This window comes from Tepidimonas fonticaldi (assembly GCF_001675355.1).
Taxonomy (GTDB): Bacteria; Pseudomonadota; Gammaproteobacteria; order Burkholderiales; family Burkholderiaceae_C; genus Tepidimonas; species Tepidimonas fonticaldi.
Genome location: NZ_LZDH01000065.1, coordinates 1 through 56,048 on the forward strand (window position 1 = coordinate 1; position 56,048 = coordinate 56,048).

At 69.2% G+C, this 56,048-nt stretch carries 52 protein-coding genes and 1 other RNA gene (1 of these 53 running past the window's edge); 30 read left to right on the forward strand and 23 right to left on the reverse strand.

The window, feature by feature from the left end; all coding sequences use genetic code 11:
- Positions 1–300: 300 nt before the first annotated feature.
- From A9O67_RS10255 to A9O67_RS10280, 6 genes are all read right to left on the reverse strand, one after another.
- Complete coding sequence (locus A9O67_RS10255; RefSeq protein ID WP_068610016.1) at positions 301–1,371, reverse strand: hypothetical protein; 1,071 nt, start codon at positions 1,369–1,371, stop codon at positions 301–303.
- Positions 1,364–3,271, reverse strand: a complete 1,908-nt coding sequence (locus A9O67_RS10260) for an AAA family ATPase (RefSeq protein WP_068610018.1) — start codon at positions 3,269–3,271, stop codon at positions 1,364–1,366. The genes A9O67_RS10255 and A9O67_RS10260 overlap by 8 nt, the downstream gene beginning before the upstream one ends.
- Complete coding sequence (locus A9O67_RS13615) at positions 3,272–5,095, reverse strand: restriction endonuclease subunit S (protein WP_082955517.1); 1,824 nt, start codon at positions 5,093–5,095, stop codon at positions 3,272–3,274. It lies immediately after the preceding gene.
- Positions 5,092–7,458, reverse strand: coding sequence for a type I restriction-modification system subunit M (locus A9O67_RS10270; RefSeq protein WP_068610022.1), 2,367 nt, complete (start codon positions 7,456–7,458; stop codon positions 5,092–5,094). The genes A9O67_RS13615 and A9O67_RS10270 overlap by 4 nt, the downstream gene beginning before the upstream one ends.
- A gap of 19 nt (positions 7,459–7,477) precedes the next feature.
- On the reverse strand, positions 7,478–10,045 hold the full coding sequence (locus tag A9O67_RS10275; RefSeq protein WP_231960324.1) for a type I restriction endonuclease subunit R: 2,568 nt from the start codon (positions 10,043–10,045) through the stop codon (positions 7,478–7,480).
- Positions 10,046–10,197: 152 nt separating this feature from the next.
- Positions 10,198–10,413 (reverse strand): helix-turn-helix domain-containing protein, encoded by a 216-nt coding sequence (locus A9O67_RS10280; RefSeq protein WP_068610026.1) that lies wholly within the window; start codon positions 10,411–10,413, stop codon positions 10,198–10,200.
- Positions 10,414–10,635: 222 nt separating this feature from the next.
- Between A9O67_RS10280 and A9O67_RS13480 the strand changes: the two genes are divergently transcribed.
- The 8 genes from A9O67_RS13480 to A9O67_RS10315 all read left to right on the forward strand — a co-directional run bounded on the left by A9O67_RS13480 (position 10,636) and on the right by A9O67_RS10315 (position 17,294).
- Entirely contained in the window at positions 10,636–10,839 is a 204-nt protein-coding gene (locus tag A9O67_RS13480) for a hypothetical protein (protein WP_156682302.1), read from the forward strand.
- Between the two features lie 11 nt (positions 10,840–10,850).
- On the forward strand, positions 10,851–11,336 hold the full coding sequence (locus A9O67_RS10285) for a DUF3489 domain-containing protein (RefSeq protein WP_082955518.1): 486 nt from the start codon (positions 10,851–10,853) through the stop codon (positions 11,334–11,336).
- Positions 11,337–11,869: 533 nt separating this feature from the next.
- Entirely contained in the window at positions 11,870–13,549 is a 1,680-nt protein-coding gene (locus tag A9O67_RS10290; RefSeq protein WP_156682303.1) for a hypothetical protein, read from the forward strand.
- Entirely contained in the window at positions 13,549–14,394 is an 846-nt protein-coding gene (locus A9O67_RS10295; protein ID WP_068610030.1) for a hypothetical protein, read from the forward strand. The genes A9O67_RS10290 and A9O67_RS10295 overlap by 1 nt, the downstream gene beginning before the upstream one ends.
- A gap of 154 nt (positions 14,395–14,548) precedes the next feature.
- Entirely contained in the window at positions 14,549–14,974 is a 426-nt protein-coding gene (locus A9O67_RS10300; RefSeq protein WP_068610032.1) for a hypothetical protein, read from the forward strand.
- 60 nt (positions 14,975–15,034) lie between these two features.
- Positions 15,035–15,499 (forward strand): DUF2924 domain-containing protein, encoded by a 465-nt coding sequence (locus tag A9O67_RS10305; RefSeq protein WP_068610033.1) that lies wholly within the window; start codon positions 15,035–15,037, stop codon positions 15,497–15,499.
- A complete protein-coding gene (locus tag A9O67_RS10310) occupies positions 15,496–16,845 on the forward strand; it encodes a recombinase family protein (RefSeq protein WP_068610035.1) in 1,350 nt (449 codons plus the stop codon). The genes A9O67_RS10305 and A9O67_RS10310 overlap by 4 nt, the downstream gene beginning before the upstream one ends.
- Positions 16,846–16,874: 29 nt before the next feature.
- Positions 16,875–17,294: a hypothetical protein gene (locus A9O67_RS10315; protein WP_068610617.1), complete on the forward strand. Its 420-nt coding sequence runs from the start codon at positions 16,875–16,877 to the stop codon at positions 17,292–17,294.
- 9 nt (positions 17,295–17,303) lie between these two features.
- On the opposite strand, the gene A9O67_RS10320 is transcribed toward A9O67_RS10315, so the two are convergent.
- The 6 genes from A9O67_RS10320 to ompA all read right to left on the reverse strand — a co-directional run bounded on the left by A9O67_RS10320 (position 17,304) and on the right by ompA (position 20,969).
- The gene (locus A9O67_RS10320) at positions 17,304–17,801 is read right to left on the reverse strand and encodes a GNAT family N-acetyltransferase (RefSeq protein ID WP_156682304.1); all 498 of its coding nucleotides are present in this window, start codon (positions 17,799–17,801) and stop codon (positions 17,304–17,306) included.
- Complete coding sequence (locus tag A9O67_RS10325; protein ID WP_068610039.1) at positions 17,801–18,094, reverse strand: type II toxin-antitoxin system TacA family antitoxin; 294 nt, start codon at positions 18,092–18,094, stop codon at positions 17,801–17,803. The genes A9O67_RS10320 and A9O67_RS10325 overlap by 1 nt, the downstream gene beginning before the upstream one ends.
- A 309-nt stretch (positions 18,095–18,403) precedes the next feature.
- Positions 18,404–18,779: a transfer-messenger RNA gene (gene ssrA, locus A9O67_RS10330) on the reverse strand.
- A 13-nt stretch (positions 18,780–18,792) separates the two neighbouring features.
- A complete protein-coding gene (locus A9O67_RS10335; RefSeq protein WP_068610041.1) occupies positions 18,793–19,464 on the reverse strand; it encodes an HAD-IA family hydrolase in 672 nt (223 codons plus the stop codon).
- On the reverse strand, positions 19,461–20,177 hold the full coding sequence (gene ubiG, locus A9O67_RS10340) for a bifunctional 2-polyprenyl-6-hydroxyphenol methylase/3-demethylubiquinol 3-O-methyltransferase UbiG (protein WP_068610042.1): 717 nt from the start codon (positions 20,175–20,177) through the stop codon (positions 19,461–19,463). Before ubiG ends, A9O67_RS10335 begins: the two co-directional genes overlap by 4 nt.
- Before the next feature lie 144 nt (positions 20,178–20,321).
- Entirely contained in the window at positions 20,322–20,969 is a 648-nt protein-coding gene (ompA, locus tag A9O67_RS10345; RefSeq protein ID WP_068610044.1) for an outer membrane protein OmpA, read from the reverse strand.
- 315 nt (positions 20,970–21,284) lie between these two features.
- Between ompA and gyrA the strand changes: the two genes are divergently transcribed.
- The 9 genes from gyrA to lapB all read left to right on the forward strand — a co-directional run bounded on the left by gyrA (position 21,285) and on the right by lapB (position 32,941).
- On the forward strand, positions 21,285–23,915 hold the full coding sequence (gyrA, locus tag A9O67_RS10350; RefSeq protein WP_068610046.1) for a DNA gyrase subunit A: 2,631 nt from the start codon (positions 21,285–21,287) through the stop codon (positions 23,913–23,915).
- A 46-nt stretch (positions 23,916–23,961) separates the two neighbouring features.
- Positions 23,962–25,065: a 3-phosphoserine/phosphohydroxythreonine transaminase gene (gene serC, locus A9O67_RS10355; protein ID WP_068610048.1), complete on the forward strand. Its 1,104-nt coding sequence runs from the start codon at positions 23,962–23,964 to the stop codon at positions 25,063–25,065.
- Between the two features lie 34 nt (positions 25,066–25,099).
- Complete coding sequence (gene pheA, locus A9O67_RS10360; protein WP_068610050.1) at positions 25,100–26,230, forward strand: prephenate dehydratase; 1,131 nt, start codon at positions 25,100–25,102, stop codon at positions 26,228–26,230.
- A 7-nt stretch (positions 26,231–26,237) separates the two neighbouring features.
- Positions 26,238–27,221, forward strand: a complete 984-nt coding sequence (locus A9O67_RS10365; RefSeq protein ID WP_068610052.1) for a prephenate dehydrogenase — start codon at positions 26,238–26,240, stop codon at positions 27,219–27,221.
- Positions 27,185–29,227: a bifunctional 3-phosphoshikimate 1-carboxyvinyltransferase/cytidylate kinase gene (locus A9O67_RS10370; RefSeq protein ID WP_068610054.1), complete on the forward strand. Its 2,043-nt coding sequence runs from the start codon at positions 27,185–27,187 to the stop codon at positions 29,225–29,227. Before A9O67_RS10365 ends, A9O67_RS10370 begins: the two co-directional genes overlap by 37 nt.
- Positions 29,228–29,390: 163 nt before the next feature.
- A complete protein-coding gene (rpsA, locus tag A9O67_RS10375) occupies positions 29,391–31,070 on the forward strand; it encodes a 30S ribosomal protein S1 (protein ID WP_068610056.1) in 1,680 nt (559 codons plus the stop codon).
- A 140-nt stretch (positions 31,071–31,210) separates the two neighbouring features.
- Positions 31,211–31,507, forward strand: coding sequence for an integration host factor subunit beta (locus A9O67_RS10380; RefSeq protein WP_068610058.1), 297 nt, complete (start codon positions 31,211–31,213; stop codon positions 31,505–31,507).
- Positions 31,504–31,803: a lipopolysaccharide assembly protein LapA domain-containing protein gene (locus A9O67_RS10385; RefSeq protein ID WP_068610060.1), complete on the forward strand. Its 300-nt coding sequence runs from the start codon at positions 31,504–31,506 to the stop codon at positions 31,801–31,803. The genes A9O67_RS10380 and A9O67_RS10385 overlap by 4 nt, the downstream gene beginning before the upstream one ends.
- The gene (gene lapB, locus A9O67_RS10390) at positions 31,793–32,941 is read left to right on the forward strand and encodes a lipopolysaccharide assembly protein LapB (protein WP_068610062.1); all 1,149 of its coding nucleotides are present in this window, start codon (positions 31,793–31,795) and stop codon (positions 32,939–32,941) included. The genes A9O67_RS10385 and lapB overlap by 11 nt, the downstream gene beginning before the upstream one ends.
- A gap of 13 nt (positions 32,942–32,954) precedes the next feature.
- On the opposite strand, the gene A9O67_RS10395 is transcribed toward lapB, so the two are convergent.
- The 8 genes from A9O67_RS10395 to A9O67_RS10430 all read right to left on the reverse strand — a co-directional run bounded on the left by A9O67_RS10395 (position 32,955) and on the right by A9O67_RS10430 (position 41,470).
- A complete protein-coding gene (locus A9O67_RS10395; protein WP_068610064.1) occupies positions 32,955–33,668 on the reverse strand; it encodes a Crp/Fnr family transcriptional regulator in 714 nt (237 codons plus the stop codon).
- A 43-nt stretch (positions 33,669–33,711) separates the two neighbouring features.
- On the reverse strand, positions 33,712–34,779 hold the full coding sequence (fba, locus tag A9O67_RS10400; protein WP_068610066.1) for a class II fructose-bisphosphate aldolase: 1,068 nt from the start codon (positions 34,777–34,779) through the stop codon (positions 33,712–33,714).
- Positions 34,780–34,819: 40 nt separating this feature from the next.
- Entirely contained in the window at positions 34,820–35,842 is a 1,023-nt protein-coding gene (gene gap / locus A9O67_RS10405) for a type I glyceraldehyde-3-phosphate dehydrogenase (protein ID WP_068610068.1), read from the reverse strand.
- The gene (locus tag A9O67_RS10410; protein WP_068610070.1) at positions 35,839–36,624 is read right to left on the reverse strand and encodes an HAD family hydrolase; all 786 of its coding nucleotides are present in this window, start codon (positions 36,622–36,624) and stop codon (positions 35,839–35,841) included. The genes gap and A9O67_RS10410 overlap by 4 nt, the downstream gene beginning before the upstream one ends.
- Positions 36,621–38,657 carry a transketolase gene (gene tkt / locus A9O67_RS10415; RefSeq protein ID WP_082955522.1) on the reverse strand — a complete coding sequence of 679 codons (2,037 nt, stop codon included), beginning with the start codon at positions 38,655–38,657 and terminating at the stop codon, positions 36,621–36,623. Before tkt ends, A9O67_RS10410 begins: the two co-directional genes overlap by 4 nt.
- Positions 38,658–38,680: 23 nt before the next feature.
- A complete protein-coding gene (locus tag A9O67_RS10420; RefSeq protein WP_068610072.1) occupies positions 38,681–39,565 on the reverse strand; it encodes a phosphoribulokinase in 885 nt (294 codons plus the stop codon).
- Positions 39,566–39,589: 24 nt separating this feature from the next.
- Positions 39,590–40,672, reverse strand: coding sequence for a class 1 fructose-bisphosphatase (locus A9O67_RS10425; protein WP_068610074.1), 1,083 nt, complete (start codon positions 40,670–40,672; stop codon positions 39,590–39,592).
- A 63-nt stretch (positions 40,673–40,735) separates the two neighbouring features.
- A complete protein-coding gene (locus A9O67_RS10430; protein ID WP_068610076.1) occupies positions 40,736–41,470 on the reverse strand; it encodes an HAD-IA family hydrolase in 735 nt (244 codons plus the stop codon).
- A 130-nt stretch (positions 41,471–41,600) separates the two neighbouring features.
- On the opposite strand from A9O67_RS10430, the gene A9O67_RS10435 reads away from it, so the two are divergent.
- Positions 41,601–42,542, forward strand: a complete 942-nt coding sequence (locus tag A9O67_RS10435; protein ID WP_068610078.1) for a LysR substrate-binding domain-containing protein — start codon at positions 41,601–41,603, stop codon at positions 42,540–42,542.
- On the opposite strand, the gene A9O67_RS10440 is transcribed toward A9O67_RS10435, so the two are convergent.
- Positions 42,506–43,483, reverse strand: a complete 978-nt coding sequence (locus A9O67_RS10440; protein WP_068610080.1) for an EamA family transporter — start codon at positions 43,481–43,483, stop codon at positions 42,506–42,508. The two genes, A9O67_RS10435 and A9O67_RS10440, sit on opposite strands and share 37 nt — an antisense overlap.
- Before the next feature lie 71 nt (positions 43,484–43,554).
- Between A9O67_RS10440 and A9O67_RS10445 the strand changes: the two genes are divergently transcribed.
- Complete coding sequence (locus tag A9O67_RS10445; protein ID WP_197484476.1) at positions 43,555–44,043, forward strand: Lrp/AsnC family transcriptional regulator; 489 nt, start codon at positions 43,555–43,557, stop codon at positions 44,041–44,043.
- Positions 44,044–44,101: 58 nt separating this feature from the next.
- On the opposite strand, the gene A9O67_RS10450 is transcribed toward A9O67_RS10445, so the two are convergent.
- Positions 44,102–45,103 (reverse strand): MerR family transcriptional regulator, encoded by a 1,002-nt coding sequence (locus tag A9O67_RS10450; RefSeq protein WP_068610081.1) that lies wholly within the window; start codon positions 45,101–45,103, stop codon positions 44,102–44,104.
- Between the two features lie 100 nt (positions 45,104–45,203).
- Here A9O67_RS10450 and A9O67_RS10455 point away from each other — a divergent pair, with 100 nt between their 5' ends.
- From A9O67_RS10455 to A9O67_RS10500, 11 genes are all read left to right on the forward strand, one after another.
- Positions 45,204–46,508, forward strand: coding sequence for an NAD(P)/FAD-dependent oxidoreductase (locus tag A9O67_RS10455; RefSeq protein WP_068610083.1), 1,305 nt, complete (start codon positions 45,204–45,206; stop codon positions 46,506–46,508).
- Between the two features lie 24 nt (positions 46,509–46,532).
- The gene (locus tag A9O67_RS10460) at positions 46,533–47,390 is read left to right on the forward strand and encodes a DUF1365 domain-containing protein (protein WP_068610623.1); all 858 of its coding nucleotides are present in this window, start codon (positions 46,533–46,535) and stop codon (positions 47,388–47,390) included.
- A 5-nt stretch (positions 47,391–47,395) separates the two neighbouring features.
- Entirely contained in the window at positions 47,396–48,640 is a 1,245-nt protein-coding gene (locus tag A9O67_RS10465; RefSeq protein ID WP_068610085.1) for an SAM-dependent methyltransferase, read from the forward strand.
- Positions 48,641–48,758: 118 nt separating this feature from the next.
- Complete coding sequence (locus A9O67_RS10470) at positions 48,759–49,247, forward strand: chalcone isomerase family protein (protein WP_068610087.1); 489 nt, start codon at positions 48,759–48,761, stop codon at positions 49,245–49,247.
- Positions 49,244–50,551, forward strand: a complete 1,308-nt coding sequence (locus A9O67_RS10475; protein WP_068610089.1) for an MFS transporter — start codon at positions 49,244–49,246, stop codon at positions 50,549–50,551. Before A9O67_RS10470 ends, A9O67_RS10475 begins: the two co-directional genes overlap by 4 nt.
- Before the next feature lie 24 nt (positions 50,552–50,575).
- Entirely contained in the window at positions 50,576–51,169 is a 594-nt protein-coding gene (locus tag A9O67_RS10480) for a DUF3833 domain-containing protein (RefSeq protein WP_082955524.1), read from the forward strand.
- Positions 51,166–51,936: an SDR family NAD(P)-dependent oxidoreductase gene (locus A9O67_RS10485; protein ID WP_068610092.1), complete on the forward strand. Its 771-nt coding sequence runs from the start codon at positions 51,166–51,168 to the stop codon at positions 51,934–51,936. Before A9O67_RS10480 ends, A9O67_RS10485 begins: the two co-directional genes overlap by 4 nt.
- A gap of 3 nt (positions 51,937–51,939) precedes the next feature.
- Positions 51,940–52,416, forward strand: coding sequence for a nuclear transport factor 2 family protein (locus tag A9O67_RS10490; RefSeq protein ID WP_068610094.1), 477 nt, complete (start codon positions 51,940–51,942; stop codon positions 52,414–52,416).
- Between the two features lie 17 nt (positions 52,417–52,433).
- Positions 52,434–54,095 carry a cryptochrome/deoxyribodipyrimidine photo-lyase family protein gene (locus A9O67_RS10495; protein ID WP_068610096.1) on the forward strand — a complete coding sequence of 554 codons (1,662 nt, stop codon included), beginning with the start codon at positions 52,434–52,436 and terminating at the stop codon, positions 54,093–54,095.
- A 2-nt stretch (positions 54,096–54,097) separates the two neighbouring features.
- Positions 54,098–54,283, forward strand: coding sequence for a DUF2256 domain-containing protein (locus A9O67_RS13215; RefSeq protein ID WP_082955525.1), 186 nt, complete (start codon positions 54,098–54,100; stop codon positions 54,281–54,283).
- Positions 54,280–55,833, forward strand: coding sequence for a cryptochrome/photolyase family protein (locus A9O67_RS10500; protein WP_068610098.1), 1,554 nt, complete (start codon positions 54,280–54,282; stop codon positions 55,831–55,833). Before A9O67_RS13215 ends, A9O67_RS10500 begins: the two co-directional genes overlap by 4 nt.
- A gap of 17 nt (positions 55,834–55,850) precedes the next feature.
- On the opposite strand, the gene A9O67_RS10505 is transcribed toward A9O67_RS10500, so the two are convergent.
- A protein-coding gene (locus A9O67_RS10505) for a TIGR00266 family protein (protein ID WP_068610100.1) crosses the window boundary here: on the reverse strand, positions 55,851–56,048 show its final stretch. The gene runs 597 nt beyond the window's last position; the window shows 198 of its 795 coding nt (coding positions 598–795); its start codon lies off the right edge, out of view; the stop codon is at positions 55,851–55,853.

A 56,048-nucleotide genomic window follows, 5' to 3' on the forward strand; every position in this document is an offset into this window, starting at 1 on the left:
CTGGATTTCGGGGGGATTACCAGTCCTTGTCAGGCAAGGATGTGGCCTCCGGTTCCTACCACGGGCCGCAGAGAAAAACCGAGAACAGAGAGGCGCCGTCGGGGCGGGAACGGCGCTCGGACGGCGTGCGCGTCCACAAGGCGCCGCCCAGAAACCGCGCCAATACTGGCGTTGCGGGCATGAAAAAAGGCCAACCGTTCAGGTTGGCCTTGGGGTATTGGTGGCGGGCGGTTGACCGTGTGCGGACTGGCCTCCCGAGCTTATGAGCACTGGTGCGGGTTGCTGCAGCCTGCCCGGCATTCACTCTGCAAACGCCTGCAAGCGCGCGGGGTCGAGCAGCGCCTCGGCCAGCAGAGCGTGAATCTCGTGGTGCGGTTCGGCTGCCGACAGGCTTCGGCGGTAGTCCATGATGCGATGCTGGAGCGCTTGCACGTCGCCGCGGTATCGGCGCTGCGCTTCGCGATGTAGGCGCCAGTACTCGGCTTTGAATTCCCGGGTCCAGCGTTGACCAAGATTGAGCAGGCTGTCCAGGTTCTGAACCTTGACGGTGTCGGCTGGCGTTGCGCTCTCGACGCGAACGCTCGGCGTGGCTTCGTCGTAGCGCAGCCGGATAGCCCCGTTGGCATGGCGCAGATAGGGGTGGAACCAATCGGAGAACGCGCCGCCAGTGTGGACGGCCTTCTGGCCCTTCTGCGGCGCCACGTTGCATTCGCCGCAGATCGGCAGCAGGTTGTCGGCGCACACGGCCAGCAACGGGAACGCCGTCTTGGCCAGCCAGTGGTCCACAGCGGGCTGCACCAGCGGCCCGCCGCAGAGCACGCAGACCTCGCGGGCATCGGGGTGGGGGTCGGGGCGATGCGCGGCGCGAAACTCGCGCACGAATTGGTCGTAGCTCACGCGTAGCGTGACATCAGTTGTGGGGGCGCCGTTGGCAGCGTAAGGCAGGCCGTCGCGCAAGCCGTCCTCGTAGAACGCCACCATCAGTGTCTTGAAGGCTTTCCAGTGCTCGTCCTGGCTGCGCCATTGATTCGGCGGAGCGACCGGCAGAGCGGCGGGTGGTGTCGGGCCGAAATGCTGCGCCAGAGCACTAACCGCCTGAATCCATTGCTGGAGCCCGCTCTTTTCAGCCGGCGACAGGTTGGCGATGCACTCCGCTCTTTCCAAGAGCGTCCTTCTGTTGTGTTTGCGAGCCAGCAAGCCCCACAACCAATCGCCTTCGATGGCGCTGCCCATGCTTGACCGAAGGTTCGCTTGGGTGATGGAAACGCCGGAGACTTGGGGGGCACACAGCCACAGTGCGAAGCGCCGCATCAGCTGCTGGCAGGCGGCCAGGGCCGGTGAGCAGGCCACACGGTGGATGGGCTTAAGCATTACCGTCCTCCGAGCCGCCCTTTGCATCCGCAGCCTTGAGGATCAGTGCGCGCAGTTCATCCTTGAGCGCGTCCGACTGCAGCGTGGGGATCACCTGCTCGATGGCGCGCAGGTCGGGCGCTTGCTGCCAGCGGTTGAGCAGGGTTTGCAACTCGGTGCGATAGAAGCCTGTGCCCAGACGACGGATCAGCGCCTGCAGTTGCCGCACGTCATCCGGCGTTGGCTCCGTCTTTTGGGCCGCGACGCGCAAGAAGGCCTCGATGCGCTGCTGGGCCCGCGCCCCGATGCTGTCGTTGGCGCCGAACACCGTCATCATCAGCGCGCTGGGGTCGCTGGCGAAGGTGTGATCCGGCACGCCCTCGGCGGTGGATTGGCCGTTCACCTTGCGAATGAGCACCACCTCCTCGTCGAACACGTCGGAGAGCACGATGGCCGAGTGGGTGGCGATCAGCACCTGGCTGGCATCGGCCCCCATGGCCGCGTCCACCACCTGCACGATCTCGCGCTTCCAGGCGTCGTTGAAGTGGGTTTCGGGCTCGTCCAGCAACAGCAGTGCGTCGTCCTGCCCCGCCAGCAGGTGAAACAGCGCCCAGCGCGCCAGCACCAGCCGCTCGCCGTCGGAAAACTCGCTCAGGCGCAGCACGCCCGGGTCGCTGAGGTCGGTCAGGCTTTCCGCGTCGGGTTGGTCGTTGCGGCGGATGAAGAGCTCGATGTCCTCCAGCACGCCGTGCCGCCACCAGCCCAGCAGGGCGCCAAAGCGCTCGAACGCGGTGTCCCCCTTCTCACCCAGCAGGGCGTGCAAGGCTTGGCCCTGGGTGGTCAGCCCTTCGAAGCGCTGGGCGTCGCGCAACTCGGCGTTCGCAGGCAGCGCCCCGTCGAGGTCGAAGAACAGGCTGCGCAGCGCCTTGCCCGGATGGGGCTCGGCCAGGCACTCGCCGGCCAGCCGGATGGCGTCGTGCACTCGCGCGACCAGGGCACGCGGCGCGGCCAGGGCGCGGTCCAGATTCACCCGCAGGCGCACGCCGACGAGGCGGTGCCAGCCGGCCTTGCGGAACAGCTCCGCCAGCGCGTCATCGGCCTGACCTTGGCGGCGCGCTTCGGCCTCCTGCAAGGCCACCGCCAGCAGCGCGGCGGTCAGCATCACCGGCTCCAGCAGCAGCGGGCGGCGGAACAGGTCGGCCGGTGCGGTATCCCCCTCGGCCGGGGCCGCGGTGCGGGCGGTCCCGTCGCCGAAGGCGCCGCCGTCGATCCCGACGCGGGCCTCGTCCTCCTCGGTCCAGCCGGGCGGGCGCTCCTGGCTCGCGTCGTAGTCAGTGGCCTGAGTCGCCACGTCGAGCGACTCGCCGTCGGTGGGCGGCTGCCACACCTCGCGCCACGGGGCCATCAGGCCCGAGGTGTAGGCCAGCAGCGCGCGCGGCAGGGCGTCGGGCACGTTCTGCGGATAGTCGCCCCGCGCGATGCGCGGCTTGAACGCTGCCAGTGTGCCCTCCGGTTCGCGCTCGACGGTGCGCAAGTAGTCGATGGCCTGGGCAAAGACCTCGCGGTCGGCCGTGTCGGGGAAGGCCCAGGCATCGGCCTGCCACAGCGTGGTGGCGTGGGCCTCGCCCGAGCAGTCGAAGATCAACGTGCGGTGCCCCGGCTCGCCAGGACGGCCCAGCTCGTAGATCAGGCTCACCGGGCTGCGCGGCACTCGCTCGTCGGCCAGGGCCAGGAAGCTCTCGGCTAGGGCGCGCAGCAGGTGGCTCTTGCCGCTGCCGTTCAAGCCGATGACGAAATGGATGGCGAGCCGCGCCGCCCCGCCCTGTGGCTCGAACGCGGCCCAGGGTGCGCGCGGGCTGAAGACCACCGCCAGATCGGCCAGCGGCGGGTAGTGCGACAGGTGCAGGTAGCGCAGCCGCATTCAACGCGCCTCCGGCGCCCGGCGGCGCTCCAGCTCGCGCGCGAGCCGCTCGGCATCGGCCAGCGCCGTATCTTCTTCAGGGCGGCTGCCGTCGTCGGCCTCGCGCAGGGGGCGGAAGGCGGTCAGGTACTCGGTGCGGCCGGTGTTGGGGTTGGGGCGCGGCAGGCTCATCTTGCGGATCAGGCCCATGGCGGCCAGTTGCTCGAGGGCGCGCCGCACTTCCTCGCGCCCGGCCGCAAAGCCTTCCAGACGCCAGGCGGTTTGCGGGCTGGTGCAAAACTCCTCGAACGCGGCCGGGTCGTCGGCCAGCACCGCCCCGCGCCACTCGAAGCGCAGCGTGTTCCACACTTCGTGCTGGAAGCTGGAAAGCTGCTCGATCAAGGCCTGCCGGCGCGGGCGGGCCAGGTCGGTGCGGCGCTCGGTGGGAGCGTGTTCGGTGATGTGCACCATCACCTGGGGCGCCGGCGCCCCAAGCCGCGCGTCGCGCTCGCGGGCGGCCTCGGCCAGGGCCTGCGCGTGCTGCTCGCGCCAGGCGGCGGTGAGACGGCCGGAGAGGGCTTCGGTGATCAGGGCGGATTGCAAGCGCTTTGCTTGTTCGATCGCGCTGCGAAAAGGCTGCGGCGCGACGTGCCTCAGGGACTCCACAATACGCCGCTGCTCAGGGAGCGAAGGCAGCGGCAGCTTGACGCGCTTGAAGAAGTCAGGGGGCACACGCTGCAACCCTCCTGTTCCGACAAAGGCCGCCTTGGCCTGTTCGCGGAAATGCCGTTGCCGAACGAAATGAAGCAGGTATTCCGCCAGTATCAGACGAGTGTCGGGCCTAAGCACGTGGAACTCGGTGGAGCCAAAACCGACACCCCCGATCAGGTCCGATGCAATTGCGGCCTTGCCGTTCTCCATGCAGGGGGTGACTTTGGCAAACAGCACATCCCCCTCCGCAAAGGGCGTGTAGCCCTTTTGCACCTCGGCGTAGTTGCGCACTTCCGGCGCTGTTATAGCCGCAAGGCGCTCGTCGACGGCGGCCATAGGGACAAACGTCACCGGGGCATCTGCGGCAGGGCGCACATCGGGATGCAGTTTCGGATTGAGCGTACAGACAGCGAGAAGGGGGACGATGGGCCAGTCAAGATCGGTGGTTTCGCCCTCAATGCCGAGGATTTTGTTGCGGAGGAGGGAGGCCTCCCGCACTTCGGTGATGTTGGCGTCATGCCAAGCTTCCGGGATGCGGCCACTGAGTGATGCGCCCGCGGCCATCTCGCGCAACAGGTCAGCTTTTTCAGCAGCCTCGTGGAACGGCTTTAGGTCGGCCGCCTGCAGCACCTCGACGATGCGCTGCTGTTCGGGAAGGGGCGGAAGCGGCAGCTTGAACTTGAGCAGTGTCGGCCCGTCGATAGCCGCCTGGCTGACCCAGCGCTTTGCACGATTGCGGGCATAGCCTGCCGACCAAAGATAGTGCAGAAAGGTCGCCAAAAACTCCGGCAGCACCAGCTCACGTATGACCCGGATTCGGGTCATGTGGTTGGAATAGACGAAGACGCCATCGTGCTGATCGAAAACGGCGGTTTTGCCTACCCACTCTTCGCTGTTGGTGTTGTTGAACACGACATCGCCAGGTAGCAAGCGATAGCGCTCCAGGTCGCCATCGGCCACCATCACGTGCTTGATACCTTCGAGGGTGATACGCCCGTCTGGCGACACGTTATGCGTGCGAATCTGTGGCGTAGTGCCTTCGTCCTCCTCGCCTGGGCGCTGGGCGAAGCCCGGCTGCGCAGACTCGATGACGTCAGAAAGAAAAACCTCCCGCCAGCCCTGCGGCCACTTCATGCCCGCCCCTCCACCATGGCCTGCAGGCGGTCCAGTCCGTCGAGGATGCCGCGCTCGAGCTGGCGCAGCTCGTCGATCAGCGCGGTGACCGAGACCTCGCTGTCCATGGCCGCGAAGTCGAAGGGCTTGTACTGGCCGGCCGAGAGGTTCCAGTCGCGCGCTTCGATGCAGTCGGGATCGAGCAGCGCGGCGTTGAGCGTGTCGCCGTCGTAGAGGCTGGGCAGCTTCTCGGCCACGTATTCGGGCCGCACCCGGCCGGTGGCGTCGTGCGAGCCAAGGAGCGTGCCGTCGGCCGAGCGCCATTCGGGGTCGGGCGCCCAGGCGCGCAGCGGCACGGCCCAGCATTTGCGCGCGCCGGCCGGGCGGGCCTGGTCGATGGCGGGGCTGCGCAGCCACAGGTCATAGCCGTCCACCTTGGCCACTTCACGGGCCAGGGGCCGCAGCGCATCGACGAGATCGGCCACGGGCTCGCCTTGCGGCTCATCGGGCACCTGCTCACGCGCGGCGGCAGTAAGCTGCTTCCAGAGCGCCAGCGCCGGGCCTTCGTCTTCAAAGCAGCACTGCAGTTCGCGCGCGGCGCGGTTCCATTCGGTGGTGGCGGTTCTCGGGTCGGCGTGGGCGAAGTGGCGGCTGGCCAGCTCCGCCAGGCGGGGGGCGACACGTTCGCGCACGCGGGCCTCGGCCTCTTGAGGGTCGATGGTCTCCTCCCCCTCGCGCAGCAGCTCGGGGAAGAGCTCATGGATGGCCCAGGTCTTGCCGTCGAAAGCAGGGGCGGCCTCGGGGTCGTCGGCAAAGGCAAAGCCGGCCGGGGTGAGCTGACCGCTGGCATCGCGCAGGCTGGCCTGGCGCCAGCGTTCGCGCCAGTAGCGCGGCTGGTGGTAGGCGGGTTCGCCCTCGGTGGCGGCGCGGCCTTCCTGCAGCCAGCGGCGGAACTGGACGAGGGCGTCCCACAGGTCGTTGTCCTGCCCGGGGCGGGGGGTGCGCTTGGCGTCGAGGCTGTAGCCGTCGGCAGCCACCTCGTAGAACCACACCTGGTCGGTGCGGGGGGCGTTCTTCTCGAAGCTGGTCTTGGCTGCGCGTGGAGTTTCCTTGCGGAAGACGAGGATGGAGGTCTTGACGCCGGTGTAGGGCTGGAACACGCCGCCCGGCAGCGAAATGACGGCCTCCACGCAGTGCTCGGTGAGCAGTTCGCGGCGCAGCTTGATGTGGGCATCGGTGTTGCCGAACAGCACGCCCTCGGGAACGATGACGGCGCAGCGCCCGCCCACCTGCAACAGGTCCAGCATCAGCCAGACGAAGAGCAGCTCGCTCTTGTTGGTGAGCACCTCGTCCTTTTTCTTGCCCTTGGTGCCTGCGCGGGGGAAGAGCAGGCTGTCGCGCTCCAGGTCGGCGGTGTCCACGGTGCCGGTGAAGGGCGGGTTGGCCAGCACGTAGCGGTAGCTTTCGCTGGCCAGCAGCGGCGCCAGTTCGGGCTTGCCTTCGCGCTTGGAGAGCGAATCGCCCTGCATCAGCCGGGGGTTGTGGATGTGGTGCAGCACCAGGTTCATCCAGCCGATGCGGGCCATGGTGCGGTCGTTGTCGATGCCGACGAAGCAGGCGCCGTCTTCGATGAGCGCGCGCTCCTGCTCGGTGGCCTGCACCAGGTCGAGCCGGTGCGGGGCGCCGTCCCATTCGAGGCGCAGGTTCTCGGGCGTGGAGCCCTGACGGCGCAGGTATTGCTGGGCGCTGAACAGGAAGCCGCCGGTGCCAGCGGCCGGGTCGATGAGCCGCTCGCCCGGCTGGGGGGCCAGCAGTTCGACCATGAAACGGATCAGGTGCCGGGGGGTGCGGAACTGGCCGTTCTTGCCGGCGGTGGCCACTTCGGAGAGCAGGTACTCGAAGGTGTCGCCCATCAGGTCCTGCGCGGCGCTGCCGTCGCCTGCCTGGGCAAAGAGCTTGTCGATGAGGTCGATGGCGTCGTGCAGCACCTGCCCCTTGTTGGGGTCGAGCTGGAAGTAGGCATCGGCCATGCGGCCGTTGAGGCCGGCCAGTTCGGTGCCTTCCTCGTGGTCGGACAGGCGCCGGTCCAGCGTGCGCAGCCAGGGAAAGACGACTTCGATCAGGTGCTTGGTGTCGGTGCTTTGCTGGCGGATGTAGCTCCAGCGGCAAGTGTTGCCGTCGAAGCGCGCGGCGTCTTCCGGCAAGCGGCGTTCGTAGACCGACGGCTTGCCGGTGGCCACGCGGTCCCCGTCCAGGTCTTCCAGCCGTTTGAGAAAAAGCAAATAGGTGATCTGTTCTACGGCCACCAAGGGATTGGTGAGGCCGGCGGACCAGAATCGATCCCAGAGCTTGTCGACGTTCTTGCGCAAATGGGGGGCGAGCATGGGGTGTCCTCGTGGGTATTCAGGCGGCGCGCTCGTCGAGCTTTTCGGTCAAGGCGAGCAGCTCGTCGATGTCTTGCGGCGCGAACAGCGCATCGACCTTGCCGACATGGGCCAGGGGTGGTTGTGACAGCGCCGCGCGGGTGATGCGGCCATGGCGCAGCACCGCGGCCTTGACGGCGCGCAAAAAGGCAAGCTGGTTGGCGCGCAGGCGCGGATGGGCGGCGATGAAGGCATCAAAGGCTTGCTGCACGCGCGCCTCACGGTCGGGCAGGCGCGCGTCTTGCCGCAGGATGTGGCGCAGCAGCTCCAGCAGCGAGGCCTGGGGGGCGTCGAAGGCTTGCCGCAGGGTATCGGCGGTGACGAACAGATCGGCCTGGTTGAGCGTGGCCGACACGGCATCGAGTTCGGCATCGCTGACCGGCTCACCGCGCTTGAGCTTGGCCAGCACCGGGTGATCGTCGGCCAGGCGGCGCACCCAGGCCTCGACCTGCTCACGGTAACTCTCGGCAAAAGCGCCTTCGCCGGTGGGGCCGTAGATGATCCAGTGGCGCTGGGCGATGCGGTCGGGCAGGTTGATTTCGATGGGCTGGCCGCCTTCGCGCACCCGAAAGCGCATCAGCGGCGCGAAGCGCTCTTGCAGATCGTCCAGCCGGGTAAGGTCCAGGTGCTGCCAGAACCCAGGCGAGAGGGCAAAGGCCAAGGCGTCGCGCTGGGCCCGCACTTCCGGGATGGCCTCCGGCAGACGGCGCAAGGCGTCTTGGATGCGGTCTTTGAGGCGTCCGCTTTGTTCGGCATCGCCCTGCAGCAGCGCCATGGCGGCGCGTTCACACCACAGGCGCCACTGCAGCTCATCCAGGCTCTGGCCGGGCACCAGGCGCAACAAGGGCGCCAGGGTGTGCGACAGGCGTTCGATATGGGGCGCATCGGGGGCTGGCCAGGACTGGGCGAGTTGGTCCAGCACTTCCACATGTGGCCGCACGTCGATGCTTTGGCGCGGCAAGGCGGCCAGCATGGCCTGCAGGCGGCGCACCGTGGTATCCGTCGGCCGCGCCTGCGCCACTTCGAGCTGCCAGCGGGTGAGCCGGTCGCGGAACAGGCGTACCGGCAAGGGCTCGCTGGGCCGATCGATCTCGCCCTCGGGATTGAGTTGGAAGTAGGCGAAGTTCTTCCAGTGGTCGATGATCAGAAAGTCGCGCTTGCTCTCGCCGGTTCGCGGGTCGGAATACAGCCGCGTGCCGCGGCCGATCATTTGCCAAAACTTGACCCTCGAGAACACGGGCTTGGCGAACACCAGGTTCTGGATGGCCGGCACATCGACGCCGGTGTCGAGCATGTCCACCGATATGGCCACGCGAGGCATGGCCTTGAACTTGAAGTCGTCGAGCAAGGCGTCGGCGCGCTCCATGTGGCTGTCGATGATCTCGGCCAGACCCTGCCGTTGCAGCTCGGGGTACAGGCGATTGAAGCTCTCGTAGAGCCGCTTGGCGTGCGCATGGCTGACCGCGAAGACGATGGTCTTGTGCGGTAGGCCTTGGGCGTCCTTGCGGCAGCGCGTCATGAACTCGCGCACGATCGCATCGTTGGTGCCTTGGTTGACGACGGACTTTTCGAGGTCGGTGCCTTCGAAATCCAGCTCCTCGAGATCGACGCCCTGATCACGGGCCATCTGCTGCAGCGGCTCGGGCAGGCTGTCGCCCTGGATGCCTTGGATCTGGAACTGGGTCTGGGCATCGAGCACGCGGTAGTTGACGAGGTTGCCATCCGCCACTGCCTGCTCATAGCTGTACAGGTAGGTGGGCACGCTATCGTCGCAGCTGAAGAGCTGGAAGGTGTTGTGGTCGATGTAGTCGGTCGGCGTCGCCGTTAGGCCCAGCACCAAGGCGTCGAAGTGATCGAGCAACGCCTTGTAGCGCTGATAAATGGAGCGGTGGCTTTCGTCGGCAATGATCAAGTCGTAATGCCCGACCGACAGCCGCTCGTACACCTGCATCATGCTGGGGTAGGTGGCGAAATGGATGCGAGCAGACGGGGCCTCGCCGCTCTCGATCCGGGCCAGACTCTCGTTCGGCAGATGGTTCTTGAACTCGGTCATGGCCTGGCGCACCAGCTCGCGCCGGTCGGCCAGAAACAGCACGCGCTGCACCCGTTTCGCGCGCAGCAGCAAGTCGACCAGGGCGATCGTGGTGCGCGTCTTGCCGGTACCGGTGGCCATGACCAGCAGGAAGCGGCGCCTGGCGGCCTGTATGCCTTCCGCCACGCGGCGAATCGCCTCGGCCTGGTAGTCGCGCCCGGCAATGCGCACATCGATGGTCACCGCATCGAGTGGCTGCGCATAACGCCGTTGGTGAAGCAGCCTTTCGAGGTCTTCGGGTGAGTGAAAGCCAGCTACTTTGCGCGGCGGGTAGCGCTCGCGATCCCAAAATTGGATATCGCGGCCGTTGGTCAGGTAAATGAACGGGTCGGTGCCCGTGTTGGTTCGAATGGCGTCTGCATACTCAGCGGCTTGGCGTTTTCCTGCCAACTCATCGCGCGCGCTGCGCTTGGCCTCGACCACTGCGATGGGCTTGCCAGAGGCATCCAGCAGCACGTAGTCGGCGAATCCGACGCCCTCATAGTCAGGCGTCGGTTCAGAGATGCGAAGCAGAACTTCTTCGAGAAGGTTTCGGCGACGACCGGCCCAGCCCGCGCGAGCCAGGTCGGCATCGATGCGTTGTTGTCTGGTTTGCGCTTCTGTCGCCGTCATGCGTCGCCCCCCCCGCCCCCTTCCGAGGATGCCCCTTCATCCGCCCCCCCGGCGCGTACCCACTCATCCACCTCGGACAGCTTGAACTTCCACAGCCGCCCGATCTTGTGCGCGGGCAAGCCCTTGCGCTCGCGCCAGCGATAGACGGTGTCTTTCACCACGCCCAAATGCCGGGCGACATCGATGGCAGTGACCCAGGGTTCGGCGTTCATGGCATTGGCGCTCACAGAGGCATCAAAGTCGTTTTAAGTCGTCATCAGTCTACCAGACGGCCGCATTGGCAGCCACATTGAAATGGCTGTGATCGACGGTGTGGCGATTGGGGTGTTGGTTGGCACCGTTACCCCATTTTTGATGGTTATTACCCCTATGGCTTGGCTTCTTGATCGTTCAGCGCGTGAATGGTGGCGTCATCCATCGACCCGGAGCCTGCCGTGAGCACCCAGCCCACCGCCCTTGATACTTACCTGCAACGCCTACCGATGATCCTCGACAAGATCGAGGCCCTGCGGCAATTGGCCGACAACCATTTCGTCCACGATCCGGATGCCATCAACTGGGGACGCGTCGGTGACCTTGGCCGTGTCGATCAAGGGCTTGATGACCTGCTGGCGATCTTCGACGGCCAGGCCAAGTGAGGGCGGCAGCGATGGACACCCTGCCCAAACTCTCCCCGGCCCAAGCCCTGCTGCTGCGCACTGCCGCCCGTCGTCCTGATGGGCGAGTGATCCCGCCCGACACGCTGCGCGGCGGCGCGCGAGCCAAGGTGCTGACTGCGCTACTGCAGCGTGGCTGGATTGAGCCTGCCGACGACGGCCACATGCTGACGGATGCGGGCTATGCGGCCATCGGCCAGCTGCGACCCGTGCCGCTGGATTATGTCCAGCCGGTGGACGCCACCGACGACATCCAACTTCTGGAGGGCATCCCGATCCGCCCCGGCACCAAACTCGCCGCGCTGGTGGTGGCACTGCGCCGCCCACAGGGCGCGACCAGCCTGCAATTGATGCTGGCCACGGGCTGGAAACCGCACTCAGTCCGTGGAGCAATTTCCGGGATGCTGCGTAAGAAGCTCGGCCTGAACGTGGTGCTGGCGCATAACGAGTCCGGCGAACGGGTCTATCGGTTGGTCTGATCTGCTGCCAAGGGTATCCAGTTTTTGGAGGCCCTTGCGCCATCTGTCACGGTGGCCGATTTTGCGATTTCCGGCTGTAGAACGCCTGCAAACTCGCACCAGCATTGAGTTTTCTTCCCTGGCCGTATTAGTGTGATCAGGGTGCAAACCTGCGAACCCGGTACGCACCCAGGTTCGCACTTTCCTCATTCCCAACAATCCCGCTCACGCCAGCGCTGACGCGGCATTCAGCCCGTCGACCCGCATCGCCAAGTGCGAACCGCAAACCCTGCAAACCTTGTTTTCTGGTCGGACGGTGGCGAAGTGCTGCGCTCGCGCCCCCCGTATTGGAATATCGCCAGGAAGGACCCCTTTCGCCTGGCGCAGCCGATGGGGTCACGAAACGTGAGGGCGCCCCTGTTCGAGTCGGCTGCAACGATGGTGAATGATCGTCACCATCATCACGACCGTCACCGAAGCCGTGTGACGATGGTGATGGTGGTGACGGTGCCGTTCCTCTGTTCCCGCCACCGCAAAGCGACGGCACCGATCCGGTGGGCCGCGTCAAGGCGGCCATCGTCCGACTGGCCGACGACGTCGGTGCCATCTTCGAGCCGTCCGTCATCGCGGCGCTGACGACCCTGCGCGCGCAAGACCTGGCTGCTTACCAGCGGCTGCGCCAGAAGGCCAAACAGGCCAACCCGGCGTGCTCGGTGACGGAGTTGGACCGCGCCACGCGCGGCACGACGTCGACGCCAGCAGACGAGCGCTCGACGCTCGATGACCTGGTGGCGCTGGCCCGCGCCCAATGCCACCTGCACCACGACGCCGACCGGCAAGCGGTGGCGGTGATCCGCCTGCCAGGCCGCCGCGAAGTGTGGCGCGTGCAGTCCTCGGGCTTCGAAGACTGGCTGCGCGCGGCCTACTGGCGCGCATACGAGACCGGCGTGGCCGACAGCACGATGAAGGCCGCACTGGCCACCCTGGCGGCCGCGGGCATCAATGACGGCGACGAGGTCGCGGTGCACGTGCGCGCTGCGCGCTGGCAGGACGGCTATGTGATCGACCTGTGCGATGAGCACTGGCAGGCCGTGGTCGTGACGCCCTCGGGCTGGCAGGTGGTGGCCGAGTCGCCGGTGCTGTTCACCCGCACCCCCTCGATGCGTCCTCTGCCGATGCCCGCCATCGACGGCGACGTCGGGCTGCTCTGGCAGCACACCAACGTCCCGGCGGGCCGCCGCGTGATGGTGCTGACCTGGCTGATCGACGGATTCCGCCCAGACACGCCGTTCCCGGTGCTGGAACTGGTGGGCGAACAGGGCTCGGCCAAGTCCACCACGCAATCGGTGCTGCGCAGCCTCATCGACCCGAACAAAGTGGCCTTGCGCGGCCGGCCCAAGACGGTGGAGGACATCTTCGTCGCTGCCGCCAACAACTGGGTGGTGAGCTACGAGAACCTCTCCAGCCTGACGCCCGAGCAGCAAGATGCCCTGTGCACTTTGAGCACCGGTGGCGGCTTTGCCTCGCGCCAGTTCTACACGAACGGCGAGGAGCACGTGCTGGAGTGCAAGCGGCCAGTGATGATGAACGGCATCGCCGTGGTGGCCACCCGGCCCGATCTGATCGACCGGGTGATCCACATCGATCTGCCGCGGATTCCCGCCGAGGCGCGGCGCGACGACGCCGACACCCACGCCGGCTGGGAGCGGGATCAGCCGCGCGTGTTCGGCGGCCTGCTCGACCTCTTCGCCGCCGCGCTGGCCGTGCTGCCCTCGGTGCACCTGACCCACAAGCAGCGCATGGCCGATTTCGAGCGGCTGGGCGAGGCCGTGGCCCGCGTGCTGGGCTTCGCACCGGGCGAGTTCCAGGGGCAGTACGCCGAGCTTGTGCGTGCCGGCATCGACCGGGCGCTGGAGAGCAATGCGGTTGCGCAGGCCCTGGACAAGTACATCGCCGAGCGGCTGACGCCGCTGAGCTGGCAAGGCACTGCCGGCCAGCTCTACGACCTGCTGAATGGCTACGGCATCCCCGACCGCAGCACATGGCCGCGCTCGCCCAAGGGGCTGGCCGACCAGTTGCGCCGCATCGCGCCGGCCTATCGCGCCAAGGGTATCGAGATCAGCCACCTTGGCCACAGCCGCGACGGCGCGCTGTGGCGCATCGCGCCGATCCGTCCGCATTCAACCGCCACGCCGCCCGGCGTCGAGGGTGGCATGCACTCCGGAGATCACTGATGAAGCTCAATCCCTTCCACAAAAAGTCCAACGCCTACTACGAGAAGGTCAAGGCCGAGCATGAACAGCTGGGCCGGCAACTGGCCGCCGTCCAGAAGGACTTGGCCGAAGCCGAGGCCGAGCACGCCCGCGAGCGCGAGAAGCAGACCAAGCTGCGCGAAGCGGCGGGGTCGATGTCGATGAGCACGCCGCCGGCGGCCAAGGCCCATTGGCCCATCCTGTGTGCGGCCCATCAACGCGTGGAGGAACTCAAATCCCAGGCGTCCAGCCTCGAACGTCAGATGCGGCCTTTGCAGCGCGTGCTCAATGCCCCGCAAGCCTTCACCCAGGCCCAAAAGGACTTGGCTGAACTGCTCGCGCGGCGTCAAGCGTGCACTGCCGAGATCGAGACGACACAGGCCCAGATCGCCAAGCTCGACCAGCGCATTGCCGCGCTCGAGGCACGCATCGCCGCTGAAACCAAAGCCGCCTCCCAGACGCTGCTGACGGGCGAGGGCGAGTTCGTCGTCCCCGACGCGCTGACCCGACTCGAAGTGGAATTGCGCATCGCCCGGTCTTCCCTGGCCGATCTGCACAGCCGGCGCGAGACGGCCAAGGCCAAGCTGGCCGAACTGCCCGCCCTCATTCACCAGGCCGAGCGCGCCTTCATCCACTGCCGGGCCGATCTGGCCGAAGTCGAACTTTACGAGCAATTGATGCCGGTGATGAACGCGCTAGCCCGTGCCTCGGCGGCCCGACGGCAATGCAACTACCACCACATCGAAGACCGCTTTCAGATCGAGATTCCGATGGACCTGGTGCAGGCGGCGCAAGCGGCCTTGGCCGCCGAGATGCCCGCCGCGTGATCGTCACAGTCCCAGCTCACACGCGAAACGGGTCCTTCCTGGCCCAAGCGCCATGCGGGGGGCGCGAGCGCGGCGCTTGGCCAGCGACAGGCCCCGAAATGAGGTTACCGGTTACCACCCGGCGCCGTCCCGGGTTACCACCCCAGGAGAAGCCATGACCCCTACGACATCAAACAACACCCTCGCCAGCCAGCCCCTGGCTCACTACGACCCGCAGGTTGCGCAGCGCGTGCACGGCTGGCTGGCCAGCGGGCAGCCGCTGGCCTGGATTCCGATCCTCAGCCAAGACAACTTCCCCGACACACCACACGAGACGCTGCAGTCGGCCCGCCGCCACCAGGCCGCGATGCGCTGGCCGATCCATCAGCCCGAAGACCTGCTGGATCTGCCCGAGGGTGTCACCGGCTGGTTGCTGCCCGCCGATGCTGAAGACACCGATGTGGCCTGCGGCGTCTGGGGCGGCGAGGTCTACATCCTGGGCGTCACCGACCGGCGCACCGGGCGGGCGCAGACCCTGCTGGGCGAGCGCGGCGACGCCGCCACAGACCGCTGCGATAACGAGGGTCAGAGCCCGGTTTGACTTGGCTTCTTGCCGCCACAGCGCCTTCATGCACCTGTCTCCGCCACCGGACGCTGCACGATGACCGACACCACCCATCACCCCAAGGTAGCCGCGCAACTGGCGGCCTTGCCCTCGCTGCCCATGGCCGAACTGTGGGCGCTGTGGGATGCGCACTTTCCCCGACGGCCGGCGCACCCCAATCGCCGTTACCTGGAGTCGCGTTTGGCCTATCGCATCCAGGAGCAGGCCTACGGGGCGCTGCCTGCGCCCCTGCGCAAGAGGCTGGTCGAGGCCGGCGCTCAGCACTCCAAGATCAAGACGCCCATAGGCCGCAGCGCGCAGCCGTGGCTGATGCCCGGCACGACGCTGGTGCGCGAGTGGGACGAGCGCGAATACCGCGTGACGGTCACGCCCGAGGGGCTCTACGCCTTGGATGGGCAGATCTTCAAGAGTCTGAGCGCGGTGGCACGGCACATCACCGGTACGCACTGGAGCGGGCCGAGGTTCTTCGGGCTGCGCGAGCGCAAGGAGCGCCCGCAATGAGCCGATCCGCGCTTCTACCCGGCGTGCCGCCCAAGCGTTGCGCGGTGTACTGCCGCGTCTCCAGCGACGAGCGGTTGGATCAGTCGTTCAACTCGATCGACGCACAGCGCGAGGCCGGCCACGCCTTCATCACGAGCCAGAGCCACGAGGGCTGGATCGCCGTGGCCGATGACTACGACGACCCGGGCTACTCCGGTGGCAACACCGAGCGCCCGGCCTTGAAGCGTCTGATGGCCGACATTCAGCGCGGGGCCATCGACATCGTCGTGGTCTACAAGATCGACCGCCTGACACGCAGCCTGTCGGACTTCTCCAAGATGGTCGAGGTGTTCGAGCGACACGGGGTGTCGTTCGTCTCGGTCACGCAGCAGTTCAACACCACCACCTCGATGGGGCGGCTCACGCTCAACATCCTGCTGTCCTTCGCCCAGTTCGAGCGCGAGGTCACCGGCGAGCGCATCCGCGACAAGATCGCCGCCAGCAAGGCCAAGGGCCTGTGGATGGGCGGGCCCGTGCCGCTGGGCTACGACGTGCGCGAGCGGCGCTTGGTGGTCAATGAGCCCCAAGCCGCCCTGGTGCGCCGCCTCTTCGACGATTTCGTCAGCCTGCGCTCGGCCACGTTGATGGTGAAGGCCTACGCCGCCGAGGGGCTGCGGACCAAAGGCGGCAAGCCTTTCACCAAGCAGACGATCTACAAGATGCTGCATAACCGGATGTATCTCGGCGAGATCGTGCACAAGGGGCAGCGCTTTCCCGGCCAGCATCAACCCATCATCACCCAGGCACAGTGGGATGCGGTACACGCGCTGATTGCTACCGATGGCATCGAGCGGCGGCGGGATACCAACAATCGTCAGCGGGAACCGGTGTTGTTGCGCGGCCTACTGTTCACGCCCGATGGCCAGCGGCTGGTGCCCAGCCACACGGTCAAGAAGGGCAAGACCTATCGCTACTACACACCGCTCCAACACCGGCGCTTCGGTGCCTGGGCCAGTCCACATCGCCCGTTGCCGGCTGGACCGATCGAAGAACTGGTCACGCAGCAGATCGTGGCGGCGCTGTCCGCACCGCACACGGTGCAGGCGGTGTGGGATCGGGTCCGGGCCATCGGTCCCGATCTGTCAGAGCCCGAGGTCGTGCTGCCGATGCGCAACCTCGCCAATCTGTGGCAGCAATTGTTCCCCGCCGAGCAGTGTAGGCTGGCGCAGATCCTCATCGAGCGGGTGATCGTGGCCGATGAGGGGCTGGAGATCGTCTGGCGCGACCAGGGCTGGCGGGAGTTGGCCGTCGAGCTGATGCCCGGCACCATCGGTGCGGAGCTGCAAGAACTGGAGGCCGCCGCATGAAGGCCCGCGTTCAGACCACCGGCACTCCGATGCTCCGCCAGTGCCGCGACGATGGACAAGTCAGGCTGAGCACCTTCATCCCGTGGAAGATCAAAAAGCGCGGCGCGCGCACGGTCGTGCTGTGGCCCGATGGGGCGGCCGAGGTGCCGGGCACGACGGCCCGCACGCTGGATCAGCCCTTGCTGGTGGCGCTGGCGCGGGCCTTCTACTGGCAGCACCTGCTCGACGAGGGCGTGGTGGCCAGCGGCAGCGAGATCGCCCGGCGCGAAGGCCTGCATCACTCCACGGTCAACGAACTGCTGCGCCTGACGCTGCTGGAGCCCGCCCTCATCCAGGCCATCCTGGCGGGCAAGCAGCCGCGCTGCATGAGCCTGCTGTGGTTCCAGCGCAATCCGCTGCCGACCGACTGGGCGGCGCAGCGGGAGGTGGTGGCCGGGTTTGATGCGTGAGGGTATGACTCAACGAACCCAGCGACGGGCATCCTTCAAGAGCAGTAGCAACTGCTGCTCTCGCAACGGCGAGGCGATGAACCCGAACCGGGTGTAGAAACGCGCCGCATCTTCGTCGATGGGGTGGGTCAGCATGGCCCGCACACCGGCCTGCTCGGCGATCACCAGCGTGCGGCGGATCGCATCCTGAAGCATCCCGACGCCGATCCCGAGGCCCTGGTGCTCGCGTGACACGGCAAGCCGGGCCAAGATCACCACCGGCACCGGGTACTGTCCCATGCCCTTGCGGATGCGCTCCGGTGCTTCCAGCGTGTCGACCTGGCCCACCGTCAGGCTGAAATAGCCCGCGACGCGGTCCACATCGTCGGCCACGACGAAGGTCTTGGCCGAGCCGCTGCCCTGCGCCTGGCGGGCGTGGCGCAACAGCCAGTCGTTCAGCGCAGACTTACCGCAGTCGAAGCCTTCCAGCCGATGCTGTGCGGCCAAAGGCGCCGGTGCCTGCAGCATCACTTGGCGTTCCAGGGCGCTTTGCGGGCGAACAGGTCGGCCAAGCCGTCGTTGGCCTGCTCGGGACGCTCGAGCAACTCCATCAATGCCTGGTATTGGCTGCCCGAAACCATGAACAGACGCTGGTCCAGCAGGGTCTGCTCGGCCGCAAGGCAGGCGCTGTCGAGGATGAAGTCGGTCAGCGACTTGTGGGCCACCTCGGCGGCACGGCGCAGCACGGCCTCCTGTTCGGGCGTCGCGCGCAGCCCCAGGCGGGCGGTACGGGCAGCAGACGAGGATGCGATGGCGGTCATGGCAGCGCCTTTCTTGTTCGATCAACTGGCGCAATGTTAGTACACGAGACGCACGCAGTCCAGTTCTCCGAGACAACCGGGTACCGTGGTTGACGATCAACCGCCGCGCGTAAGCCATTGATTTAGAAGAATCAGGCGCTGCGGCTACCCGCAGGCCGAACGGAGAACAGAGACGGCTTGGACCAAGAAAATGGCCGATGTCGGGCGTTCGGGCCGAACTTCACCCGCAGCACGGATGGCCGGAACCCCGCGTGGCGCGGGGATTTCGGGCAAGAAAAAGGGCCCGGAGACTTTCCGGGCCCTGGTGATTGGTGGAGCTGGGGGGACTCGAACCCCCGTCCGCAAGCCTTCTTCGCGCAGTTCTACATGTGTAGCCGTCTGGACTGGATCTCGCCCGAGGCGCCGCGCAGCGGCACGCTGCGTCCCGGACCAGCAACCTTGGATCTCATCGTGCGGCAAGTTGCCCGCCGCCCGACCAGCCGATGAAGGTTCCCTTGCTGCCGGAGGACCTTGCGGCCCCCGCGGCCCGGCCTATCGGCCGACCGGTGCAAGGCTCGCCGGATTAAGCGGCGAGGGCGAAACGTTCGTCGTTCGCAGTTACTTTTTTGCTGCGGTTTAACGAGGTGACAGCACCTCGACATGCCCTGCTGCGGGTCCGAACCCACGTCGAAACCAATGCAGCCCCGTGCCTTCTTAGTTTACGCCAGATCCAGAAAGTTCAAGAGCGCCTGCGGCGACTCGATGATGGCGTCGGCCGCCCAGGCCTCGACATCGGCGGCCACGCCCAGATAACCGTAGCGCGCCGCCACGGTGGGCATGCCGGCCGCGCGGCCGGCGACGATGTCGCGCTCGTCGTCACCGACGTAGAGGCAGGCCTGGGGCGGCAGTTGCAGGCGCCGGGCAGCCTCCAGCAACGGGGCGGGATGCGGCTTGGGGTGGGGCGTGGTGTCCCCGCCGATGACGGTGGCGGCCGTGGCGAACAGCGGTATCGCGGCGGTCAACGGCAAGGCAAAGCGCTCCACCTTGTTGGTGACTACCCCCCACGCGACCTGCGCGCGATCCAGCGCCGCGATCAGCTCGGCCACGCCGTCAAACGGCCGCGTGCGGCGCGTCAGCACCTGACCGTAGGTGTCCAGATACTCCGTCCGATACGCCTCGAACTCAGGGTGTTCCGGGGTCAAACCGAAGGCGGCCTCGATCATGCCGCGGGCACCGCTGCTGGCGCGGGGGCGGTAGTAGGCCTCGTCCAGCGGCGGCAAACCCCGACGCTGGCGCATCAGGTCGGCCGCGTGGCCCAAATCCGGAGCACTGTCCACCAGCGTGCCATCCAAGTCGAACAGCACCGCGCGGATACCACGCCAGCGGGTCATGCCGCCCCCCTGCGCGTGGCGAACAGATAGTTGACGCTGGTGTCGTCGCTGAGCCAATAGCGGCGCGTCAGCGGGTTGTATTCCAGCCCGCGGGTGGCCTGCAGATCCAGGCCGGCGTGCCGGCAGTGGGCCGCCAGCTCGCTGGGGCGGATGAATTTGCCGTACTCGTGCGTACCGCGCGGCAACAGGCGCAGCACATATTCCGCGCCAACGATGGCAAACAAAAACGATTTGGGGTTGCGGTTGAGGGTCGAGAAGAACACCCACCCCCCGGGCTTGACGAGCGTGGCGCAGGCCGCGACCACCGACGCCGGGTCGGGCACATGCTCCAGCATTTCCATGCAGGTCACGACATCGTAGTGGCCGGCCTGCTCGGCGGCCAACTGCTCGGCGCTGATGCGCCGGTAGGTGACCCCTTGAACCCCCTGCTCCAGCGCGTGCAACTGGGCCACCTTGAGGGGCTTGTCGGCCAAATCGATGCCGAGCACCTGGGCACCTTGTCGGGCCATGGCCTCGGCCAAAATGCCGCCCCCGCAGCCCACGTCGAGCACGGCACGGCCACCCAGCGGGCCGGCCAAGCCCTCGATCCACCCCAATCGCAGGGGGTTGATCTGGTGCAGGGGGCGAAATTCGCTTTCGGGATCCCACCACCGGTGGGCCAGCTCGGAAAACTTGGCCAATTCGGCCGCATCGGCATTCAGCGGAGCATCCATGGGTGGATTATCACCCGCCGGAACAGGCCGCCACCGCCCCGAAAAGCGAAAGCCCCGCGGATGCGGGGCTTCGCGTCGGCCACTGGCGCGGCCGCATAGACACGGCGCCCGGACGCTGGTGCACCGGGCGCCCGTCGATGCCGATCAGCGGGTGCCGACGACTTCGATTTCCACGCGGCGGTTCTTGGCGCGGCCTTCGCGGGTGCGGTTGTCCGCCACCGGCTGGGTTTCGCCCTTGCCTTCGGTGTAGATGCGGTTGGCGTCGATGCCCTTGCTCACCAGGTACGCCTTGACGGCCTCGGCGCGGCGCACCGACAGCTTCTGGTTGTAACCGTCGGGACCGGTGGAGTCGGTGTGGCCGACCGCGATCACGACTTCCAGCTTGATGCCCTTGACCTTCTCGGCCAGATCGTCCAGGCGAGCCTTGCCTTCGGGCTTGAGGACGGCCTTGTCGAAGTCGAAGAAGGCATCGGCGGCGTATGTCACCTTGGCGGGCGCCGGCGCAGCAGCGGGGGCCGGAGCCGGAGCAGGCGCCGGGGCCGGGGCAGCCGCCGGAGCGGGGGCCGGCGCCGGGGCCGGGGCAGGGGCCGGGGCCGGCACGATGGCGCCGTCGCAGCCCTGGGCGGCGGTGGCGGGCGTCCAGTTGGCGTTGCGCCAGCACAGCTCGTTGGTGCCGTTCTTCCACACCAAGTCACCGGTGCCGTTGCGCCAGTTGTCGATGGTCTGAGCGCCGGCGGCAGAGGCCATGGCGGCCGTCGCAAACAGCGCTGCGATCTTGGTCAACTTGTTCATTGGGTTCCTCTTGGTCTTGGGGACGAGACGGGAGATTGTGAGCGAGCCAACAACCCAGGCAAAACCTGTCGGCTGTGAATCCATTGTGCCATAAGCGATACCTATGCCAAGCACCGGCCGGCCACAGCGCGGCAACAACGCGACAATGCCCCCCGCCCCAGTGTCGCCCACGAACAACAGACACACCCCCGGCACACACCCGACGGCCGGCCCGCGCGCGTTCCTTACAATAAAGCGGTTTGCCCGCCAGACCCTTGGCGGCGCTCGTCGGACGCGGGGCATCGGCCTGGCCGTCCGCACCCATGCGGCGTTCCCATGACTTCGTTTGCCAAAGAAACCCTGCCCGTCAGCCTTGAAGAGGAGATGCGCCGCAGCTACCTCGATTACGCAATGAGCGTGATCGTGGGGCGCGCGCTACCCGACGCCCGCGATGGCTTGAAGCCCGTGCACCGGCGCGTGCTGTATGCGATGCACGAGCTGGGCAACGACTGGAACCGGCCGTACAAGAAGTCCGCGCGCATCGTCGGCGACGTGATCGGTAAATACCATCCGCACGGCGACAGCGCGGTCTACGACACCATCGTGCGCATGGCGCAGGACTTCAGCCTGCGCCACATGCTGATCGACGGCCAGGGCAACTTCGGCTCGGTGGATGGCGACGCCGCCGCGGCGATGCGCTACACCGAGATCCGGCTGGCCAAGATCGCCCACGAGATGCTGGCCGACATCGACAAGGAGACGGTCGATTTCGGCCCCAACTACGACGGCAGCGAGCGCGAGCCGCTGGTGCTGCCGGCACGGTTGCCGAACCTGCTGGTCAACGGCTCGGCCGGCATCGCGGTGGGCATGGCCACCAACATCCCGCCGCACAACCTCAACGAGGTGGTGGACGCCTGCCTGCACCTGCTGGCCCACCCCGAGGCGACGGTCGACGACCTGATGACCTTCATCCCGGCGCCGGACTTCCCGACCGCCGGCATCATCTACGGCATCCAGGGCGTGCGCGAGGGTTACCGCACGGGGCGTGGGCGCGTGGTGATGCGCGCGCGCTGCCACTTCGAAGACATCGACCGCGGGCAACGTCAGGCCATCATCGTCGACGAGATCCCCTACCAGGTCAACAAAAAGGTGCTGCTGGAGCGCATCGCCGAGCTGGTGCGCGACAAGCGCATCGAAGGCATCGCGCACATCCAGGACGAGTCCGACAAGTCCGGCATGCGCGTGGTCATCGAGCTCAAGCGCGGCGAAGTGCCGGAGGTGGTGCTCAACAACCTGTACAAGCACACCCAGCTGCAGGACACCTTTGGCATCAACATGGTGGCGCTGGTCGATGGCCAGCCCAAGCTGTGCAACCTGAAGGACCTGCTGGACATCTTCTTGCAGCACCGGCGCGAGGTGGTGACGCGGCGCACCATGTTCGAGCTGCGCAAGGCGCGCGAACGCGGCCATGTGCTGGAGGGGCTGGCGGTGGCGCTGGCCAACATCGACGAGTTCATCCGCATCATTCGCGAGTCGCCCACCCCGCCGGTGGCCAAGGCCGAGTTGATGGCGCGCCGCTGGGACAGCGCGCTGGTGCGCGAGATGCTGACGCGCGCGCGCGCCGACGGCGGCACGGTCAACGCCGACGACTACCGCCCCGAGGGGCTGGCGCGCGCCTACGGGCTGCAGGCCGACGGGCTCTACGCGCTGTCGGAGACGCAGGCGCAGGAGATCCTGCAGATGCGGCTGCAGCGCCTGACCGGTCTGGAGCAGGACAAGATCGTCGCCGAGTACAAGGAAGTGATGGCGCAGATCGACGATCTGCTCGACATCCTGGCGCGGCCCAAGCGGGTGACTGCCATCATCGGCGACGAACTGCGCGCCATCCGGGCGGAGTTTGGCCAGAGCAAAGCCGGCGCCCGCCGCAGCCACATCGAACACAACGCGCAGGAACTCGACACCGAGGACCTGATCGCGTCGCAGGACATGGTGGTGACCCTGTCGCACGCCGGCTACATCAAGAGCCAGCCGCTGTCGGAGTACCGCGCGCAACGCCGTGGCGGGCGCGGCAAGCAGGCCACCGCCACCAAGGACGACGACTGGATCGACCAGCTCTTCATCGCCAACACGCACGATTGGATTCTGTGCTTCAGCAACCGCGGGCGGCTGTACTGGCTGAAGGTGTGGGAAGTCCCTGCTGGCGGGCGTGGCGCGCGCGGGCGGCCGATCGTCAACATGTTCCCGCTGGCCGAGGGCGAGAAGATCAACGTGGTGCTGCCGCTGACCGGCGAGTTCCGCAGCTTTCCGGCCGATCACTATGTGTTCATGGCCACGGCGCACGGCGTGGTCAAAAAGACGGCGCTGGACGAGTTCAGCAACCCGCGCAAGGCCGGCATCATCGCCGTCGATTTGGACGAGGGTGATTACCTGATCGGCGCGGCGCTGACCGACGGGCGGCACGACGTGATGCTGTTCTCGGACGCGGGCAAGGCGGTGCGCTTCGACGAGAACGACGTGCGCCCAATGGGCCGGCAGGCGCGCGGCGTCAAGGGCATGGCACTGGAGGACGGCCAGCGCGTCATCGCCATGCTGGTGGCCGAGGACGAGAGCCAGAGCGTGCTGACCGCCACCGAAAACGGCTACGGCAAGCGCACCTCCATCACCGAGTACACGCGCCACGGCCGCGGCACCAAGGGCATGATCGCCATCCAGCAATCGGAGCGCAACGGGCGCGTGGTTGCGGCCACCCTCGTGCGGCCGGAGGACGAGATCATGCTCATCACCGACCGGGGCGTGCTGGTGCGCACGCGGGTGGCGGAGATCCGCGAGCTGGGCCGCGCCACGCAGGGCGTCACGCTGATCGCGCTGGACGACGGCGACCGCCTGAGCGGCCTGCAGCGCATCGCGGACAACGATGAGGGCGAGGACGCCCCCCCGCCCGCGGACGCGGACGGCACGGAGGGCTGACACGGTGGCACGGCGTCCCTACAACTTCTCGGCCGGCCCGGCCACCATGCCCGAAGCGGTGCTGGAACAGGCGGCGGCCGAAATGCTCGACTGGCACGGCAGCGGCATGGGCGTGATGGAAATGAGCCACCGCGGCAAGGCCTTCATGGCGATTGCCGAGCAGGCCGAGCGCGATTTGCGCACCCTGCTGGCCATTCCGGCGCACTTCAAGGTGCTGTTCAGCCAGGGCGGTGCCCTGGCGCACAACGCGATGGTGCCGCTCAACCTGGCCGGGCGGCGCCCGGCGCGGGCGATGGACTTCGTCCTGACCGGCAGTTGGAGCCAGAAGTCCGCCAAGGAAGCCGCGCGCTACGGCGAGGCCCGCATCGCCGCCAGCGCTGCCGACACGGGCTTTACCACGCTGCCCGACCCGGCCACGTGGCGGTTGAGCGCAGACGCCAGCTATGTGCACCTGTGCAGCAACGAAACCATCCACGGGGTGGAGTTCCACACCCTGCCTGACTTGGCCGCGCTGGGCAGCGACGCGCCGCTGGTGATCGATTTTTCGTCGCATGTGCTGTCGCGCCCGATCGACTGGAGCCGCGTCGGCCTGGCCTTCGGCGGCGCGCAAAAGAACATCGGCCCGGCCGGATTGACGATCATCGTGGTGCGCGAGGATCTGCTGGGCCATGCGCTGCCGATCTGCCCCAGCGTGTTCGACTACCGCGCCCTGGCGGACGCCGATTCGCTGCTGAACACGCCCCCCACCTACGCCATCTACGTCGCCGGACTGACCTTCCAGTGGCTGCTGGCGCAGCGCGAAGGGGCGCTCACCGGCGTGGCGGCGATGGAAGTGCGCAACATCGCCAAGGCGCAGCTTCTGTATGACGCGATCGACGGCTCATCCCTGTATGTGAACCGGGTCGATCCCGCCTGCCGTTCGCGTATGAACATCCCCTTCTTCCTGCGCGGCGACGACGGAGCGCCGCTGCAGGACCCCGCCCACCCCCGCAACGCCGCGTTTTTGCGCGGTGCGGAGGCGCGCGGGCTGCTGCAGCTCAAGGGCCACAAGTCGGTGGGCGGCATGCGTGCCAGCCTCTACAACGCCATGCCGATGGCGGGGGTGGAGGCTCTCGTTGACTACCTGCGGGACTTCGAGCGCAACGCCTGAGCGCCGACGGCCCGGCCCCCCTCAGCGGCCCGACATGACCGACCCCCAAACCCCGTCCCCGACCACCCCACCCTCGCCGGCCGCCAGCCCCCGGCTGCTGGCCCTGCGCCAGCAGATCGATGCCATCGACCGGCAACTGCTGGCACTGCTCAACGAACGCGCCCGCATCGCCGAAGCCGTCGGCGAGGTCAAACGGGCCGAGGGTTCGCCCTTCTTCCGGCCCGACCGCGTGGCGCAGGTCATCGCCAACATCGAAGCGGCCAACCCCGGGCCGCTGCGCAACCAGCATGTGGCCGCCATTTGGCGCGAGATCATGTCGGCCTGCCTGGCGCTGGAGGCCCCGCTGCGGGTCGCGGTGCTCGGCCCCGAGGGCACCTTCTGCGAACAGGCGGCGATCGATTACTTCGGCAGCGCCGCCGATCTGATTTACTGCCCCAGCTTCGACGAGGTGTTCCACGCCACCGCGGCGGGCACCGCGCAGTTTGGCGTCGTCGGCGTGGAAAACTCCACCGAAGGGGTGGTGGCACGCTCGCTGGACCTGTTCCTGCGCTCGCCGGTGCACATCGTGGGCGAAATCAGCCTGCTGGTGCGGCACAACCTGCTGCGCCAGACCCCCAGCCTGGACGGCATCGAGGTGGTGATGGCCCATCCCCAGGCGCTGGCGCAGTGCCAGGGCTGGCTGTCCACCCACCTGCCCCATGCCGAGCGCCGCGCCGTCGCCAGCAATGCCGAGGGGGCGCGGCTGGCCACGACGAACCCCGCCTGGGCCGCCATCGCCAGCGAGCGGGCCGCCGCCCAGTACGCGCTGCACATCGTGGCGCACGCCATCCAGGACGAGGCCTACAACCGCACGCGCTTTGCGGTGATCTGCCTGCCGCAAACCATGGCCACCCCCCCGGCCAGCGGGCGCGACTGCACCAGCCTGGTGGTGTCGGTCCCCAACCGCCCCGGGGCGGTGCACGATCTGCTGCGCCCGCTCAAGGCGCACGGCGTGTCGATGACGCGCTTCGAGTCCCGCCCGGCCAAGTCCGGCCAGTGGGAGTACTACTTCTACATCGACCTCGCCGGGCACCCGTCCCAGCCCCATGTGGCCGCCGCCCTGCAAGAACTGCAAGGCCTGTGCGCTTTCTACAAGATGCTGGGCGCCTATCCGGTGTCGGAATGAGGGGGCGATGAGCACGCCCTCCCCCACCACGGTTGACCGCGACACGCCCGCGGCGCCGCCCCGATTCGAGCAACTGGGCGTGATTGGCTGCGGGCTGATGGGCGGCTCGTTCGCCCTGGCCCTCAAGGCCGCCGGATTGGTGCAGCGGGTGGTGGGCTATGCCCGCTCGCCGCAGACACTGGCGCGCGCCCGTACGCTGGGCGTGATCGACGTCGAAGCGCCCTCGGCGCTGCTGGCTGCCTCCGGTGCCGACCTGGTGCTGGTGTCGGTGCCGGTCGCCGCGACGGGCGAGACGCTGCGGGCCATCCGCCCCCTGATCGGCCCGGACGCCCTGGTCATGGACGTGGGCTCGACCAAAGGCGATGTGGTGGCGGCGGCGCGCCAGGCGCTGGCCGACCGGCTGGGCCAATTCGTGCCGGCACACCCGATCGCCGGCAAGGAGCGCGCCGGCGTGGAACACGCCAGCGCGGATCTGTACCGCGGCTGCCAAGTGATCCTGACCCCGCTGGCCGAGACCGACCCCGCCCTGGCCGAGCGTGCCCAGGCGCTGTGGCAGGCCCTGGGGGCGCGCGTGCGCACCATGACGCCGGAGGCGCACGACGCCGCCTATGCCGCCGTCAGCCACCTGCCGCACCTGCTGGCCTTTGCCGCCGTGCGGGCGCTGGCGGGGCAGCCCCGCGCGGCGGATTTCCTGGGACTGGCCGGGCCGGGATTTCGCGACTTCACCCGCATCGCCGCGAGTGACCCGGACGTCTGGCGCGACATCCTGCTCGCCAACGCCGCCCAGGTGCGGACGCAGGCCCGGCACTTCCGCGCGGCGCTGGACACGTTCGAAGCCGCCCTGGACGCGGGCGACGCGCACACCCTGCGCGAACTGATCGCCGAGGCCAGCCGCATCCGCACCCAATGGGCCGCCGGCGCCTATGCCGCCACGCCCCCGTCATCCGATCCCCCATGTACCGCACCGCCTTCCTCGACATCCCCCCGCTGACGCGCGCTGCCGGCAGCGTGCGGCTGCCCGGCTCCAAGAGCATCTCCAACCGCGTGCTGCTGCTGGCCGCGCTGTGCGACGGCGTGACGGTGATCGAGGATCTGCTCGACTCCGACGATACGCGGGTGATGCTGGAGGCCCTCGCGACGCTGGGCTGCGGGCTGGAGCGGCTCGGGCCCACCACGGTGCGCGTGCGCGGACTGGCTGGCCGGCTGCACGTGCGCGAGGCGCGCCTGTTCCTGGGCAATGCGGGCACGGCGATGCGGCCGCTGACCGCCGCGCTGACGGTGCTCACCGCCCTGCAGGGGGGGCGTTTCGAACTCTCGGGCGTGCCGCGAATGCACGAGCGCCCGATCGGCGACCTGGTGGACGCCCTGCGCCAATTGGGCGGCACCATCGAGGATCTGGGCCAACCCGGCTATCCGCCCCTGGCGGTCGGCGCCCCTGCCCCGACGCCGCTGCGGCTGGACGCGCCGATCCAGGTGCGCGGCGATGTCTCGAGCCAGTTCCTGACCGCGTTGCTGTTGGCGCTGCCGCTGGCCGCGCAGACGCGCGCCGTGACCATCGAGGTGGTGGGGGAGCTGATCTCCAAGCCCTACATCGAAATCACCCTGCGCCTGCTGGCGCGCTTTGGCGTCGAGGTGCAGCGCGAGGGCTGGTCCCGCTTCACGATTCCCGCCGGGGCGCGCTACACCACGCCGGGGTGCATCCATGTCGAGGGCGACGCCTCGTCGGCCAGCTACTTCGTCGCCCTGGGGGCGATTGCCGCCACCGACGCTCCCGTCACCATCGAAGGCGTGGGGCTGGATTCCATCCAAGGGGACATCCGCTTCGTCGAGGCCGCCCAGGCCATGGGCGCCCACGTCGAGGGCGAAGCCAACCGCCTGCATGTGCGCCGCGGCGCCTGGCCGCTGCGTGCGCTGGATCTGGACTGCAACCACATCCCCGACGCCGCCATGACGCTGGCGGTGATGGCACTTTACGCCGACGGCCCGACGACGCTGCGCCACATCGGCAGTTGGCGCGTGAAGGAGACGGACCGCATCGCCGCCATGGCCGCCGAACTGCGCCAACTGGGCGCCACCGTGGACGAAGGCCCCGATTGGCTGCGGGTGCACCCGCTGGGCACCGACGGACGCGGCTGGCGGGCCGCCGCCATCCACACCTACGACGACCACCGCATGGCCATGTGTGCGTCACTGGCGGCCTTCAATCCCGCGCGGGTGCCGGTGCGCATCCTGGACCCGCAGTGCGTCGGCAAGACCTTCCCCGATTATTTCGAGACGCTGTGGTCGGTGGTGGAGGCCGCGCCGGCCGATATTCCGGTGATCTGCATCGACGGCCCCACCGCCTCGGGCAAGGGGACGCTGGCTGCCGCCGTGGCCCAGCGCCTGGGCTACCACGTGCTGGACTCCGGCGCCCTCTATCGGGTGGTCGGGCTGGCCGCCGAGCGGGCCGGTCTGCCCACGGACGAGGCGGCGCTGGCCGCCCCCGCGCTGGCGCAGCGCCTGGGGGCGTTGGCCGAGCGGCTGCCCGTGCGCTTTGCCGACGGGCGCATCTGGCTGGCGGGGGACGACGTCACCGACGCGGTGCGCAGCGAAGCGGCGGGCATGGCGGCGTCGCGCGTGTCGGCCGTGCCGGCCGTGCGCGCCGGCCTGCTGGCGCTGCAGCGGGGGTTCCGGCGCCTGCCCGGTCTGGTGGCCGATGGGCGCGACATGGGCACGGTGGTCTTTCCGGATGCGCCGCTCAAGGTGTTTCTGACGGCCAGCGCCGCCACGCGCGCCCGGCGCCGCTACGAACAGTTGATTTCGCGCGGTGAAACTGCTAGCATTGACGGTCTTTTGGCCGACTTGGAGGCACGGGATGCGCGCGATCGATCGCGCGCCGCCGCGCCGCTCAAGCCCGCCGAAGACGCGCTTGCCCTCGACAACTCGGAGCAGACCATCGAGCAATCGGTGGACACCGTGCTGACGTGGTGGCAGCGCAGCCGGCCGTTCGGTGGCTGAGGGCGTCCGCCTCGGCCCGACGGCCGGTCCTGCAGGGCCCCGAGGGCGCAGCCGGATGACATGTCCGCACGCCGGAGGGTTCGACAACCCACCACCCGACGCCCGTTCGGGTGACAACCCAACCGCCGCCGGTCCCGGACGACCGTGGCACCCAGGAATCTGCATGTCTGAATCGTTTGCCGCCCTGTTCGAAGAGTCGCTCAAGCGCGCCGAAATGCGCGCTGGCGAAGTCATCACCGCCGAGGTGGTGCGCATCGACCACAACCACGTGGTCGTCAACGCAGGGCTGAAGTCCGAGGCCTACATCCCCCTGAGCGAGTTCAAGAACGATCAGGGCGAACTCGAGGTCCAAGTCGGTGACTTCGTCGCCGTCGCGGTCGAAGCCGTCGAAAACGGCTACGGCGACACCATTCTGTCGCGTGACAAGGCCAAGCGCCTGGCCTCGTGGATGGCGCTCGAGAAGGCGCTGGAGTCGGGCGAATTCGTCACCGGCACCACCACCGTCAAGGTCAAGGGCGGCCTCAAGGTCATGGTCAATGGCATCAGCGCGTTCCTGCCGGGCTCGCTGGTCGACACCCGCCCCGTCAAGGATTTGACGCCTTACGAGGGCAAGACCATGGAGTTCAAGGTCATCAAGCTCGACCGCAAGCGCAACAACGTCGTGCTCAGCCGCCGCGCCGTCATCGAGGCCAGCATGGGCGAAGAGCGCGCCAAGCTGCTCGAGACCCTCAAGGAAGGCGCCATCGTCACCGGCGTGGTCAAGAACATCACCGAGTACGGCGCCTTCGTCGACCTGGGCGGCATCGACGGCCTGCTGCACATCACCGACATGGCCTGGCGCCGCGTGCGCCACCCGAACGAGGTGGTGCAAGTCGGCCAGGAAGTCACGGCCAAGGTGCTCAAGTTCGACCCCGAGCGCCAGCGCGTCAGCCTGGGCCTCAAGCAAATGGGCGACGACCCGTGGCTGGGCGTGGCACGCCGCTACCCGGCCGGCACGCGCCTGTTCGGCAAGGTCACCAACATCGCCGACTACGGCGCCTTCGTCGAGCTGGAGCCCGGCATCGAGGGTCTGGTGCACGTCTCCGAGATGGACTGGACCAACAAGAACGTCGCGCCCAACAAGATCGTGTCCATCGGCGACGAGGTCGAGATCATGGTGCTCGACATCGACGAGGACAAGCGCCGCATCAGCCTGGGCATGAAGCAGTGCAAGCCCAACCCGTGGCAGGAGTTCGCCGACACCCACAAGCGCGGCGACAAGGTCAAGGGCCCGATCAAGTCGATCACCGACTTCGGCGTGTTCGTGGGCCTGGAGTCGGGCATCGACGGTCTGGTGCACCTGTCCGACCTGTCCTGGAACGAACCGGGCGAGACCGCCGTGCGCAACTACAAGAAGGGCCAGGAAGTCGAGGCCGTCGTGCTGGGCGTGGACGTCGAGCGCGAGCGCATCAGCCTGGGCATCAAGCAGCTCGACGCCGATCCGTTCACGACCTTCGTGTCCATCCACGACAAGGGCGCGACGGTCACCGGCACGGTCAAGAGCGTCGATGCCAAGGGCGCCGAAATCGACCTGGGTCAGGACATCGTCGGCTATCTGCGCGCCAGCGAGATCTCGCGTGACCGCGTCGAGGACGCCCGCAATGTGCTGAAGGTGGGCGACGAGGTCACGGCCGTGATCGTCAACGTCGATCGCAAGAACCGCGGCATCCAGCTCTCGATCAAGGCCAAGGACGCCGCCGACCAGCAGGAAGCCATGGCCAACCTGAGCCAGACCCCCGGCAACGCCGGCACCACCAACCTGGGCGCGCTGCTGCGCGCCAAGCTGGACGGCCAAAACGGCTGATCCCGCACCGCCCGACCCGGGACGCCCCCGGGCCGCGCGCACCACAGCCCGGCCGGGGTCGCCCCGCCGGGCTTTTTTCATGGGGGCCGCCGTGGGCCGGCCGCCTGCCGCACGCCGGCTTTGCTGGGCATAATGGCGGCATGAACCGCAGCGATCTGTTCGATGCCCTGGCCGAGCGTTACCCGCATTTGACCGCATCCGATGCGGAGGCCGCGGTCAAAACCTTGCTGGAAGCCATGACGGAGAGCCTGGTGGCCGGGCAGCGCATCGAAATCCGCGGTTTCGGCAGCTTCTCGGTCAGCGAGCGCGCCGCGCGGCAGGCGCGCAATCCCCGCACGGGCGAGCAGGTCGACGTCCCCCCGAAGCGGATGGTGCACTTCAAGCCCGGCAAAGCCCTGCGGGAAGCCGTCGACGGGCCGCAGCGGGGGGCGACATGAGGGTACTGGGCTGGCTGCTCAAGGCGGCCGTGTTCCTGCTCATCTTCGCGTTGGCGATCAACAACCAGGCCCCGGTGCGCGTGCACGGGCTGTTCGGGGCGCAGTGGGAGGCCCCACTGGTGCTGGTGCTGCTGCTCGTCCTGTTTGCCGGTGTGCTGTTGGGCATGGCGGTGATGGCGCCGCTGTGGTGGCGCGCGCGCAGAACGGCCCGCCAGGGCAGCACGGCCACGCCCCCCGCCACTCCCGCATCGTCCACGGCCGCGCCCGCGCTGGAAGAGCCGCCCCATGGGGTTTGACCTCTCGTGGCTGCTGTGGGCGCTGCCTGTGGCGTTCGCGCTGGGCTGGCTGGCCTCGCGCTTCGATCTGCGGCAGTGGCGGCTGGAGAGCCGTCAGGCGCCGCGGGCCTATTTCCGCGGCCTCAACCACCTGCTCAACGAGCAGCAGGACCAGGCCATCGATGCCTTCATCGAGGCGGTGCGGCACGACCCGGATGCGGCGGAGTTGCACTTTGCGCTCGGCGGGCTGTTTCGCCGCCGGGGCGACTACGACCGAGCGGTGCGGGTGCATGAGCATCTGCTGGCCCGCGCCGACCTGCCGCCGCGCGAGCGCGAACGGGCGCAGCACGCGCTGGCGTTCGACTTCCTGAAAGCGGGCTTGCTGGACCGGGCCGAGGCGGCCTTCACCGCCCTGCTCGGCACGCGCTACGACGCCGACGCCAAGGTTGCTTTGCTGGGCATTCACGAGCGTTCGCGCGACTGGGCCCGCGCGGCCGAGATGGCGCAGGCGCTGGAAGGCAGCGACCGTGGGAGCTTTCGCCTGCGTCTGGCGCACCACCGCTGCGAGCAGGCGGCCGCTCTGCACCGCCAGGGGCACACGACCGAGGCGCTGGCGCTGCTGGAGTCGCTGGTCCACCAAGTGCCGCAGTCGGCGCGGGCATGGGCGGCGCTGGCCGATCTGCGCCAGTCGCTCGGGCATGTGGATGGCGGTCTGGCGGCGCTGGAGGCCTTGGCCGACCATTGCCCGGAGCACGTTCCGCTGATCGCGCACAGCCTGGCGCAGTGGTCCCTGATGGCGGGCACGCCCGAGCGGGCGCGCAGCCGGCTGGCCGACTGGGCGCAAGCGCATGCGCCATCGCTGGACGTCACGCAGGCGCTGGCCACGCTGGACCCGGATGCGACGACGGCACGCCAGCGCTACATCGCCCATCTGCGTCAGGAGCCGTCCCTGGTCGCGGCCACCTTGTGGCTGGCCGGGGTGCCGCTCGGCACCGCCGACGAAGAACCGCTGGTCCGGCGAGCGCTGGAGCGCGCCGGCGAACCCCTCAAGCGCTACCGCTGCGCAGCCTGCGGATTCGAGTCGCGCCAGTACTTTTGGCACTGCCCTGGCTGCCAGGGTTGGGACACCTATCCCCCCCGCCGCGTGGAAGAGTTGTGATCCGCCGGCACCGTCAGCCCGTCACCGCGGTCTCGAGCACGCCCTCATCGGCAATCCGATAGAGCCGGCCCAGGCGATCCAGCGGCTCGATGGCGCCGGCGCGGACCAGGGCGCTGATTTCGCGGCTGACGGTTTCGAGCTTGAGGTCCATCATGGCGCCCATGTCCTCGCGCGAGAACAGCGTCACCACGCCCGGGTCGGTGGCGTGGCGCATCTTCAGAATGAAATTGGCCACCCGCTGGCGCGCCGTGCCGAAGTTGAGCGCGGCGAGCCAGTCGTCCGCCTCCTTGAGCGCCTGCTGCCACTTCTGCAGCAACCGCCAGTGCAGGCGCGGGGAGTTCTGCGCCAGCCGGTGGATGACGTCGGTGGGGATGCGGCACAGCGATGCCTCGGTCAGCGCCGTGGCCTCGCTGTCGTAGCGGCTGGTCGCCAGCGCCTCGAGGCCGACCACGTCCCCCGGGCGCAGCACGCGCAGCACGCGCTGGCGCCCGTCGGGCGTGCTGCGCACCAGCTTGACCAAGCCGCTGCGCAAGGTGAAGACGCCAAACGCCGCCTCGCCCTCGTGGTAGAGGGACTGTCCCGCCGCAAACACCAAGTCGTCGATGGGCGCGTGGATGAGGTTGAAGTCCTGCTCGTTGAGGTCGGCAAACAGCACCATGTCGCGGATGCCGCACGCCTTGCAGTCGGCCGTGCCCCGCCACGCGGATTCGGTCTTGATCGGAATCATGGGCGAATTGTCGCCCGAGCCGCCGTCGCACGGCGGCCGCCGTTCAGGACACCCGGGGCGCGTACTCGCCTTTTTCGTACCGCTGGCGCATGGCGTCCAGGCTGTAAACCGTGCCGATGCAGCTGGCCATGCCGGCGCTGCCGAAGGCCTCGTAGCGCGCCTGGCAAATGGCCTTCATCGCCTGGGTCGCGGCCTTGAAGAACTTGCGCGGGTCGAAATTCTTGCGGTCCTCGGCCAGGTGTTTGCGGATCGCCCCGGTGGCGGCCATGCGCAGGTCGGTGTCGATGTTGACCTTGCGCACACCATGCTTGATGCCCTCGACGATCTCCTCCACCGGCACGCCGTAGGTCTGGCCCATGTCGCCGCCGTAGGTGTTGATGATGGCCAGCCAGTCCTCCGGCACGCTGGAGCTGCCGTGCATCACCAGGTGCACGTTGGGGATGCGGGCGTGGATGGCCTTGACGCGGTCGATGCGCAGCACCTTGCCGGTGGGCTTCTGCGTGAATTTGTAGGCGCCGTGGCTGGTGCCGATGGCGATCGCCAGCGCGTCGACCTGGGTCTTCTGCACGAAGTCGGCCGCCTCGTCCGGGTCGGTCAGCAGCATCGAGTGGTCCAGCTCGCCCTCGGCGCCGTGGCCGTCCTCTTCGCCGGCCTTGCCGGTCTCGAGGCTGCCGAGGCACCCCAACTCACCCTCCACCGACACGCCGCAGGCGTGCGCGATGTCGGCCACCTGGCGTGTGACGCGCACGTTGTACTCGTAGCTGGCCGGGGTCTTGCCGTCCTCCAGCAGGCTGCCGTCCATCATCACCGAGCTGAAGCCCGACTGGATCGAGCGCATGCACACGCCCGGCGAGGCGCCGTGATCCTGGTGCATGCAAATCGGGATGTGCGGGTACGCCTCGACCGCCGCGGCGACCAAGTGGCGCAGGAACGGCTCCCCGGCGTAGGAGCGCGCCCCCGCCGAACCCTGCAGGATGACGGGGCTATCCACCGCGTCGGCCGCCTGCATGATGGCATGGATCTGCTCCATGTTGTTGACGTTGAAGGCCGGCAGGCCGTAGCCGTGCTCGGCGGCGTGGTCCAGCAGTTGGCGCAGGGTGATCAGGGCCATGGGGCACCTCCTTGGGCAATGGCGGGATGGGGAGAGAGGCTCAACCGCGCGCGACGATGCGCGCCATCTGCAGGCACTTGGCGGCGTAGCCCCATTCGTTGTCGTACCAGGCCACCACCTTCACGAACGTCTCGTCCAGCGCCATGCCCGCCTTGGCATCGAAGACGCTGGTGCAGCTCTCGCCCCGAAAGTCGGTGGACACCACCATGTCTTCGGTGTAGCCCAGCACACCCGCCATGCCGCCTTCGGCCACCGGCCGCTGGCTCATGGCGCGCATCTCGGCACAGATCTCGGCGTAGCTGGCCGCGCGCTCCAGCTCGCACGTGAGGTCCACCACCGAGACGTCGCTGGTGGGCACGCGCAGCGACATGCCGGTGAGCTTTTTGTTGAGCGCCGGGATGACTTTGCCCACGGCCTTGGCCGCCCCGGTGCTGCTGGGGATGATGTTTTCCAGGATGCCGCGCCCGCCGCGCCAGTCCTTGCGCGAGGAGCCGTCCACGGTCTTTTGGCTGGCGGTGGCGGCGTGCACGGTGGTCATGAGTCCGCGTTTGAGGCCCCAGCGATCGTGCAGCACTTTGGCCACGGGCGCCAGGCAGTTGGTGGTGCACGAGGCGTTGCTGATGACGGCCTCGCCCGCGTAGCCGCCGTGGTTGACGCCGTAGACGAACATGGGGGTGTCGTCTTTGCTGGGGGCGGAGATGACGACTTTCTTGGCGCCGGCATCGAGGTGCACCTGGCAGCTTTCGGTGGTCAGGAACTGGCCGGTGCACTCCAGCACCACGTCCACGCCCATGTCGCCCCAGCGCAGCCGGGGGTTGTCGCGCTCGTGGCTCAGCGCAATGCGCCGGCCGTTGACGATGAGCGCGTCGTCGCCCTCGTGCGCGACGCTGCCGCGAAAGCGCCCGTGCACGCTGTCGTACTGCAGCATGTAGGCCAGGTAGTCGGCGCCCTTGGGGTCGTTGATGCCGACGACTTCGATGTCGTCAAAGCCCCCTTGCAGCGCCGCGCGCAGCGACAGGCGCCCAATGCGGCCAAAACCGTTGATGCCAACGCGGATGGTCATGGTGTGCAACCGGAGGAAGTGGGTGTGAAGGAAAACGCTTGGGGCGCCGGGGCGCATCCATGGCGGCCGGATGCCGTCGCTGGCCCCAGCGCGGACGGCATCAGCGCGCCGAAATCCGCGATCACACGGTCGGGCGCGCAGGCCTCGATGGGCTCGCCCATGTTGTAGCCGTACGGCACGCACCAGACGGCGATGCCGGCGTGGCGCGCGGTGGCCACATCGATCGACGAGTCGCCCACCAGCAGCGCGCGGCTGCGGTCCACCCCGTAGCGCAACAGGCTGTCGGCCACGGCCAGCGGGTTGGGCTTCTTGACCGGCAGCGTGTCGCCGCTGATGACGCGGTCGAACAGGGTTTCGAGCGCGTGTGCCTGCAGCACGCGGGCGGTGTAGCGCGCCTCCTTGTTGGTGACGACGACCAGCCGCACGCCGGCGGCGCGCAGCGCCTGCAGCGCCTCCACCACGCGCGGGTACGGGTGGCTGCGGGTGCCGCAGCGCGCCTCGTAGTGGCGCTGGAACACCGCCTCCGCCGCCGCAAAGCCCGCATCGCCGCGCACGGCGTCGGCGCTGCGGCCCTGGCGCGCGGCCAGCGCCTGCACCAGCAGCTCGCGCGTGCCGTGGCCGATCCAGCGCGTCACCTGCTCCAGCGACGCCGGCTGCAGCCCCAGCTCGGTGAGCGTGTCGTTGACGGCGTCGGCGATCTCCGGCACGGTCTCGACCAGCGTGCCGTCCAAGTCGAACAGCATCAGGTCGAACGGCAGCGCGGTGCGCGCCGGCGCGCTCACGCCAGCACCTCGCGCACGGCCTGCGCCACCTTGGCCGGGGTCAGGCCGAAGTACTCGTACAGCGCCGGCGCCGGGGCCGACTCGCCGAAGCGGTCGATGCCGACCACGCGGCCGCGGCGGCCGACGTACTTGCGCCAGAAGTCCGGGTGCGCGGCCTCCACCGCCACCGCCGGCAGCGCCGGCGGCAGCACGGCGTCCTGGTAAGCGGCATCCTGGCGGTCGAACACGCTGGTGCTCGGCATCGAGACGACGCGCGTCGGGATGCCCTCAGCAGCCAGCAGCTCCTGCGCTTTGAGCGCGATCGAGACCTCCGAGCCGGTGGCCAAGATCACCGCGCGCGCGCCGTCCATGTCCTTGAGCACGTAGCCGCCGCGCGCCGCGCCGTCGGCGTGCGCGCGCTGCGTCACCACCGGCAGGTTCTGCCGTGACAGGCACAGCGCCGAGGGACCGTCGCGGCGCTGCACCGCCGCCGCCCACGCCACCAGCGTCTCCAGCGCATCCGCCGGGCGCCACACGTCCAGCTGCGGGATCAGCCGCAGGCTCGGCACGTGCTCCACGCTCTGGTGCGTGGGGCCGTCCTCGCCCAGGCCGATCGAGTCGTGCGTGAACACGTGCACGACGCGCTGCTTCATCAGCGCCGCCATGCGGATGGCGTTGCGGCTGTAATCGCTGAAGGTCAGGAACGTGCCGCCGTACGGCAGGTAGCCGCCGTGCAGCGCGATGCCGTTCATCATTGCGGCCATGCCGAACTCGCGCACGCCGTAGCTGAGGTGGTTGCCCCAGCGATCACGCCCGGCGATCGTGCAGCCCTTGAAGTTGGTCAGGTTGGAGCCGGTCAGGTCGGCGCTGCCGCCGAAGAATTCCGGGATCAGCGGGGCGAGTGCATCCAGCGCCAGCTGGCTGGCCTTGCGCGTGGCCACGGCGTCGGTGCGCGCGGCGGCCGCGTCCAGCAGCGCCGGCAGGCGCTCGGCCAGTTCGGGCTTGAGCTCCCCGCGCATGCGGCGCTCGAATTCGGCGGCGAGTTCCGGATACGCCTCGGCGTAGGCGGCCAAGCGCTGGCGCCAGGCGGCCTCGGCCGCCGCACCGTGGGCGCGCGCGTCCCAGGCAGCGTAGATCTCGGCCGGGATCTCGAACGGCGCGTACGGCCAGTCCAGCGCCGCGCGCGTGGCGGCGACCTCGGCCGCGCCGAGCGCCGCGCCGTGCACGTCGTGCGTGCCGGCCTTGTTCGGCGAGCCCTGGCCGATCACCGTCTTGCAGCAGATCAGCGTCGGCTTGCCGTCCGGGCGGCGCGCCTGCGCCTTGGCCAGGCGGATCGCGGCGTCCACCGCCTCGGTGTCGTGGCCGTCGACGTTGCGGATCACGTGCCAGCCGTAGGCCTCGAAGCGCGCCGGCGTGTCGTCGGCGAACCAGCCCTCGACGTGGCCGTCGATCGAGATGCCGTTGTCGTCGTAGAAAGCGATCAGCTTGGGCAGGCGCAGCGTGCCGGCCAGCGAGCAGACCTCATGGCTGATGCCCTCCATCATGCAGCCGTCGCCGAGGAACACGTAGGTGTAATGATCGACGATGGTGTGGCCGGGGCGGTTGAATTCGGCGGCCAGCAGCTTTTCGGCCAGCGCCATGCCGACCGCATTGGCGATGCCCTGCCCCAGCGGCCCGGTGGTGGTCTCCACGCCAGGGGTGATGCCGACCTCCGGGTGGCCCGGCGTCTGGCTGTGCAACTGGCGAAAGGCCTTGAGCTCCTCTACGGCCAAGTCGTAGCCGGTCAGGTGCAGCAGCGCGTAGATCAGCATCGAGCCGTGGCCGTTGGACAGCACGAAGCGGTCGCGGTCGGCCCAGGCCGGGTTGGCCGGATTGTGCTTGAGGTGGCGGTTCCACAGCACCTCGGCGATTTCGGCCATGCCCATCGGGGCGCCGGGGTGGCCGCTCTTGGCCTGCTCGACGGCGTCCACCGCCAGCATGCGGATCGCGTTGGCCATGCGGCGGGCCAGCCGCGCATCGACCGGGGCACGGCCCGGGGCGTCATTCAGATTCATGGAGGGTACTCCGTCGTGGGCGCTCACGCCAGCCCCAGCACGCGCTGGCGGCGCTCCATCATGCGCCAGATGAAGGGGGTGAAGATCAACTGCATCGCCAGTTCCATCTTGCCCCCGGGGATGACGATGGTATTCGCCCGGCTCATCCACGATCCGTCGATCATCGACAACAGGTAGGGGAAGTCGATGCCCTTGGGCTTGGCGAAGCGGATCACGACCATGCTCTCGTCCGCCGTGGGGATGTCGCGCGCGATGAAGGGGTTGGAGGTGTCGACGACCGGCACGCGCTGGAAGTTGACGTGCGTGTGCTGGAACTGCGGGCAGATGTAGTTGACGTAGTCCGGCATGCGGCGCAGGATGGTGTCCACCACCGCCTCTTGGCTGTAGCCGCGCTGGGTTTTGTCGCGGATCAGCTTTTGGATCCACTCCAGGTTGATGGACGGCACGACACCGATCAGCAGGTCCGGGTACTGCGCCACATTGACGGTGTCGGTGACGACCGCGCCGTGCAGCCCCTCGTAGAACAGCATGTCGGTGTCGGGCGGCAGGTCTTCCCACGGCGTGAAAGTGCCGGGCTCCTGGCCGTAGGGTTCCGCCTCCTGCGCGTTGTGCAGGTATTTGCGGCTGCGGCCGCGCCCGGCCTCGGCGTAGGTTTTGAAGAGGTTTTCCAGCTCCTCGAACAGATTGGCCTCGGGCCCGAAGTGGCTGAAGTGGCGGTTTCCGCTCGCCTCCTGCTCGGCCATCATGGCCTTCATCGTGCGGCGGTCGTAGCGGTGGAAGCTGTCGCCTTCGATGATGGCAGCACGCACGCCCTCCCGGCGAAAGATGTTCTGGAAGGTGCGCGTGACGGTGGAGGTGCCGGCGCCGGACGAGCCGGTGATGGCGGTGATGGGGTGGCGTTCGGACATGGGGACGGCTCCGATCCAGGGGGATCAATCGCGAAACAACGAGCGCTCGGCAAACAGCGGGTTGCCATCGCGCAGGGGCACGGGGTCGCGGTGGTAGCGCTCGATGCGCTCGACCTCCTCCCGCGAGCCGAAGACGAAACCGATGCGCTGGTGCAGGCTGTCGGGCTGCACGGCAAGGACGGGCCCGTGGCCGGTGCTGGCCCGCCCGCCAGCCTGCTCGATGATCATGCCGATCGGGTTGGCCTCGTAGAGCAGGCGCAAGCGGCCCGGTTTGGCGGGATCGCGCGTGTCGCGCGGGTACAGAAAGACCCCGCCGCGCATCAGGATGCGGTGGGCCTCGGCCACCAGGGAGGCGATCCAGCGCATGTTGAAGTCGCGCCCGCGCGGACCACTGCGGCCGGCCAGACACTCGTCCACATAGCGCTTGACGGGCGCCTCCCAGAACCGGCTGTTGGAGGCGTTGATCGCAAACTCCTGCGTCTGCGCCGGCACCTGCAGATGGGGGTGGGTGAGTTTGAACTCACCCAGACTGGGGTCGAGGGTGAAGCCATGCACACCCGTGCCCACCGTCAGAACCAGCATCGTGGATGGGCCGTAGATCGCATAACCGGCCGCGACCTGGGCGGTGCCGGGCTGCAAAAAGTCGTCCACCGTTGCGTCGCGCCCGCTCTCCACCGCATCGGCCGGTGCGCGCAGGACCGAAAAAATGCTGCCCACCGAGACGTTGACATCGATGTTGCCGCTGCCGTCGAGCGGATCGAAGACGAGCAGATACTTGCCCCGGGGAAAGGCGGGCGGGATCTGGTGCGGGGCTTCCATCTCCTCCGACGCCATGGCGGCCAGGTGGCCGCCCCATTCGTTGGCGCGGCAAAAAATCTCGTTGCTGAGCACGTCCAGGGGCTTTTGCTCCTCGCCCTGCACGTTGATCGAGCCGGACTGCGCGCCGAGCACGCCGCCCAGCGCGCCGAAGGCAACGCTGCGCGCGATCGCCTTGCACGCCAGCGCCACGTCCAACACCAGGGCATTGAAGTCGCCGCTGGCGCTGGGGTGGCGGCGTCGCTCCTCGATCAGAAACTGGGTGAGCGTGGTGCGTCGGGACAGGGGCATGGGGGCACTCTCGGGTATCGGTTGGCGCGGGAAGACGGGACGCTTACGGAACGCTCGGCGCGCTCAGGCCGCCGCGGCCGGCTGGGCCAGCGCAGCGGCGTGCCATGACTGCAGATCGGCCAGCGTCACCCCCGCCAGCGAGGGCAAAACGCGTAGCGCGCCCGCGAAATCGTGGTGCGCCGTGAAGGTATTGGGGGTGACCACGGTCGCCAGCCCGGCGGCGTTGGCGGCTTGCAGGCCGTTGGCCGAGTCCTCGAAGGCCAGGCAGCGCTGGGCCGGCAGGCCCAGGCGCTGCAGCGTCTGGCGGTAGACCTGCGGGTGGGGCTTTTTGCGCGGCGCGGTGGACGCATCCTCCACCACCGCGAAGATTTGCCGCCAGTCCTGCCCGATCGCCGCGCGCAGCAGGGCCGCGATGTTGACCGGCGAGGTCGTGGTGGCGATCGCCAGCTTCAGCCCGGCGGCGCCGGCCGCTTCGACGAGGGCGAGCACCCCAGGGCGCAGTTGCACCGCACCGTCGAGCACCGCCTGTTCATAGACCGCCGTCTTGACCTCGTGCAGCCGGTCGATCAGGGCCTGCAGGGCCGTGCCGTCGATGTCCTGCACCTGCGGGTGCACCTGCTGCCAATAGTGGCGCAGGCGCTCCTTGCCGCCGGAGACGGTGAGCAGCTCGGTGTAGAGCGCCTCGTCCCAGTGCCAGTCCAGCCCCTCGGCCGCGAAGGCCGCGTTGAAGGCCGCCAGATGGGCATGCTCGGTATCGGCGAGCGTGCCGTCGACGTCGAAGATGAGCGCAGACAGCATGGGGAACCTCCGGGACGCCGGCGGGCCCCGACGGGCCGCGCTTCCGGTGTCTGGCACCAACTATAAGTATCCGATTACATAAGGTAAATTCACGATTGTTTGTTATTCGATTCAGCTTTTACTTAATATCATGCGCAACGCCACCTTCCGCCAGCTCCGCGTGTTTGCCGAGGTGGCCAAGCACCTGAGCTTTGCCCGGGCAGCGGAGTCGCTGCACCTCACGCCCCCGGCCGTGACCATGCAGATCAAGGAGTTGGAGGGGCACGTCGGGCTGCCGCTGTTCGAGCGCCAGGGGCGGCGCGTGTCGTTGACCACGGCCGGCGAGTACATGCTGGTCTATGCCCGCAAGGTGCTGGCGACGCTCAAAGACGCCGAGGACGCCGCTGCGCGCCTGCAGCGGCTGGAGGCCGGCACGCTCACCATCGGTTTGCTGAGCACGGCGAAGTACTTCGTGCCGGCGCTGTTGGCCGAATTCACCCGCGAACACGCCGGGCTGGACGTGCGCCTGGCCATCGGCAACCGCGAGCAGCTCGTGCAGATGTTGCACAACGCCGAGGTCGACATCGCCATCATGGGCCGCCCCCCCAACGAGTTGAATGTGCGGGCCGAGCCTTTTGGCGCCCATCCCCACGTTTTCGTCGCCCCCACCGATCACCCGCTGCTGCGCATCGGGCATCCGACGGTGCAGTCGCTGCTGCCCTATGGCTTCATCGCGCGCGAGCACGGCTCCGGCACGCGGGCGGTGTTCAATAGCTTTTTCGAGCGGCACCGGTTGGAGCCCCGCATCGTGATGGAACTGCCCGGCAACGAAGCCGTCAAGCAGGCGGTGATGGCGGGGCTGGGGCTGGGCCTGCTGTCCCTGCACACCCTGCGCGTGGAGCTGCAGCACGGGCTCATCGCACGGCTGGACGTCGAGGGCACGCCCGTGGTGCGGGCTTGGCACGTGGTGCACACGCTGGCCAAGCTGCTGTCGCCCGCGGCGGAAGCGTTTCGGTACTTCGTGCTGGAGCAGGGTGAACGCTTTTTGGCCGAGCGCTACGGCGCGCTGCTGCCGCTGGAGCCCGCAGGCTGAAGCCGCCCTGCCGCGACGCTGAGCGCGGCACGGCGCAGCACGGCCAGCAGTGCCGGTCCGTAGGCGATCAACGCCAGCCCGCCCAGGATGAGCGGCATGGCCACGAACACCCAGCCCGTGACACGCTCGCCGCCCAGCCCCACGCCGATGGCCAGCGCCACCAGGGGATTGACGAACGAGTAGCTGCCCGCCAGCGCCACGGACGTGTGGTGCAACAGCCACAAATAGCAGTTGAGGGTGACCAGCGTGCCCATCACCACCAGGTAGCCCCACGCCAGCCACGATGCCGGCGTCACCGCCGACCAGTCCACGCTGCGCGCCCCGGGCTCGGCCAGCCAGGCCACCGCCACGCCCACGGCGCCCCCGATCAGCCACTGCGCGCCCGAAGCCATCGCCGGGGCTGGCAGCGCCAGGCGGCGCGAGGCATACGACCCGATGCTCCAACACAGGGGCGCGGCAAAGGCGAACAGCGCGCCCAGCGGCGTGGCGCCAAAGTCGCCTTCCAGTGCCAGCAGCCCGGCGCCCACCGCCCCCAGCGCCAGCCCGGCCCAGCTCGTGCCCGGCACGCGCTCGCCGCCCAGTCGCGTCCACAACGCCAGCCACATGGGCATGGTCGTGACCACCGTGGCCATGAGGCCGGAGCCGATCCCCTGATGCTGCGCGAGCACGACCAGGGCCATGGCGGCAAACGCCATCAGCGTGCCGATCAGGGCGCAGCCGGCCCATTCGCGCCGGGTCGGCCACGCCTGCCCGCGCCACTGCGCCAACGCCAGCATCACCGCCCCGGCGATGAGGAAGCGCGCCCCGTTCATGAGGACTGGCGGCAGCGTGCGCATGGCCACTCCCAGCGCGTAGTAGGTGGTGCCCCAGACGATGTAGACGATGGACAGGGCGGCGAGCAGGCGCCACCGCCCCACCGCGGGACTGGAAAACGTTTGCATGATCGGTTGCCTGATCGGATAATTTCCGGCCATCGACGGCCGTGCCGTATTTTGACCGACAAACGACCGCCATGCAAGCAAATATTCAGCTCGATGACATCGATATCGGAATTCTTACGGCCTTGAGCGCCGACAGCCGGCGTTCTTATGCCGATGTGGCCAACGAGGTCGGCCTGTCCACCGCCGCAGTGCACGAACGGGTGCGCAAGATGGTCGAGCGCGGGGTGATCGAGCGTTTTTCGCTGCGCATCGACCCGCAGCGGCTGGGGCTGCACTTCACGGCCTTCGTCGCGATCCGCAACGACGGCGGCGTCCACTGCCGGGAGGTGGCCCCGCGTCTGCGCGAGATGCCCGAGGTGCTGGAGCTGCACAGCGTGGCGGGGGAGTACGACTTCGTCGCCAAGATCCGCACCACGCACGCCCGGGCGCTGGAAGACCTGCTCTACCAGATCAAGGCGATTCCGGGCGTGGCGCGCACCACGAGCACCGTGGTGCTCAACACCGAGTTCGAGGACCGGCCGCTGCGCCGTCCGGCCGCGCCACCGGCGACGGGGAATTGACCCCTAACATTGCCAACCGCTGCCCCGGTGTCGACCGGCAGCCGCCGGCATCGCCGCGTCACGCCAGGCCGCGGCGCTGGCGCCACAGGCGCACCTGGGCAGCGGCATCGGCCGCCCGGCGCAACACGACGACGCCCGGCGGCAGTCGGCGTGGGTCGCGGACCGCCCCGGCCCCGCCGATCCACAGCTCCACCGTCGCCGCCAGCCCCTCGCGCAACTGCGCCACGGTGTCGATGACCTCGCGCCGGCTGGCGTAGTCGCTGTAGCTGAGGGCGACCACGTCGGCCCCCGTCCGCGCACTGGCGTCGATGATCTCGGCCACCGGCGTGCACGCGCCCAGCGGCAGGCGGTCGCAGCCCTCCAGGGCCAGAAAGCACTCCGCCATCAGCAACCCGAGCTGGTGCTGCTCGCCCGGGGCCGTGGTCAGCAGCACGCGCGGCGGCCGCGGGCCGGCGGGGTTGGCCTCGTCGGTGCGGGCAATGGCCTCGCGCAGCGTGGCTTGCACCGCCTCGGTGAACAGGTGCTCCTGGTACACCCCGATCTCGCCGCGCAGCCACGCGTGGCCGACCGCCACACACAGCGGGGCGACCACCGCCTCCACGGTCTGGGCGAGTCCGCGCGTGCGCACCGACTCGCGCAACGCCTCGCGCAGCCGCAGGGTCTGGTCGTGGCGCAGCCACGCCATCCAGGGCGCCAGCTCGTCCACGGCCGGACCGCTCGGCGCGCCACCGTCGTCGGGCGAGCGCTTCAGCAAAACCGACCCCCGCACCACCGCCGACGCCGCGAGGGCCTCCAAAGCCTCGCGCGGCAGGCCCACCACCCGACCGGGGCGGTGGCCCGCGTCCAGCAACCGCCGAATCAGGCGCAGCCGGCCCAACTGATCGGCGTCGTAGAGCCGGTCGCCGCGCTCGTCGCGCCGCGGCACGGGAAAGCCGTAGCGGCGCTCCCACACGCGCAAGGTGTCTTTGCCGATGCCCGTTTCGCGTTCCACATCGGCGATGGCCCACAGGGCCGCCGGCGCGCCGGTGGAGGACGAGGGGGACGGGGAAGCAACATCCATGACGGGAACCTGCGCGTGCACGTTGGGTCCACGTAGCATACAATTGGTTTTGTCTAGGACAAAATAGCGTGCGGATCCGCTCCCGCGCAGGAGGTTGCAGATGAAGGTCGCCATCGTCGGATCGGGCATCTCGGGCCTGGCGGTCGCGCACCGCCTGCGCCCACACGCCCATGTCACCCTGTTCGAGTCCAACGACTACTTCGGCGGGCACACGCACACGGTGGACGTGACCCTGCCCGATGCGCAGGGCCACCCGGTCACCCATGGCGTGGACACGGGCTTTCTGGTGTTCAACGAGCGCACCTACCCGAATCTGATCGCGCTGTTGGCGGAGCTGGGCGTGCCGACGGCGCCATCGGACATGTCGTTTTCGGTGCAGGTGCCGGCCGGCGCGCACGGCCCGGCCCTCGAATGGGGCGGCGCATCGCTGGCCACCGTGTTTGCGCAGCGGCGCAACTGGGTGCGTCCCCGGTTTTGGGGGATGCTGGCCGAGCTGCTGCGCTTCAACCGCCTGTGCACCCGGCTGGCCGAACAGGGGCGCGACGCCGATCTGCAACAGCCGCTCGGGGAGTTTTTGCAGGCGCACGGCTTTGGCGCGGCATTTCGCGACTGGTATTTTTTGCCGATGATCGGCTGCATCTGGAGCTGTCCGACCGACCAGATGCTGCGCTTTCCCGTGGCCACGATGATTCGCTTCTGCCACAACCATGGACTGCTGCAGGTCAACGACCGGCCGCAGTGGTACACGGTGGCCGGGGGGGCGCGGCAGTATGTGGAGCGCATCGTCGCGCGCATCCCGGACGCCCGGCGCGCCACGCCGGTGCGCCGCATCGAGCGGGACGTGGCCGGCGCCACCGTGTTCACCGACGCCGGGGCCGAGCGCTTTGACGAGGTGGTGATCGCCACCCACAGCGACCAGGCCCTGGCGCTGCTGGCCCACCCCAGCGCCCAAGAACGGGCGGTGCTGGGCGCCATCCGCTACCAACCCAATCGCGCCGTGCTGCACACCGACACTGCGGTGCTGCCCCGGCGGCGGGCCGTCTGGTCGGCCTGGAACTACGAGCGTGCCCCCGACGCGCAGCGCGAGTCGTCGCAGGTCTGCTTGCATTACTGGCTGAACGTGCTGCAGCCCCTGCCCTTCGCCCAGCCCGTGGTGGAGTCGCTCAACCCCGTGCGGCCGATCGCAGCCGACCGCATACTGGCCGAGTTCGAATACCACCACCCCGTCTTCGACGGCCCCGCGATCGGGGCGCAGCGCGCCGTGCCGCGCCTGCAGGGGCATTGGCACACCTGGTACTGCGGCGCGTGGACCGGCTACGGCTTCCACGAGGACGGTCTGAAGGCCGGGCTGGCCGTGGCCGATGCGCTGCAGGCCCGACTGCTCACTCAGCGGGCCGCCGCCTGAGCGGGTGTGCCCGAGGACGAGCCGATGCCCACGATACCGGCGACCCCCGCCCCCGAACACGCCGACCCCGTCTGGATCGGCGAAGGCTGGGTGCGCCACCGGCGGTTGCGCCCGCGCGAGCACGCCTTTGCCCACCGCACCTGGTTTTTGCTGCTGCCCATGCACCGGCTGGCCGAGGCGGCGGCCGAAGCCGGGCTGGCCGTCAACCGCGCCGCGCCGATCAGCTTCCATGACCGCGACCATGGCGACGGGCGCGGCCCGGAAGCGGGCGGCGCCCTGGCCTGGCTGCGCGAGCTGCTCGAGCGCCACGGCATCGCCGATGCCGATGGGCCGGTCTGGCTGCACACCTATGCGCGGGTGTTGGGGTACACCTTCAAGCCGGTGAGCTTTTGGTACTGCCACCGGGCAGACGGATCCCTGCGCGCCATCGTCGCCGAGGTCAACAACACCTTCGGCGAGCGGCATTGCTATTTGCTGGATGCGCCGGCCTGGGGCCGAACGCTGCAAGCGCGCAAACGGTTCCATGTCTCGCCGTTCTGCCGCGTGAGCGGGGGGTACGGCTTCCGGTTTCTGCGCACGGCACCCGTCGATGGGCAGGCGGGTCGGACCGTGGTGCGCATCGAGCACGAGGACGACGACGGACCGCTGCTGCTGACCAGCGTCAGCGGCCACCTCAGCCGCGCCACCCCCGACCGATGGGCCGCGTTGCTGTGGCGCTACCGCTGGCACAGCGTCGCCGTGATCGTCCGCATCCACTGGCATGCCTGGGCCCTGTGGCGCAAGGGCGTGGGCTTTTACCGCAAGCCGCCCGCCCCCACCGAATGGGTCACCGCGCAAACCGCCACCCCGCCGCACGCTTCACCGAGAGGAACCCCGCCGTGACGTCCATGGTCGCCCCGCCGGTCCCCCCCCACAGCCCCACGGCGCTTTCGGCCGCGTTGGATGGGGCCCCATCCGCCGCCCGAGCGGCCTTGCGGCTGCTGCAGCGGTTGCGCCACGGCCTGCTGGAACTGCAGGTGCCCGGCGGGCAGACGCTGGTGTTCGGCCAGACCGGCGCCGCCCACGAGCTGCGCGCCCGGCTGGAGCTGCGCAACTGGTCGGTCGCCGCCGCAGCCCTGCGCAGCGGCGACATCGGCTTTGCCGAGACCTACATCGCCGGCGACTGGACCACCCCCGATCTGGCGGCCGTCTTGCGTGTGATGCTGGCCAACCGGCAGGCCCTGGAGGACGTCATCCACGGGTCGTGGGCGGGCCGGCTGCTCTACCGCCTGCGGCACCTGCTGCGCCGCAACACCCGCAGCGGCAGCCGGCGCAACATCCATGCCCACTACGACCTGGGCAACGCCTTCTATCGCCTGTGGCTGGACGAGACGATGACCTACTCGTCCGCCTGGTTCGAGGGCGACGCGGGGCGCGACCTGGCCAGCGCGCAGCGCGCCAAGATCGCGCGGGCACTGCGCATGGCGGGGGCGACGCCCGGTGCGCGCCTGCTGGAAATCGGCTGCGGCTGGGGCACCCTGGCCGAGACGGCGGCGCGCGATTTTGGCGCCCGGGTGACCGGCGTGACGCTGTCCACCGAGCAGTTGACGCATGGCCTGCAACGGCTGGCCGCCGCGGGCCTGGGCGACCGCGCCGAGCTGCGGTTGCAAGACTACCGCGACGTGGCTGACGGCCCCTACGACGCCATCGTCTCGGTGGAAATGATCGAGGCCGTGGGGCGCGAGTACTGGCCGACCTACTTCGACGCCCTGCAGCGGCTGCTGCGCCCGGGCGGTCGCGCCTGCATCCAGGCCATCGTCATCCAGGACGCGCTGTTCGAGCGCTATGTGCGTTCGACCGATTTCATCCAGCAGTACATCTTCCCCGGCGGCTGTCTGTTGAGCCCTGCGGCCTTCCACGAGCAGGCGCGCCGCGCCGGTCTGCAGGTGGTGGACACCCTGGCCTTTGGGCGGGATTACGCCGAGACCTGCCGCCGCTGGCGGCGGGATTTTCTGGCGCGCCGCGAGGCGGTGCTGGCGCTCGGCTTCGACGAGCGCTTCGTGCGGCTGTGGTCCTTTTACCTGGCGTATTGCGAGGCCGGCTTCGACGCCGGGGACATCGATGTCGTGCAGTACACGCTGGTCAAACCGTGACGGGGCCGTCTGGGCGCTGGTGCTTGCCTGTCTGATCGGGACACCCGCCTGGGCGAGCACGCCCATCTCGGCGGAGGGCTCCGCGAGCACGAGCCCTGCCACTCCCGCCGCCCCTGCCGTGGGTGAGCTGTTGCCCGGTGCGGTGCGGGTGGGCGAAGGGACGCTGCGCTTTCTGGGATTCGCGGTCTACGACGCCCGGCTGCTGGCCCCGCCGGGCTGGCGCGCCGAGGCGCTGGGGCGCACCCCGCTGGCGCTGGAGCTGACCTACCGGCGGGCCTTCCGCGGGGCGGACATCGCCCGCCGCTCGCTGGAGGAAATGCGCCGCGCCGGCCCGATCCCGGCGGCGGACGAAGCGGCCTGGCTGGCCGCGATGCAGCGGATCTTTCCCAATGTCGGCCCGGGCGACCGAATCACCGGCGTGTGGCAGCCCGGCGCCGGCGCCCGCTTCGTGTTCACGGGCGCTGATGGGCAGCGGCGTGCCCTTGGCGACGTGGCGGACGCCCGCTTTGCCGAGCGGTTTTTCGGCATCTGGCTGGCGCCCTCCACCTCCGAGCCGGCGTTGCGCCAGGCCCTGCTGGGCCCCTCGGCCCCCATGGCGACGCCATGAATGCCGTGCCGCTGTCCATTGGCGACGGCTGGCGCTACGGCCTGCCGGGTTTGCCGCTGGCTTTTGCGGCGCTGCCGCTGTACGTGCACCTGCCGCACCACTACGCAAGCCTGGGGGTGCCGCTGGCCACCCTGGGCGGCGTGCTGCTGCTGGCGCGAGCCTTCGATGCGCTGACCGATCCCTGGCTGGGCCGTTGGCTGGACGGGGTGTTCCACGCCGGGCCGTCTGCCGTGCTGCGCCGGGCCTGGCCGGTGGCGCTGGTGCTGTGGCTGGGTCTGCTGGGGCTGCTGTTCCCGCCCGCGGCCGTGCAGGGGCATCTGGCGGCCTGGGCGCTGGCGGGGGCCATGGTCACGACGCTGGCCTACAGCGTGCTGGTCATCGCCCACCAAAGCTGGGGCGCGCGCCTGGGCGGTGATGGCGCACGCCAGGCGCGCGTGGCGGCCTGGCGCGAGGGCTGCACCCTGGCCGGGGTGGTGGTGGCCTCGATGCTGCCCACGCTGGCCGGCTGGACGGTGACGCTGGCGGTGCTCGGGCTGGCCTTGCCCATCGCCCTGCTGGCCTGGGGCCGCGGCCCGCGCCCGGGGGCGGTCCCGGCACCACCGCCCCCGACCACAGCCCAGTGGGGAAACGACTGGCGCTTGCCCTGGCGGCGCCCGGCGTTTCGGCGCCTGATGGCGGTGTTCGTCCTCAACGGGCTGGCCAGTGCCATGCCAGCCACGCTGGTGCTGTTTTTCGTGGCGGACCGGCTGCAGGCCCCCGAATGGCAAGGGGCGTTTTTGGCGGGGTATTTCGTCGCGGCGGCGGCTGGCATGCCCGTGTGGCTGGGCGCGGTGCGCCGGGTCGGTCTGGCGCGCGCGTGGCTGGCCGGGATGGGGCTGTCGATCGCCGTCTTTGCCTGGGCCGCGCTGCTCGGCCCCGGGGATGGGTGGGCGTTTGCCCTCGTCTGCGTGCTGTCGGGCCTGGCGCTGGGCGCCGATCTGGCGCTGCCTGCCGCGTTGCTGGCCGGCGTGATCGCCGACGCGGGCGACCGCGGCCGGCACGAGGGCGCCTACTTCGGCTGGTGGAACCTGGCCGCCAAAGGCAACCTGGCCCTGGCGGCCGGGCTGGCCTTGCCGGCGCTGGCGCTGCTGGGCTACACCCCGGGCACGCGCGACGCGGGCGGACTGCAAGCCCTGACCGTGGCCTACGCGGTGCTGCCCTGCGCCATCAAGGCGCTGGCTGCGTGGCTGCTGTGGCGCGGGTGGGTGCGCCGCCCCGACCCCAGCGCCGCGGGTGCCGCCTCCCCCGTCGCACCCCCGGTCTGATACCCCCTCTTTGCGGAGTCCGTCATGCGCTCGCTTCCCGCCCCCCGCTTCTCGCCGAGCATCTCACCGCGCGTGTTGCGGTCGCGCCTGCGCTCTGGGCTGCTGGCCACCGGCGCCGCCCTGCTGCTCGGCGGCTGTGCGTCGCAACAGATCGAGTCCTACGCCGCCGAACAGCCGGCGCTGGACCTCAAAACCTACTTCGACGGGCGCTTGGTGGCGCACGGCATGTTCCAGGACCGCAGCGGCCAGGTGGTGCGGCGCTTCATGGTGGAAATGACCGGCACCTGGCAAGGCAACCAGGGCGTGTTGGATGAGCGCTTTACCTACAGCGACGGCAAGACCGAGCGGCGCGTCTGGCGCCTGATCGACGACGGCAACGGCCACTACCGCGGCACGGCCGACGACGTGGTGGGCGAAGCCAGCGGGCAGGTGCGCGGCAATGCCTTCCATTGGCGCTACACCCTGCGCCTGCCCGTCGATGGCAAGGTGTACGAGGTGCAGTTCGACGACTGGATGTACCGCATCGACGAGCGCATCGTGCTCAACCGGGCCGAGATGCGCAAATTCGGCATCCGGCTGGGCGAGGTGACGCTGGCCTTCACGCGGTTGACGCCATGAGCCTGAATCCGCCCCTGCGCGACTGGGCTGGCCGGCGCGTCTGGATCGTCGGCGCCTCCTCCGGCATCGGCCGGGCCGTGGCCGAGGCACTGCACGCCCGCGGCGCGACGGTCCTGGTCTCCGCGCGGCAGGCGGGCGCCCTGCAGGCTTTCGCCGATGCGGCGCCGGGCCGGTACGCGCTGCCGCTGGACGTGACCGACCGGGCGGCGGTGGAGCGGGCCGCGGCGAACGCGTTTGCGGGTGGGCCGCTCGATCTGGTGCTGTTCTGCGCCGGGCACTACCGGCCGCAGCGGGCCACCGCCATCGATACCGACGAGCTGCTGCGCCACCAGCGCGTCAACGTGGAAGGCGCGCTGCACTGGGTGGGCGCCTGCGTGCCACACCTGCTGGCGCAGGGCAGCGGCCACCTCAGTCTGGTGGGCAGCGTGGCCGGCTACCGGGGCCTGCCGCAGGCCCTGGCCTACGGGCCCACAAAGGCCGCGCTGGCCCATCTGGCCGACGGGCTGTTTTTGGACCTGCGCCCGCGCGGCATCGGCGTCAGCCTGATCAGCCCCGGCTTCGTGGCCACGCCGCTGACGGCGCAAAACACATTTCGCATGCCCGCCCTCATCACGCCCGAGCAGGCCGCCGACGCCATCCTGCGCGGCTGGGCACGCGGGGCTTTCGAGATCCACTTTCCCCGGCGCTTCACGGTCTGGCTGCGCGCCCTGCGCTGTCTGCCCGATCGCTGGTATTTCGCCCTCGTCCACCGCGCCACCGGCCTTTGACCCATGGACACCGCCCCCCATTCCCCCGCGACCGCGTCGGCGCACGGCACCGCAGCCGAGCCGCTCGCGCGCGTCGAGCACTTTTTTCAGACGCTCACACCGGCCTCGCTGTCGGGGTTGGACCGCGTGTACAGCGAAGACGCCTGGTTCAAGGACCCGTTTCACGAGGTGCGGGGCGTGCCCGCCATCCGCGCGGTCTTCGAGCACATGTACCGCCGGCTCGACGCACCCCGGTTCGTCGTGCGCGACCGCCTGGGGGACGCGCGGCAGGGGTTTCTCACCTGGGACTTTGTCTTTCGCTTCCGCGGCGAGTCGGGCGAGCGCTGCATCCGCGGCAGCACCCACCTGCGCTTCGCGCCGGACGGGCGCGTGCACGAGCACCGCGACTACTGGGACGCGGCGCAGGAGCTGTACGAACAACTGCCCGTGCTCGGCGCGCTGATGCGCTGGCTGCGCCGACGGGCCGGCGCACCGCACTGAGATCGGCATTCGGCCCCATGGCGGTACAGATCGTCTGGTTCAAACGCGACCTGCGCGTACACGACCACGCCCCGCTGGCGGCGGCGGCGCGCGCCGGCCCGGTGCTGCCCCTCTACATCGTCGAGCCCAGCCTGTGGCAGCAGCCCGACAGCGCGGCCCAGCATTGGGGCTTCATCCGCGAGAGCCTGATCGAGCTGGACGCCGCGCTGCGCGCAACCGGCCTGCCACACGCACGGCTGCATGTGGCGGTGGGCGAGGCCGTACCGGTCTTGGAGGCCCTACACCGGCACATCGGCATCGGCGCCCTGCACGCGCACGAGGAAACCGGCAATGCCCACACCTACGCGCGCGACGAGGCCGTGCGGCGCTGGGCGCGCAGCCACGGCATCGCGGTGCACGAGGCGCGGCAGTTCGCCGTCATCCGCGGCCTGCGCCAGCGCGACCGTTGGCTGGCCCACCGCGAGCGGCTGATGGCCGAGCCGGCGGTGCCCTGGCCGCCGCCGCGGCTGACCTTCGCCCGCTGGGCTGACGCCGACGACACGGTGGCGGAGTTCGGGCACGGCGAGGCCCCCGTCGCGTGGCACTGGCAGGCGGGTCGTTGGGCGCCCGTCCCGTGGCCCGACGCCCCCGCGCTGGGGCTGGACCCGTGGGAGCCCCCGCACCGCCAACGCGGCGGACGCCGCGCGGGCGAAGCGACCCTGACCGATTTCCTGGACGACCGGGCGGCGCGCTACCGGGGCGGCATCTCGTCGCCACTGTCCGCGCCGCAGGCCTGCTCGCGGCTGTCGCCCTATCTGGCCTATGGCGTGCTGGGCCTGCGCGAGGTGGTCCAGGCCACGCGCGCCCGGCGCGCGGAGGCCGCGGCGATGGGGCCCGCCACCGGGGCCGCCCTGGAACGCCGCCTTGCCGCGGGTCTGCGCGCCTTCGAAAGCCGGCTGTACTGGCACTGCCACTTCATCCAGAAACTGGAGAGCGAACCGACCCTGGAATGGCACAACCTGCACCGGGGCTACGACGGCCTGCGCGAGGACGACTGGAACCCCGCGCACTTCGACGCGCTGCGGCAAGGCCGCACCGGCTGGCCGCTGGTGGATGCCTGCATCGCCGGGCTGCACGACACGGGCTGGCTCAACTTCCGCATGCGGGCGATGCTGGTCTCGGTCGCAGCCTACCCCTTGTGGCTGCACTGGCGCGGAATCGGTCACTGGCTGGCCCGGCTCTTCCTGGACTACGAGCCGGGCATCCACTGGCCGCAGATGCAAATGCAGTCGGGCACGACGGGCATCAATGCGACGCGGGTCTACAACCCCATCAAGCAGGCCCTGGACCACGATCCGCAAGGCCTGTTCGTGCGGCGCTGGCTGCCGGCGCTGCGGCGCGTGCCGGACGCCTGGCTGTTCGAGCCCTGGCGCATGCCCCCCGACCTGCAGCGGCGCTGCGGCGTGACCGTGGGGGTGGACATTCCGACGCCGCTGGTGGATCTGGAGCACGCCCTGCGCCGCGCCAAGGCGCGGCTGCACGAGCGGCGCGCGCAGCCGGCCGTGCGCGCCCAGGCCAGCGCCGTGGTGCAGCGCCACGGCTCGCGGCGCGGCATGCCCGCCGGCCGCGACGAGCACGGGCGCGAACCCGCCCCCCGCCGCCGCGGCCCTCCGCCAGCCGCCCAACTGAGCCTCTGGTAACCATGCACCGCAAACCCCGCTTGCCCACCAAACTCTGCGCCGTCTGTGGCTTACCCTTCGCGTGGCGCCGCAAATGGGCGCGCGACTGGGACCAGGTGCGCTACTGCTCCGAGCGGTGCCGCCGCCAGCGCGCCCACACCGACGGCCCCGGCGCGCCGCCCGCCACGCCCGCACCCCCGCGCCGATGACCGCCGCCCCCGACACAGCGACTGGGCCGACGCTGCGCCTGATCCTGGGTGACCAGCTCGATCCGCTGCACCCCTGGTTGGCCCAGCGGCGGGCGGACGTGGTGTATGTGTTGATGGAAATGCGGCAGGAGACGGACTACGTCCTGCACCACGCCCAGAAAGTGCTGGCGATCTTCGCCGCGATGCGCACCTTCGGCCGGCACCTGCGCGGGGCGGGGCACCGCGTCCGGTATGTGACCATCGACGACCCGAGCAATCGCCAACGGCTCACCGCCAATCTGGACGCACTCATCGCGCACTACCGCGCCGTGGCCGTAGAGTACCAGTGGCCCGACGAATGGCGGCTGGACGCGCAGCTGCGTGCCTGGGCCGCGCAGGCGCCCGTGCCGGTGCGCGCCGCCGACAGCGCGCACTTCTACACCCCGCGCGACGGGGTGGCGCGCGCGCTGGCCGGCCACCGGCAATGGGTCATGGAGCACTTTTATCGCCAACAACGCCGCCGGCACCGGGTGTTGATGGACGGTGACCAGCCCGCCGGCGGACGCTGGAACTTCGATGCCGACAACCGCCAGCCCTGGCGCGGCGACCCGCCACCCCCACCGGACACGCGCCCCAGCCACGACCACCGCGCGCTGTGGCACTCGCTGGTGGCGGCGGGCGTGCGCACCGTGGGCGATCCGCAGGCCGACGCCCTGCGCTGGCCCGTCGACCGGGCCGAGGCCCTGACGCAACTGGACGCGTTCATCACCCACGCCCTGCCGCACTTTGGGCGCTTTCAGGACGCGCTGTCGTCCCGGCACACGCGCCTGTTCCACTCGCTGCTGTCCTTTGCCCTCAACGTCAAGATGCTGCGGCCGCAGGAGGTGGTCGCGCGCGCCGAAGCCGCCTGGCGCGACGGGCACGCACCGCTGCCCGCGGTCGAAGGTTTCGTGCGCCAGATCCTGGGCTGGCGCGAGTATGTGCGCGGCGTCTACTGGGCCCACATGCCGGACTACACCCGCCGCAACGCGCTGGGGCACGCCCGCGCGCTGCCCGCCTGGTACTGGAGCGGCGACACCGGCATGGCCTGCCTGCGCGTGGCCCTGCGCCAGACGCTGGACGGTGCCTACGCGCACCACATCCAGCGCCTGATGGTCACGGGCAACTTCGCCCTGCTGGCTGGCTGCGCTCCGCAGGAGGTACACCGCTGGTACCTGGGCGTCTACATCGACGCCTTCGAATGGGTGGAAGCCCCCAACACCCTGGGCATGAGCCAATGGGCCGACGGCGGGCTGATGGCCACCAAACCCTACGTCAGCAGCGCCGCCTACCTGCACCGCATGGGCGACCACTGCAACGGCTGCGCCTACGACCCCAAACAGCGCGTGGGCGAGCGGGCCTGCCCCTTCAACGCGCTGTACTGGGACTTTCTGGCGCGCCACCGCGAGCGGCTGGCCGCCCAGCCGCGCATGGCCGTGATCGTGCGGCAACTGGATCGCATGGCCCCCGCCGACCTGCAGGCCCTGCGGGCCCAGGCGGCGACGACCCTGGAGCGGATCGACCGGCTGTGATCGTGGCGGGTCCGCCGTCAGTCCCGCCCGCCAAACAGCGTGCCCAGCGGGCCGCCCTCCTCGCCCCCACTGCCGCCACCGCCCCGGCTGGCCGGCGCGGCGGCAAACACCCGCGACGCCAACCGCGCAAACGGCAGCGACTGCAGCCAGACGGTGCCCGGCCCGCGCAGCACCGCGAAGAACAAACCCTCGCCGCCGAACAGCGCGGTCTTGAT

Coding starts and splice junctions, on each gene's coding strand:
- A9O67_RS10255 (WP_068610016.1), bottom strand. CDS start 1,371: ATGCTTAAGCCCATCCACCGTGTGGCCTGCTCACCGGCCCTGGCCGCC.
- A9O67_RS10260 (WP_068610018.1), bottom strand. CDS start 3,271: ATGCGGCTGCGCTACCTGCACCTGTCGCACTACCCGCCGCTGGCCGAT.
- A9O67_RS13615 (WP_082955517.1), bottom strand. CDS start 5,095: ATGAAGTGGCCGCAGGGCTGGCGGGAGGTTTTTCTTTCTGACGTCATC.
- A9O67_RS10270 (WP_068610022.1), bottom strand. CDS start 7,458: ATGCTCGCCCCCCATTTGCGCAAGAACGTCGACAAGCTCTGGGATCGA.
- A9O67_RS10280 (WP_068610026.1), bottom strand. CDS start 10,413: ATGAACGCCGAACCCTGGGTCACTGCCATCGATGTCGCCCGGCATTTG.
- A9O67_RS10285 (WP_082955518.1), top strand. CDS start 10,851: ATGGACACCCTGCCCAAACTCTCCCCGGCCCAAGCCCTGCTGCTGCGC.
- A9O67_RS10295 (WP_068610030.1), top strand. CDS start 13,549: ATGAAGCTCAATCCCTTCCACAAAAAGTCCAACGCCTACTACGAGAAG.
- A9O67_RS10300 (WP_068610032.1), top strand. CDS start 14,549: ATGACCCCTACGACATCAAACAACACCCTCGCCAGCCAGCCCCTGGCT.
- A9O67_RS10305 (WP_068610033.1), top strand. CDS start 15,035: ATGACCGACACCACCCATCACCCCAAGGTAGCCGCGCAACTGGCGGCC.
- A9O67_RS10310 (WP_068610035.1), top strand. CDS start 15,496: ATGAGCCGATCCGCGCTTCTACCCGGCGTGCCGCCCAAGCGTTGCGCG.
- A9O67_RS10315 (WP_068610617.1), top strand. CDS start 16,875: ATGCTCCGCCAGTGCCGCGACGATGGACAAGTCAGGCTGAGCACCTTC.
- A9O67_RS10320 (WP_156682304.1), bottom strand. CDS start 17,801: ATGCTGCAGGCACCGGCGCCTTTGGCCGCACAGCATCGGCTGGAAGGC.
- A9O67_RS10325 (WP_068610039.1), bottom strand. CDS start 18,094: ATGACCGCCATCGCATCCTCGTCTGCTGCCCGTACCGCCCGCCTGGGG.
- A9O67_RS10335 (WP_068610041.1), bottom strand. CDS start 19,464: ATGACCCGCTGGCGTGGTATCCGCGCGGTGCTGTTCGACTTGGATGGC.
- ubiG (WP_068610042.1), bottom strand. CDS start 20,177: ATGGATGCTCCGCTGAATGCCGATGCGGCCGAATTGGCCAAGTTTTCC.
- ompA (WP_068610044.1), bottom strand. CDS start 20,969: ATGAACAAGTTGACCAAGATCGCAGCGCTGTTTGCGACGGCCGCCATG.
- gyrA (WP_068610046.1), top strand. CDS start 21,285: ATGACTTCGTTTGCCAAAGAAACCCTGCCCGTCAGCCTTGAAGAGGAG.
- serC (WP_068610048.1), top strand. CDS start 23,962: ATGCCCGAAGCGGTGCTGGAACAGGCGGCGGCCGAAATGCTCGACTGG.
- pheA (WP_068610050.1), top strand. CDS start 25,100: ATGACCGACCCCCAAACCCCGTCCCCGACCACCCCACCCTCGCCGGCC.
- A9O67_RS10365 (WP_068610052.1), top strand. CDS start 26,238: ATGAGCACGCCCTCCCCCACCACGGTTGACCGCGACACGCCCGCGGCG.
- A9O67_RS10370 (WP_068610054.1), top strand. CDS start 27,185: ATGTACCGCACCGCCTTCCTCGACATCCCCCCGCTGACGCGCGCTGCC.
- rpsA (WP_068610056.1), top strand. CDS start 29,391: ATGTCTGAATCGTTTGCCGCCCTGTTCGAAGAGTCGCTCAAGCGCGCC.
- A9O67_RS10380 (WP_068610058.1), top strand. CDS start 31,211: ATGAACCGCAGCGATCTGTTCGATGCCCTGGCCGAGCGTTACCCGCAT.
- A9O67_RS10385 (WP_068610060.1), top strand. CDS start 31,504: ATGAGGGTACTGGGCTGGCTGCTCAAGGCGGCCGTGTTCCTGCTCATC.
- lapB (WP_068610062.1), top strand. CDS start 31,793: ATGGGGTTTGACCTCTCGTGGCTGCTGTGGGCGCTGCCTGTGGCGTTC.
- A9O67_RS10395 (WP_068610064.1), bottom strand. CDS start 33,668: ATGATTCCGATCAAGACCGAATCCGCGTGGCGGGGCACGGCCGACTGC.
- fba (WP_068610066.1), bottom strand. CDS start 34,779: ATGGCCCTGATCACCCTGCGCCAACTGCTGGACCACGCCGCCGAGCAC.
- gap (WP_068610068.1), bottom strand. CDS start 35,842: ATGACCATCCGCGTTGGCATCAACGGTTTTGGCCGCATTGGGCGCCTG.
- tkt (WP_082955522.1), bottom strand. CDS start 38,657: ATGAATCTGAATGACGCCCCGGGCCGTGCCCCGGTCGATGCGCGGCTG.
- A9O67_RS10420 (WP_068610072.1), bottom strand. CDS start 39,565: ATGTCCGAACGCCACCCCATCACCGCCATCACCGGCTCGTCCGGCGCC.
- A9O67_RS10425 (WP_068610074.1), bottom strand. CDS start 40,672: ATGCCCCTGTCCCGACGCACCACGCTCACCCAGTTTCTGATCGAGGAG.
- A9O67_RS10430 (WP_068610076.1), bottom strand. CDS start 41,470: ATGCTGTCTGCGCTCATCTTCGACGTCGACGGCACGCTCGCCGATACC.
- A9O67_RS10435 (WP_068610078.1), top strand. CDS start 41,601: ATGCGCAACGCCACCTTCCGCCAGCTCCGCGTGTTTGCCGAGGTGGCC.
- A9O67_RS10440 (WP_068610080.1), bottom strand. CDS start 43,483: ATGCAAACGTTTTCCAGTCCCGCGGTGGGGCGGTGGCGCCTGCTCGCC.
- A9O67_RS10445 (WP_197484476.1), top strand. CDS start 43,555: ATGCAAGCAAATATTCAGCTCGATGACATCGATATCGGAATTCTTACG.
- A9O67_RS10450 (WP_068610081.1), bottom strand. CDS start 45,103: ATGGATGTTGCTTCCCCGTCCCCCTCGTCCTCCACCGGCGCGCCGGCG.
- A9O67_RS10455 (WP_068610083.1), top strand. CDS start 45,204: ATGAAGGTCGCCATCGTCGGATCGGGCATCTCGGGCCTGGCGGTCGCG.
- A9O67_RS10460 (WP_068610623.1), top strand. CDS start 46,533: ATGCCCACGATACCGGCGACCCCCGCCCCCGAACACGCCGACCCCGTC.
- A9O67_RS10465 (WP_068610085.1), top strand. CDS start 47,396: ATGGTCGCCCCGCCGGTCCCCCCCCACAGCCCCACGGCGCTTTCGGCC.
- A9O67_RS10475 (WP_068610089.1), top strand. CDS start 49,244: ATGAATGCCGTGCCGCTGTCCATTGGCGACGGCTGGCGCTACGGCCTG.
- A9O67_RS10480 (WP_082955524.1), top strand. CDS start 50,576: ATGCGCTCGCTTCCCGCCCCCCGCTTCTCGCCGAGCATCTCACCGCGC.
- A9O67_RS10485 (WP_068610092.1), top strand. CDS start 51,166: ATGAGCCTGAATCCGCCCCTGCGCGACTGGGCTGGCCGGCGCGTCTGG.
- A9O67_RS10490 (WP_068610094.1), top strand. CDS start 51,940: ATGGACACCGCCCCCCATTCCCCCGCGACCGCGTCGGCGCACGGCACC.
- A9O67_RS10495 (WP_068610096.1), top strand. CDS start 52,434: ATGGCGGTACAGATCGTCTGGTTCAAACGCGACCTGCGCGTACACGAC.
- A9O67_RS13215 (WP_082955525.1), top strand. CDS start 54,098: ATGCACCGCAAACCCCGCTTGCCCACCAAACTCTGCGCCGTCTGTGGC.
- A9O67_RS10500 (WP_068610098.1), top strand. CDS start 54,280: ATGACCGCCGCCCCCGACACAGCGACTGGGCCGACGCTGCGCCTGATC.